The 57671-nt window shown below is 70.4% G+C and carries 53 protein-coding genes (2 of these 53 running past the window's edge); 28 read left to right on the top strand and 25 right to left on the bottom strand.

Going from position 1 to position 57671, the window contains the following annotated elements:
* Together HDA39_RS07410 and HDA39_RS07405 are read left to right on the top strand one after the other, a co-directional pair.
* On the top strand, positions 1-373 hold the 3' portion of the coding sequence (locus HDA39_RS07410; protein ID WP_337925664.1) for a copper chaperone PCu(A)C. 185 nt of this gene lie to the left of the window's left edge; 373 of the gene's 558 nt are visible here — the last part of the coding sequence; its start codon lies off the left edge, out of view; it ends in the stop codon at positions 371-373.
* Between the two features lie 122 nt (positions 374-495).
* Entirely contained in the window at positions 496-1566 is a 1071-nt protein-coding gene (locus tag HDA39_RS07405; RefSeq protein WP_337925663.1) for a Dyp-type peroxidase, read from the top strand.
* Here the strand turns inward: HDA39_RS07405 and HDA39_RS07400 are convergent.
* The 5 genes from HDA39_RS07400 to HDA39_RS07380 form a co-directional block, all read right to left on the bottom strand.
* Complete coding sequence (locus HDA39_RS07400) at positions 1498-2442, bottom strand: hypothetical protein (RefSeq protein ID WP_238355998.1); 945 nt, start codon at positions 2440-2442, stop codon at positions 1498-1500. The genes HDA39_RS07405 and HDA39_RS07400 overlap by 69 nt on opposite strands.
* A 37-nt stretch (positions 2443-2479) precedes the next feature.
* Positions 2480-4168 carry a Mur ligase family protein gene (locus tag HDA39_RS07395; RefSeq protein ID WP_184794485.1) on the bottom strand — a complete coding sequence of 563 codons (1689 nt, stop codon included), beginning with the start codon at positions 4166-4168 and terminating at the stop codon, positions 2480-2482.
* Between the two features lie 10 nt (positions 4169-4178).
* The gene (gene fabI, locus HDA39_RS07390) at positions 4179-4949 is read right to left on the bottom strand and encodes an enoyl-ACP reductase FabI (protein WP_184794484.1); all 771 of its coding nucleotides are present in this window, start codon (positions 4947-4949) and stop codon (positions 4179-4181) included.
* Between the two features lie 38 nt (positions 4950-4987).
* On the bottom strand, positions 4988-5692 hold the full coding sequence (gene fabG, locus HDA39_RS07385; RefSeq protein WP_184794483.1) for a 3-oxoacyl-[acyl-carrier-protein] reductase: 705 nt from the start codon (positions 5690-5692) through the stop codon (positions 4988-4990).
* A gap of 108 nt (positions 5693-5800) precedes the next feature.
* Complete coding sequence (locus tag HDA39_RS07380) at positions 5801-6013, bottom strand: dodecin (RefSeq protein WP_184794482.1); 213 nt, start codon at positions 6011-6013, stop codon at positions 5801-5803.
* A 75-nt stretch (positions 6014-6088) separates the two neighbouring features.
* Between HDA39_RS07380 and HDA39_RS07375 the strand changes: the two genes are divergently transcribed.
* Both HDA39_RS07375 and HDA39_RS07370 read left to right on the top strand, forming a co-directional pair.
* Entirely contained in the window at positions 6089-6448 is a 360-nt protein-coding gene (locus HDA39_RS07375; RefSeq protein ID WP_184794481.1) for a DUF3099 domain-containing protein, read from the top strand.
* 177 nt (positions 6449-6625) lie between these two features.
* Complete coding sequence (locus HDA39_RS07370) at positions 6626-6829, top strand: hypothetical protein (protein WP_184794480.1); 204 nt, start codon at positions 6626-6628, stop codon at positions 6827-6829.
* Between the two features lie 91 nt (positions 6830-6920).
* Here HDA39_RS07370 and moaA read toward each other — a convergent pair whose 3' ends face one another.
* Positions 6921-7934, bottom strand: a complete 1014-nt coding sequence (moaA, locus tag HDA39_RS07365) for a GTP 3',8-cyclase MoaA (protein ID WP_184794479.1) — start codon at positions 7932-7934, stop codon at positions 6921-6923.
* A 76-nt stretch (positions 7935-8010) separates the two neighbouring features.
* Here moaA and HDA39_RS07360 point away from each other — a divergent pair, with 76 nt between their 5' ends.
* Entirely contained in the window at positions 8011-8844 is an 834-nt protein-coding gene (locus HDA39_RS07360) for an SURF1 family cytochrome oxidase biogenesis protein (RefSeq protein WP_184794478.1), read from the top strand.
* 114 nt (positions 8845-8958) lie between these two features.
* A complete protein-coding gene (locus HDA39_RS07355; RefSeq protein ID WP_202892901.1) occupies positions 8959-9723 on the top strand; it encodes an SDR family oxidoreductase in 765 nt (254 codons plus the stop codon).
* A gap of 55 nt (positions 9724-9778) precedes the next feature.
* On the opposite strand, the gene ligD is transcribed toward HDA39_RS07355, so the two are convergent.
* Positions 9779-10837, bottom strand: a complete 1059-nt coding sequence (ligD, locus tag HDA39_RS07350; protein WP_184794476.1) for a non-homologous end-joining DNA ligase — start codon at positions 10835-10837, stop codon at positions 9779-9781.
* 161 nt (positions 10838-10998) lie between these two features.
* On the opposite strand from ligD, the gene HDA39_RS07345 reads away from it, so the two are divergent.
* The 6 genes from HDA39_RS07345 (at position 10999) to HDA39_RS07320 (ending at position 19371) form a co-directional block, all read left to right on the top strand.
* A complete protein-coding gene (locus HDA39_RS07345; protein ID WP_184794475.1) occupies positions 10999-12606 on the top strand; it encodes a M4 family metallopeptidase in 1608 nt (535 codons plus the stop codon).
* Positions 12607-12753: 147 nt separating this feature from the next.
* A complete protein-coding gene (locus tag HDA39_RS07340) occupies positions 12754-14499 on the top strand; it encodes an NAD(P)/FAD-dependent oxidoreductase (protein WP_184794474.1) in 1746 nt (581 codons plus the stop codon).
* Positions 14492-15883, top strand: a complete 1392-nt coding sequence (locus HDA39_RS07335) for an adenylate/guanylate cyclase domain-containing protein (protein ID WP_184794473.1) — start codon at positions 14492-14494, stop codon at positions 15881-15883. Before HDA39_RS07340 ends, HDA39_RS07335 begins: the two co-directional genes overlap by 8 nt.
* A 96-nt stretch (positions 15884-15979) precedes the next feature.
* Entirely contained in the window at positions 15980-18373 is a 2394-nt protein-coding gene (locus HDA39_RS07330) for a lamin tail domain-containing protein (RefSeq protein ID WP_184794472.1), read from the top strand.
* A gap of 118 nt (positions 18374-18491) precedes the next feature.
* Positions 18492-18908 carry a peptide-methionine (R)-S-oxide reductase MsrB gene (gene msrB, locus HDA39_RS07325; RefSeq protein ID WP_184794471.1) on the top strand — a complete coding sequence of 139 codons (417 nt, stop codon included), beginning with the start codon at positions 18492-18494 and terminating at the stop codon, positions 18906-18908.
* 34 nt (positions 18909-18942) lie between these two features.
* The gene (locus tag HDA39_RS07320) at positions 18943-19371 is read left to right on the top strand and encodes a VOC family protein (RefSeq protein ID WP_184794470.1); all 429 of its coding nucleotides are present in this window, start codon (positions 18943-18945) and stop codon (positions 19369-19371) included.
* Between the two features lie 71 nt (positions 19372-19442).
* Here HDA39_RS07320 and HDA39_RS07315 read toward each other — a convergent pair whose 3' ends face one another.
* From HDA39_RS07315 to HDA39_RS07300, 4 genes are all read right to left on the bottom strand, one after another.
* Complete coding sequence (locus HDA39_RS07315; protein WP_184794469.1) at positions 19443-19820, bottom strand: VOC family protein; 378 nt, start codon at positions 19818-19820, stop codon at positions 19443-19445.
* Between the two features lies 1 nt (position 19821).
* On the bottom strand, positions 19822-20547 hold the full coding sequence (gene hemQ, locus HDA39_RS07310) for a hydrogen peroxide-dependent heme synthase (RefSeq protein ID WP_184794468.1): 726 nt from the start codon (positions 20545-20547) through the stop codon (positions 19822-19824).
* On the bottom strand, positions 20544-22118 hold the full coding sequence (locus HDA39_RS43635; RefSeq protein WP_337925662.1) for a protoporphyrinogen/coproporphyrinogen oxidase: 1575 nt from the start codon (positions 22116-22118) through the stop codon (positions 20544-20546). The genes hemQ and HDA39_RS43635 overlap by 4 nt, the downstream gene beginning before the upstream one ends.
* A 376-nt stretch (positions 22119-22494) precedes the next feature.
* Complete coding sequence (locus HDA39_RS07300; protein WP_184794467.1) at positions 22495-23667, bottom strand: FAD-dependent monooxygenase; 1173 nt, start codon at positions 23665-23667, stop codon at positions 22495-22497.
* Positions 23668-23755: 88 nt separating this feature from the next.
* Between HDA39_RS07300 and HDA39_RS07295 the strand changes: the two genes are divergently transcribed.
* Positions 23756-24253: a MarR family winged helix-turn-helix transcriptional regulator gene (locus HDA39_RS07295; RefSeq protein WP_184794466.1), complete on the top strand. Its 498-nt coding sequence runs from the start codon at positions 23756-23758 to the stop codon at positions 24251-24253.
* Positions 24254-24286: 33 nt separating this feature from the next.
* Here the strand turns inward: HDA39_RS07295 and hemE are convergent, their stop codons facing one another.
* Positions 24287-25327: a uroporphyrinogen decarboxylase gene (gene hemE, locus HDA39_RS07290; protein WP_202892900.1), complete on the bottom strand. Its 1041-nt coding sequence runs from the start codon at positions 25325-25327 to the stop codon at positions 24287-24289.
* A gap of 142 nt (positions 25328-25469) precedes the next feature.
* Between hemE and HDA39_RS07285 the strand changes: the two genes are divergently transcribed.
* Positions 25470-26072: a DUF3000 domain-containing protein gene (locus tag HDA39_RS07285; RefSeq protein ID WP_184794464.1), complete on the top strand. Its 603-nt coding sequence runs from the start codon at positions 25470-25472 to the stop codon at positions 26070-26072.
* The gene (locus HDA39_RS07280) at positions 26069-27331 is read left to right on the top strand and encodes an HRDC domain-containing protein (RefSeq protein ID WP_184794463.1); all 1263 of its coding nucleotides are present in this window, start codon (positions 26069-26071) and stop codon (positions 27329-27331) included. The genes HDA39_RS07285 and HDA39_RS07280 overlap by 4 nt, the downstream gene beginning before the upstream one ends.
* 92 nt (positions 27332-27423) lie before the next feature.
* Here the strand turns inward: HDA39_RS07280 and HDA39_RS07275 are convergent, their stop codons facing one another.
* The 3 genes from HDA39_RS07275 to HDA39_RS07265 are packed head-to-tail and all read right to left on the bottom strand — an operon-like array spanning position 27424 to position 29279.
* A complete protein-coding gene (locus HDA39_RS07275) occupies positions 27424-27912 on the bottom strand; it encodes a glutathione peroxidase (RefSeq protein ID WP_184794462.1) in 489 nt (162 codons plus the stop codon).
* On the bottom strand, positions 27909-28583 hold the full coding sequence (locus tag HDA39_RS07270; RefSeq protein ID WP_184794461.1) for a dienelactone hydrolase family protein: 675 nt from the start codon (positions 28581-28583) through the stop codon (positions 27909-27911). The genes HDA39_RS07275 and HDA39_RS07270 overlap by 4 nt, the downstream gene beginning before the upstream one ends.
* A 9-nt stretch (positions 28584-28592) precedes the next feature.
* Positions 28593-29279, bottom strand: coding sequence for a hypothetical protein (locus HDA39_RS07265; RefSeq protein WP_184794460.1), 687 nt, complete (start codon positions 29277-29279; stop codon positions 28593-28595).
* Positions 29280-29457: 178 nt separating this feature from the next.
* Here HDA39_RS07265 and HDA39_RS07260 point away from each other — a divergent pair, with 178 nt between their 5' ends.
* The 4 genes from HDA39_RS07260 to HDA39_RS07245 all read left to right on the top strand — a co-directional run bounded on the left by HDA39_RS07260 (position 29458) and on the right by HDA39_RS07245 (position 34783).
* Entirely contained in the window at positions 29458-30657 is a 1200-nt protein-coding gene (locus tag HDA39_RS07260; RefSeq protein ID WP_184794459.1) for an acetyl-CoA C-acyltransferase, read from the top strand.
* On the top strand, positions 30654-32771 hold the full coding sequence (locus tag HDA39_RS07255) for a 3-hydroxyacyl-CoA dehydrogenase NAD-binding domain-containing protein (protein WP_184794458.1): 2118 nt from the start codon (positions 30654-30656) through the stop codon (positions 32769-32771). The genes HDA39_RS07260 and HDA39_RS07255 overlap by 4 nt, the downstream gene beginning before the upstream one ends.
* Before the next feature lie 108 nt (positions 32772-32879).
* Entirely contained in the window at positions 32880-33692 is an 813-nt protein-coding gene (locus HDA39_RS07250; RefSeq protein ID WP_184794457.1) for a hypothetical protein, read from the top strand.
* Entirely contained in the window at positions 33689-34783 is a 1095-nt protein-coding gene (locus HDA39_RS07245) for a two-component regulator propeller domain-containing protein (RefSeq protein WP_202892898.1), read from the top strand. Before HDA39_RS07250 ends, HDA39_RS07245 begins: the two co-directional genes overlap by 4 nt.
* Here HDA39_RS07245 and HDA39_RS07240 read toward each other — a convergent pair.
* From HDA39_RS07240 to dxs, 5 genes are all read right to left on the bottom strand, one after another.
* Positions 34764-36071, bottom strand: a complete 1308-nt coding sequence (locus tag HDA39_RS07240) for a hypothetical protein (RefSeq protein WP_184794456.1) — start codon at positions 36069-36071, stop codon at positions 34764-34766. The genes HDA39_RS07245 and HDA39_RS07240 overlap by 20 nt on opposite strands.
* A gap of 211 nt (positions 36072-36282) precedes the next feature.
* The gene (locus tag HDA39_RS07235) at positions 36283-37764 is read right to left on the bottom strand and encodes an amino acid permease (RefSeq protein ID WP_184794455.1); all 1482 of its coding nucleotides are present in this window, start codon (positions 37762-37764) and stop codon (positions 36283-36285) included.
* 37 nt (positions 37765-37801) lie between these two features.
* Positions 37802-39097 carry a hypothetical protein gene (locus HDA39_RS07230; RefSeq protein WP_337925661.1) on the bottom strand — a complete coding sequence of 432 codons (1296 nt, stop codon included), beginning with the start codon at positions 39095-39097 and terminating at the stop codon, positions 37802-37804.
* Positions 39098-39343: 246 nt separating this feature from the next.
* Positions 39344-41092, bottom strand: coding sequence for a hypothetical protein (locus HDA39_RS07225; RefSeq protein WP_238355997.1), 1749 nt, complete (start codon positions 41090-41092; stop codon positions 39344-39346).
* Positions 41052-42947, bottom strand: coding sequence for a 1-deoxy-D-xylulose-5-phosphate synthase (gene dxs, locus HDA39_RS07220; RefSeq protein ID WP_184794453.1), 1896 nt, complete (start codon positions 42945-42947; stop codon positions 41052-41054). The genes HDA39_RS07225 and dxs overlap by 41 nt, the downstream gene beginning before the upstream one ends.
* A gap of 159 nt (positions 42948-43106) precedes the next feature.
* Between dxs and HDA39_RS07215 the strand changes: the two genes are divergently transcribed.
* Positions 43107-43613: a ribonuclease FAU-1 family protein gene (locus tag HDA39_RS07215; RefSeq protein WP_184794452.1), complete on the top strand. Its 507-nt coding sequence runs from the start codon at positions 43107-43109 to the stop codon at positions 43611-43613.
* Between the two features lie 4 nt (positions 43614-43617).
* Here HDA39_RS07215 and rfbB read toward each other — a convergent pair whose 3' ends face one another.
* Positions 43618-44616: a dTDP-glucose 4,6-dehydratase gene (gene rfbB / locus HDA39_RS07210; RefSeq protein ID WP_202892897.1), complete on the bottom strand. Its 999-nt coding sequence runs from the start codon at positions 44614-44616 to the stop codon at positions 43618-43620.
* Positions 44617-44670: 54 nt separating this feature from the next.
* On the opposite strand from rfbB, the gene HDA39_RS07205 reads away from it, so the two are divergent.
* Positions 44671-45165 carry a DUF402 domain-containing protein gene (locus HDA39_RS07205; RefSeq protein WP_184794451.1) on the top strand — a complete coding sequence of 165 codons (495 nt, stop codon included), beginning with the start codon at positions 44671-44673 and terminating at the stop codon, positions 45163-45165.
* Positions 45166-45291: 126 nt separating this feature from the next.
* Here the strand turns inward: HDA39_RS07205 and HDA39_RS07200 are convergent, their stop codons facing one another.
* On the bottom strand, positions 45292-46815 hold the full coding sequence (locus tag HDA39_RS07200) for a CocE/NonD family hydrolase (protein WP_184794450.1): 1524 nt from the start codon (positions 46813-46815) through the stop codon (positions 45292-45294).
* Positions 46816-46958: 143 nt separating this feature from the next.
* Between HDA39_RS07200 and HDA39_RS07195 the strand changes: the two genes are divergently transcribed.
* The 5 genes from HDA39_RS07195 to HDA39_RS07175 all read left to right on the top strand — a co-directional run bounded on the left by HDA39_RS07195 (position 46959) and on the right by HDA39_RS07175 (position 51673).
* A complete protein-coding gene (locus HDA39_RS07195; RefSeq protein ID WP_184794449.1) occupies positions 46959-48866 on the top strand; it encodes a Na+/H+ antiporter in 1908 nt (635 codons plus the stop codon).
* Positions 48866-49282 (top strand): HIT family protein, encoded by a 417-nt coding sequence (locus HDA39_RS07190; RefSeq protein ID WP_184794448.1) that lies wholly within the window; start codon positions 48866-48868, stop codon positions 49280-49282. Before HDA39_RS07195 ends, HDA39_RS07190 begins: the two co-directional genes overlap by 1 nt.
* Positions 49283-49351: 69 nt before the next feature.
* A complete protein-coding gene (locus HDA39_RS07185) occupies positions 49352-49696 on the top strand; it encodes a YciI family protein (RefSeq protein WP_184794447.1) in 345 nt (114 codons plus the stop codon).
* 77 nt (positions 49697-49773) lie between these two features.
* Positions 49774-50982 (top strand): RNA polymerase sigma factor, encoded by a 1209-nt coding sequence (locus tag HDA39_RS07180; protein ID WP_184805664.1) that lies wholly within the window; start codon positions 49774-49776, stop codon positions 50980-50982.
* Positions 50983-51040: 58 nt separating this feature from the next.
* Positions 51041-51673, top strand: coding sequence for a maleylpyruvate isomerase family mycothiol-dependent enzyme (locus tag HDA39_RS07175; RefSeq protein ID WP_184794446.1), 633 nt, complete (start codon positions 51041-51043; stop codon positions 51671-51673).
* Between the two features lie 24 nt (positions 51674-51697).
* On the opposite strand, the gene HDA39_RS43630 is transcribed toward HDA39_RS07175, so the two are convergent.
* Both HDA39_RS43630 and HDA39_RS07165 read right to left on the bottom strand, forming a co-directional pair.
* Positions 51698-52249: a HEAT repeat domain-containing protein gene (locus tag HDA39_RS43630; protein WP_184794445.1), complete on the bottom strand. Its 552-nt coding sequence runs from the start codon at positions 52247-52249 to the stop codon at positions 51698-51700.
* A 30-nt stretch (positions 52250-52279) separates the two neighbouring features.
* A complete protein-coding gene (locus HDA39_RS07165) occupies positions 52280-52996 on the bottom strand; it encodes a TSUP family transporter (protein ID WP_184794444.1) in 717 nt (238 codons plus the stop codon).
* A 183-nt stretch (positions 52997-53179) separates the two neighbouring features.
* Here HDA39_RS07165 and HDA39_RS07160 point away from each other — a divergent pair, with 183 nt between their 5' ends.
* Positions 53180-53734: an RNA polymerase sigma factor gene (locus HDA39_RS07160; protein ID WP_238355996.1), complete on the top strand. Its 555-nt coding sequence runs from the start codon at positions 53180-53182 to the stop codon at positions 53732-53734.
* Entirely contained in the window at positions 53731-54840 is a 1110-nt protein-coding gene (locus HDA39_RS07155; protein ID WP_184794442.1) for a hypothetical protein, read from the top strand. The genes HDA39_RS07160 and HDA39_RS07155 overlap by 4 nt, the downstream gene beginning before the upstream one ends.
* A 70-nt stretch (positions 54841-54910) precedes the next feature.
* Here HDA39_RS07155 and acnA read toward each other — a convergent pair whose 3' ends face one another.
* A protein-coding gene (gene acnA / locus HDA39_RS07150; protein WP_184794441.1) for an aconitate hydratase AcnA crosses the window boundary here: on the bottom strand, positions 54911-57671 show its 3' portion. 14 nt of this gene lie beyond the right edge of the window; the window shows 2761 of its 2775 coding nt (coding positions 15-2775); its start codon lies off the right edge, out of view — the gene reads right to left on this strand; it ends in the stop codon at positions 54911-54913.

Raw genomic sequence — 57671 nt, 5'->3', positions numbered from 1 at the left:
GGACACCACGATGACGGCGGCGTTCATGGCACTGACCAACCCGGGCAGTACCGAGATCAAGTTGACCTCGGCAACCTCTCCGGTGGCCGGCACCGTGCAGCTGCACGAGATGACGACGAAGGACGGCAAGATGGTGATGCAGGAGAAGGCCGGCGGCATCGTCGTACCGGCCGGCTCGCACGCCCACCTCGTGCCGAGCGGCGACCACGTGATGCTGATGGACCTCAAGCAACCGCTGAAGCCCGGTGACGAGGTGCCGCTGACGCTGAAGTTCTCCGACGGCAGCAGCCACGACCTGACCGTCCCGGTGAAGAACTTCACCGAGGAGGAAGAGCACTACCACCCCTCCGAGACCCCGACGCCCGCCTCTTGACCTCCCCGGACTCGCGGCCCTCACGCCGGCAGCTCCTCGCGTACGCCGGAGTCGCCGCCGCGGGGGCCGCCGCGTCCGGCACGGCAGTTGCTCTTAGCAACAGTCCCGCGCCGGCCGAGGCCGTGCCGTCGCGCGATCTCAGCCCGTACGGCGACCACCAACCGGCGATCAGCGCGCCGTCGCCGAAGCACGCCGAACTCGTCGCGCTGAACCTGCTCGGCAGCACCGACCGGGCCGCGCTCGGCCGGCTGATGCGGCTGTGGAGCACGGACATCGTCGCGCTGACCGAAGGCCGGCCGACACCCGGTGACACGGCGCCGGAGCTGGCCGTTCCGAACGCGGCGCTGACCGTGACGGTCGGGTTCGGGCCGCGGGTGTTCACGCGGCCCGGGCTCACGGCGTACAAGCCGCGCGGGCTGGACGAGCTGCCGGTGATGCGGCACGACCGGTTGCTGCCGACGTGGTCCGGTGGCGACCTGCTGATCCAGGTCGGGGCCGACGACCCGGTCAGCGTCGTGCACGCCGTACGGCGGCTGGTTGCGGACGCGGCGCCGTTCGCGAAGCCGGTGTGGCGGCAGACCGGCTTCTGGAACGGGACGGGCCCGGACGGCAAGCCGGTGACCGGGCGGAACCTGTTCGGCCAGGTCGACGGGACCGGGAACCCGGCGGTCGGGACGCCGGAGTTCGACGCGACGGTGTGGGCCGACGGGCCGGAGTGGTTCCGCGGCGGTACGACGCTCGTCGTACGGCGGATCCGGATGAACCTCGACACCTGGGACGAGCTGACCCGCTCCGAGCAGGAGCGCGCGGTCGGGCGGAAGCTCGCGACCGGTGCGCCGGTGACCGGCACGACCGAGCACGACGAGCTCGACCTGCAGGCACGGGACGCCGACGGGCGGCTGATGATCGCCGAGAACGCGCACTCGCGGCTGTCCCACCACAGCACCAACGACGGGCGCCGGATCTTTCGCAAGGGCCTGAACTACGTGCAGGACACCGGCGCGAGCCGCGAGAGCGGGCTGATCTTCCTCAGCTACCAGGCCGACGTGGCCGGGCAGTTCCTCCCGCTGCTGGCCCGGCTGGACGCCGCCGACGCGCTGAACGAGTGGACGACGACGATCGGCTCAGCCGTCTTCGCGATCCCTCCCGGATGGCACGAAGACGGCTGGCTCGCCCGCGACCTGCTCGTCTGAACCGCCCTCCTCCGCGGTGGCGCGGTTGTAGCGGGCCAGGAGCCTGCGCTCGGGCTCGTGCTGGTCGATCCAGTCGAGGTCGTCGGAGAGGACGGCGTCGTTGGTGCGGTCGGCGTACGGGTCGAGCGGGGGCGGCGGCGGAGGCAGCGCGCGGAGCTTGAGGGCGGTCATCGGGATCGCCAGGAGGACGGCGAGTACGAGCCAGGGCCAGTAGTTGGTCAGGAGGGGCTCGAAGGACTGGAAGAAGCCGTCGGTGCCGGCGTCGGCGATCTCGTCGGCCGGCCGGCCCGCCGCGGAGGCGACCGCCCGGACGCCGTCGACGATCGCGAACGAGAGCAGGTACGTCGCGATCAGCGCCGGCCAGAAGTACGCCGAGCGCCAGCCGCGCCGCCAGCAGGAGACGTACAGCACGATCGCCAGGCCGACGGCGACGAGCAGGCCGTTGAGCTGCCAGGTCCAGCGGAAGTCGTCGGCGAGATCCGCGGCGGGGCGGGCGGCGTACCAGGCCAGCGGCAGCGCCAAGGCGAACGCGGCGACCACCGAGCTTCGGGTGCCGAGGGCACCGAAGAGGGCGCCGACGGCACTTGCCGCAAGCAACGTGATCAGCAGCTCGCGCGCGGACAGCGTGTGTCCGCTGAGCCACCACGTGCCTGCGGCAACCACCAGGACCAGCGGTACGGCGTACCGGACGCGGCCGAGCAGGAACCCGGCCGCAACTCCCCCGGCGAAACCACCGAGCACGAGCAGGTCGACCCGGCCGTTCGAGGCCGAGACGAACGTCGTCGCCGCGTCGGGCAGTCCGGCCAGGTAGCTCGGGGCGAACCCCGCCAGGAACCAGCCGATCACCGCCGCTGGGACGGCCCACAGGTAGCGCATGAAACCCCGATTTCGCCCCCGACCCGGGGGCCGGGGTTCAGTGCTGGGCTCGCTCGACCTTGCTCTTCAAGGTCTCCGGTGTGTCGACGGTAGCTCCCTCGGACCGCAACCAGGCGTCAAGACTCGCCCGATCCTGCAGAGACATCACCGCGACGACATCGCCGGGTCCGGCCTCGGCGACCAGCGCCTTGGCCGCGTCCAGCTCGGTCGGGAACGACGGGACGTCGTCGACGCCGACCGAGCTCGTGCCCTCCCGGAACACCGCGTCCAGCTCCGACGGCGGCCGGCCGCGCAGGTACTGGTCCTTGTGCCCGATCACCACGCGGTCGGCGCCGCGGGCCCCGATCGCGCCCATCGCGGTGACCATCTCGTCGGACCGGTCCCCCGGCGAGCCCAGTGCGAGCAGCAACCGGCTGCCTTCGGCCCGGACTCCGTTCATGATCTCCAGCAGCGCTTCGAGCCCGGCCTCGTTGTGGGCCAGGTCGATCACCACGGTGAAGTCCCGGATCGAGTACATGTTCATCCGGCCGGGGTTGTTCTCGTTCGGCGAGAAGCTGGTCAGGCCCTCGACCACCGCCGCCTTGGGCAGCCCGAGCCCGAGCGCCGCCGAGGTCGCGGCGAGCGCGTTCTCGACGTTGTAGTGGGACAGCCCGGACAGCGTCATCGGGATGTCGGTCACCTTCAGCAGCGCCTCGGCGTCACTGGCGTTGTCCAGCACCGTGACGAATCCGTCCAGGACGGTGGTCGCCCGGCCGCCCTCCTCCAGCACCGTCCGGATCGACGGCGAGTCGGCGTCGCGGGAGAACACCCAGCACTTGGCCGGCGAGTCCAGCCGCATCGCGAACGTGCGCGGGTCGTCGCCGTTGACCACGCACCAGCCCCGCGGGCGGGTGATCTTGGTGATCACCGCCTTCACCTCGGCGAGCTGGTCGACGGTGTCGATGCCGCCCAGTCCGAGGTGGTCCGCGCTCACGTTGGTGACGACGGAGACGTCGTTCGACGCGACCCCGATGCCACGCCGCAGGATGCCGCCGCGGGCGGTCTCGGTGACCGCGAGCTGGATCCCCGGCTGGGACAGCACGCGGCCGGCGCCGCTGGGGCCGGAGAAGTCGCCGTACTCGACCAGTTCGCCGTCGAAGTACACGCCGTCGGTGCTCGACCAGCCGACGTGCAGCCCGGCCGCGCGGCCGATGTGCGCGATCATCCGCGAGGTGGTGGTCTTGCCGTTCGTCCCGGTCACCGCGACCACCGGGACCTTCGGGCGCAGCGTCGTCGGCGGGTTGCCCGGCGGTTCGTTGCGGACCCGGTCGCCGACCGCCGTGACCAGCGTGGTCAGCTCGGCCTCGTCGGTGCCGAAGGCATCGATCACCTCGACGATCGCCTGGCCCAGCGCGCGGGCGCGCTGCTCGTGCGCCCACGGGAACGCGACCACCAGCCGCCGGACGTCGGCCTCCGGGCGCACCCGGACGCCGATCCGGCCGATCCCGGCCTCGCGGGCGATCCGGCGGACGATGTGCCCGACCACGCGGATCGCGAACCGCTGCCGGAACCCCGACCCGATCCGGCCCGGCCGCGTCGTGCCGAGCCCGAGCGCCGAGGCGTAGGACTTGGCCGTCGGCGCGGGCGCGTCGATCAGTGCGGACAGGTCGAGGGTCAGCTTGACCGCGGCCCGGCTGAAGTAGAGGTTGGCTCCGTCCAGGACGCGGAGCTCTACCTGGGAAGTCACTGGAGACACCTCAAGCACCCATCGCGTGGTAGCCGCCGTCGACGTGGATGATCTCGCCGGTGGTGGAGGGGAAGAAGTCGCTGAGCAGGCCGACGATGGTCTTGCCGGTCGGCTCGAGGTCGGACGGGTCCCAGCCCAGCGGGGCCCGGTCGAGCCAGGGGTCCTCGAACTTCTCGAAACCCGGGATCGCCTTCGCGGCCAGCGTTTTCAGCGGGCCGGCCGAGACCAGGTTGCACCGGATGCCCAGGGCACCCAAGTCGCGGGCCAGGTAGCGGGAGGTCGACTCCAGCGCGGCCTTGGCCACCCCCATCCAGTCGTACCCCGGCCAGGCCACGGTCGCGTCGAAGGTCAGCCCGACGACGCTGCTGCCGCGGCTCATCAGCGGCGCGCACGTCACCGCCAGCGCCTTCAGGCTGTACGCCGACACGTGCACCGCGCGGGACACGTCGTCCCACGGGCCGTCCAGGAACTTGCCGCCGAGGATCGTCTCCGGGTTGCCGTACGCGATCGAGTGCACGACGCCGTCCAGGCCGTCGACGTGCTCCCGGATCAGGTCCGGCAGCGCGGCCAGGTGCGTCTCGTCGGTCACGTCCAGCTCGAGCACCGGCGGTTCGACGGGTAAGCGTTTCGCGATCCGCTTGGTGATGCTCAGCGCGCGGCCGAAGTTCGAGATCAGCACGGTGGCGCCTTGTTCCTGCGCCACCTTGGCCGTGGCGAAACCGATCGAGGAGTCGAGCGTGACTCCGGCGACCAGGATCCGCTTGCCGTCGAGGATGCCCACCGGCGTCCCTTCCTGGATCGACTGAGAAGTGAGTGTGACTAGTTGCCCATGCCGATGCCGCCGTCGACCGGAAGCACCGCGCCGGTGATGTACCCGGCTTCCTCGGACGCAATCCAGCGCACGGCGTTGGCGATCTCGGTGGTCAGGCCGAACCGGCCGAGCGGGATCTGGCCCAGGTACTGCTTCTGGGTCTCCTCCGGCAGGACGGCGGTCATGTCGGTCTCGACGAAGCCCGGGGCGACGACGTTCGCGGTGATGCCGCGGCTGCCCAGCTCACGGGCCATCGAACGCGCCATGCCGATCATGCCGGACTTGCTGGCGGCGTAGTTCACCTGGCCGGGCGAGCCGAGCAGGCCGACCACCGAGGAGATGAAGACGATCCGGCCCTTGCGCAGCCGCAGCATGCCCTTCGCGGCGCGCTTGGCGACCTTGAACGATCCGGTGAGGTTGGTCCGGATGACCGACTCCCAGTCGTCGTCGGACATCCGCAGCAGCAGGGTGTCCTTGGTGATGCCGGCGTTCGCGACCAGGACCTCGACCGGGCCCTGCTCGGCCTGGATCGCCTCGAAGGCGGCGTCCACCTGCTCGGTGTCACTGACGTCGCACTTCACGCCGAAGAAGCCGGCCGGCGGTTCGCCGCTGTGATAGGTGACCGCGACGTTGTCGCCGGCCTCCTTGAACGCGGTGGCGATGGCGAGGCCGATGCCCCGGTTGCCGCCGGTGACGAATACCGATCTGGCCACGAACACTTCTCCTCACTCGATGGACACTCCTGCCGGACGAACGCTATCGCCCGCCCCCGGCGCCGGCGTGAACCGGGCGGTCGCCGGGGGCGCCGGACGGCGTACCGGTCAGGAGTCCTCGAGGCGGAAACCGACCTTCAGGCCGACCTGGTAGTGGTCGATCCGGTTGTCGACGATGTGGCCGCGGATCTGCGTCACCTCGAACCAGTCCAGGTGCCGCAGCGTCTCGCCGGCCCGGCCGATCGCGTTCTGGATCGCCGCGTCGACGCCGTCCTTGGACGTGCCGACGAGCTCGGTCACCCGGTAGGTGCGATCTGTCATCGTGGTCTCCCTTCACAGCTGGCTGCGGCGGCCCTGAACGAGCGGCGTACCGTTGTCCTTAGGTGAGGAGAATAGATGCCCCGACGACGTGAGACCGACGGTGAAACGGTCGTCTCCGTGACCAGTGCCCAGCCAGGTCGCTCCGAGGACCTGGACAGCCGGATCGCGCGCTACGCGTGGATGATGTCGCTGCGGGTGGTGTGCTTCGTCGCGGCCGTGCTGACCCCGTCGCCGTGGCGCTGGATCCTGCTGGTCGGGGCGGTCTTCCTGCCCTCGGTCGCGGTGGTGTTCGCCAACGCGCACCAGAGCCGCAAGGTCGACGGCGCCGACCCGTACGAGGCGCCGCCGCGCATTCAGCTGGAGCAGCAACCGGGGCCCGTCGTACAGGGTGAATACGTGCCCGATCAGGAGTTGCGTGGCGACACCGAAAAGTGATCTCGGCCGGGACTGGATTCTGCCACCTGATCCGTGTCAGAATCTCCCGCGTGCTCTGAAGTTCACCCGTGAAATTCAGGGACTTGATGCGGCGTCGGACGGCTCCCCCCGTGGCTGTCCGACGTCGCTTCATTTTCCCCAGGCTTTTGATTATTGAGTGATCAGGAACAATTCCTCATGAGTGATCAAGTACCGGCGTCCGTCTGCTCCGCAAGGGGTTGTGGCGCCCCCGCCCGCTGGGCGCTGCTGTGGAACAACCCCAAGATCCACACGCCCGACCGGCGTAAGACGTGGGTCGCCTGTGACGAGCACAAGCAGTCGTTGAGCGACTTCCTCGGCGCGCGCTCTTTCCTGCGCGAGGTCGAGCCTTTCACCGGCTGAGAACAACGCGTGCACGCGTTACGGGTGAAAAAGTAAATTTCCGGTTCAGATTTGCACCGGCCCTACTAGTACGCCGTACTGGTGGTGCGCGCTAGCCGCCGATCGCGGACATCGGGCGGACCGGCTGGAGGAAGGCCGGATCGGCGATCCCGTGGCCGGGCAGCTTGCCGCGCATCGCGGTCCGCCACCGGTCGGCGAGGTCCTCATCGGAGGCACCGTCACGCAACGCCGTGCGCAGGTCCGACTCGGTCCGGGCGAACAGGCAGTCGCGGACCTGACCGTCGGCGGTGAGCCGGACCCGGTCGCAGTCCCCGCAGAACGGGCGCGTGACGCTCGCGATGATCCCGACCGTCTGCGGTCCGCCGTGCACGGTGAAGGACTCGGCCGGCGCGCTCCCCCGGGTCGCCGCGTCGGTCGGCTCCAGGCCGAACCGGTCGCTCAGCTTCTCAAGGATCTCGTCGGCGGTGATCATCGTCGCCCGGTCCCAGCCGTGCTGGGCGTCCAGCGGCATCTGCTCGATGAAGCGCAGCTCGTAGTCGTGGTCCAGACAGAACTGCAGCAGCTCGGGCGCCTGGTCGTCGTTCACGCCGCGCATCAGGACGGCATTGACCTTCACCGGGGCCAGACCGGCCGCGTGCGCCGCGGCGAGGCCGGCCAGCACGTCCTTGAGCCGGTCGCGGCGGGTGAGTTGCAGGAAGGTGTCCTGGCGGACGGCGTCGAGGCTCACGTTCACCCGGTCGAGGCCGGCCGCGGCCAGCGCCTCCGCCTGGCGGGCCAGGCCGATGCCGTTGGTGGTCAGCGAGACCTGCGGGCGGGGCTCGAGGTTCGTCGTACGGTCGACGATGCCGACCAGGCCGCGCCGCAGCAGCGGCTCACCGCCGGTGAACCGGATCTCGTCGACGCCGAGGTGGGTGACCGCGATCGAGACCAGCCGGACGATCTCGTCGTCGGTGAGCAGCTCGGGCTTGGCGAGCCAGTCCAGGCCCTCCTCGGGCATGCAGTAGGTGCAGCGCAGGTTGCAACGGTCCGTCAGGGAGACCCTGAGGTCCGTTGCCACCCGGCCGTAGTTGTCGGCCAGGCCAAGCTGCTGCGTCTTGGTATACACACCCTCAGCGTACGTGGCGGCAGGCGGCGGTGGTGTGTTTCAGGTCATGGCCTAAGTTCGTGGGGTGCGTCGTTTGATGACAAGGCGGTGGATCGGTTCCGCGCTGGTGATCCTGGTCCTGGCCGGAGCCTGTGTGCAGCTCGGCCGCTGGCAGCTGCACCGGCTCGACGAACGCAAGGTCCGTAACGAGGTGACCACCAGCAACCTGGCCGCCCCGCCGGCGCCGATCAGCGAGATCGTCGGGCCTGACCACGTGATCGGGCCGCAGCACGACTGGCGGACCGCGGTGGTCACCGGCCGGTACGATGCGAGCAAGCAGATCGTCGTCCGGTACCGGAACGTCAACGACCGGCCCGGCTTCGAGATCGTCACGCCGCTGATCCTCACCGACGGGACGGCGCTGCTGGTCGACCGGGGGTTCCTGGCGCGGAAGAGCTCCGAGCTGGCGCCGACGACGATCCCCGCGGTGCCGAGCGGCGAGGTGACCGTCACCGGGCGGCTGCGGCGCAGCGAGCACGGCGGGCACACGAGCGGCGGTACGCCGGTCGACGGCACGGCGCGGCTGATCAACGGACCGGACTACGGGAACACCCTCGGCCTCAAGCTGTACGACGGATACCTGGCCACCGATCAGCAGCAGCCCGCCGCGGACGCGGCGTTCGGGAAGTTCCCCGGGCCGGAGATCGACGACGGGCCGCACTTCTTCTACGCGTTGCAATGGTTCTTCTTCGCGCTGATGGCGATCGGCGGGTTGGTCTACTTCTCGCGCCAGGACCTGACCAAGGACGAGGACGAGGAAGCACCTGCCGGTGAAGGCGGCCCGCCCGCGGACACCGATGTTGCCGATCGCAACCGACCGGCGACCGCCGTCGGCGTGTCGGACAGTTCCACGGCGCCACCCGAGCGCTGAGCCCGTCCTTCCGCGTCGCGCCTCGGCGCGCTGGTGAGACGCAGTTTCGGGATGTGAGACGGCGAGGCGCGCTCACGGCGCGCAGCTCAGCGGGCTCCGGCGTTGTACGGCAGGATGGTGGCCGTGGACCTCGGACTTCGCGATCGCACCTACATCGTCACCGGCGCCAGCGGCGGGCTCGGTCTCGCCACCGCGCGGGTACTGGCCGCCGAAGGCGCCCGGCTGGTGATCTCCAGCCGCAACGAGGAGTCGATCGCGCGGGCCGCCGCCGAGCTCGGCGAGAACGTGGTCGGCATCCCGGTCGACAACGCCGACCCCGAGAGCGCCGAACGGCTGGCCGCGACGGCGATCGCCAAGTGGGGTGCGCTGCACGGCGCGCTGATCAGCGTCGGTGGACCCCGGCCCGGTACGGCGCTGGACACCGACGAGGACGACTGGCGCGCGGCGTTCGACAGCGTGTTCCTCGGTGGGCTGCGGATCGCCCGCTCGGTCGCGCGGGCCGGCGCCGAAGGCACGTCGCTGGCCTTCGTCCTGTCGTCGTCGGTGAAGTCGCCGATCCCGGGGCTCGCGATCTCCAACGGTCTGCGCCCCGGTCTGGCCATGGTCGCCAAGACGCTCGCCGACGAGCTCGGCCCGAACGGCGTCCGCGTCAACGGCCTGCTGCCCGGCAAGATCGCCACCGACCGCGTCCGCGAGCTCGACTCCAAGGGCGGCGACCCGGACGCCACCCGCCGCTCGGCGGAGAAGACCATCCCGCTGCGCCGCTACGGCCTGCCGGAGGAGTTCGGCCGGGTCGCGGCCTTCGTCCTCTCCCCCGCCGCCTCCTACCTGACCGGCGTCATGGTCCCTGTCGACGGCGGAGCACTCCGTACTTTCTAACCCGCTGCCGCCCTCAAGTCCCCGCGCCCGACCGGGTCAACGTGCCGATCGGCCGCTAGTCCTTGGGTCGGTCCTTGTCCTTCGACGGCTGCACGCGCTTGGGCTCGCCGGGCATCTTCGGGTATTCCGGCGGGTACGGCAGATCCGCCTCGCCGTGGTCCCGCTCGTGCTTGGCCGACAGCTCCAGCAGCGAGTCCAGCGAGAACGCCTGCTCACCGACCGCCGCATGCAGATCCCCGACCTCGGCGAACCGCGCCGGCATCGTCAGCACGTCGAAGTCGTCCGGTACGACGTCCTCCAGCTCCTCCCACCGCAGCGGCGCCGACACCCGGGCTCGCGCGTTCGGACGCACCGAGTACGCCGAGGCGATCGTCCGGTCCCGCGCCATCTGGTTGTAGTCGATGAAGATCCGCTCGCCGCGCTCTTCCTTCCACCAGTTCACCGTGACCTGGTCCGGCAGCCGCTTCGACAGCTCCCGCCCGAGCGCGATCACCGCCCGCCGCGCCTGGATGAAATCCCACCGCGGCTCGATCGGCACGTACACGTGCAGCCCGCGGCCGCCCGACGTCTTCGGGAAACCTTCCAAACCGTGCTCGGCCAGTAGTTCGCGCAGCGCCGGAGCCACGGCGACCGCGCTCTTGAAGTCCGTCCCCGGCTGCGGGTCCAGGTCGATCCGCAGCTGGTCCGGCGAGTCCAGCTCAGGACGTCGTACCGGCCAGGGGTGAAAGGTCAGCGTGCCCAGGTTCGCCGCCCAGGCGACGACCGCGAGCTCGGTCGGGCAGACCTCGTCGGCGGGCCGCCCGCTCGGGAACTTGATCGTCGCCGTCTCGACCCATTCGGGCGCGCCCTTGGCGACCCGCTTCTGGTAGAACGCGTCGCCCTTGTTGTCCATCCGCGTCGACAGCTTCGCGCCCTCGAACCAGCCGCCCGGCCAGCGCTCCAGCGTGGTCGGCCGGTCCCGGAGCGCGCCGAGGATGCCGTCGCCAACCGCGACGAAGTACTTAACGATGTCCAGCTTGGTCAGCCCCCGGTCCGCGAAGTACGGCTTGTCGGGATTGCTCACCCGGACCGTCCGTCCAGCCACCTCGAGCTCGATTGCCTTCGTCGCCGCCATGCCGCGACGCTACCGCCCGGCACGGACCAGAAGTGGGCGCGACCACCAGGAAAAGCGAACTTTTCCCAACCCCTGGCCACCCTAGGTGACCGGGCGGTAACGTTCCAGCACCTCGTTCCTGGGGCGTGAGGCCCCCGGGACACTCTTGAAGGAGCACGAGGATGAACAGATCCGCCCTGCTCGCCGCTGCCACCGCAGTCGCGACCGCCACCGCCCTGGGCCTGGGCACCGGGACCGCCACCGGCGCCCCGCAGGCCGAACCCGGCCCGTCTCCCGCCGCCGCGGCCGCTCGGGTCAAGGCCGCGATCGGCCAGAACCTCGGCACGCTGAAGGCCACCGGCGCCGACGCGTTCGCCGTCCGCGACGTGATCGTCGACGCCGACGGCACCAGCCACGTCCGGATGGACCGCAGCATCGGCGGCCTGAAGGTGCTTGGCGGCGACGTCGTGGTGCACCAGGCCAAGGACGGTGCCTGGAAGGACGCCAGCCTGACCCTGACCCGGTCGGCGAACGTCGACCGGACGCCGAAGATCTCGCTCGCCGGTGCCACCGCCAAGGCACTGACCGGCGGGATACTGTCCCGAGGGATGAAGGCCGAGGGCAAACCGTCCCTGGTGATCGAGGCCCGCAAGGGCGCGCCCCGCCTGGCGTACCTGGTCACGACCGGCGGCACCCAGGCCGACGGGACGCCGAGCCACCTCACCACGACCGTGGACGCGCTGACCGGCGCCAAGCTCGTCAGCGAGCAGCACATCCACACCGCGGGCGGCGACGGCAAGAGCCTGTACTCCGGCACGGTCGGGATCGACACCACCCCGGCCACCGGCGGCTTCACGCTGACCGACCCGGCCCGCGGCAACGGCTACACCGCCGACGCGAACAACAAGACCGACTCGATCCTGTGCCAGCTGTTCGGCCTGGGCTGCCCGGTGCCGACCCGCTTCACCGACGCGGACAACCACTGGGGCACCGGCGTCAACACCGACCGGGCCTCGGCCGCCGTCGACGCGCACTACGGCGCGGCGAAGACGTTCGACTACTTCAAGCTGATCCACGGCCGGAACGGCATCTTCAACGACGGCAAGGGTGTCCCGAGCCGCGTGCACTACGGCACGAACTACGTGAACGCCTTCTGGGACGGCAAGCAGATGACGTACGGCGACGGCGACGGCGTGGTGGCCGGCCCGCTGGTCTCGATCGACGTCGCCGGGCACGAGATGTCCCACGGCGTCACCACCGCGACCGCGAACCTCACGTACTCCGGCGAGTCCGGCGGCCTGAACGAGGCCACCAGCGACATCTTCGGCACGCTGGTCGAGTTCTCCGCGAACAACACCGCCGACCCGGGCGACTACTACATCGGCGAGGAGATCCTCAAGGACCGCCCGGCGCTGCGGTACATGGACAAGCCGAGCAAGGACGGCCAGTCCAAGGACTGCTGGTACTCCGGCATCGGCAACATCGACGTGCACTACTCCTCGGGCGTCGCGAACCACTTCGCCTACCTGCTCGCCGAGGGCACCGGGCCCAAGACGTTCGGCGGACTGCCGCACGACTCGACCACCTGCAACGGCACCACGCTGCAGGGCATCGGCAAGGACAAGGTCGGCAAGATCTGGTACCGGGCGCTGACGACCTACATGACCACCGGTACGACGTACGCGCAGGCCCGGACCGCGACGCTGAACGCGGCCACCGACCTGTACGGCGCCTCGAGCCCGGAGCGCACCGCCGTCGCCGCGGCCTGGTCCGGGGTGAGCGTCAACTGATCGCCGACAGCAACCAAGCCGCGACCTCGTCGTAGCCGGCTGCTCGTTGTACTTGATCACCGGCCCTGTCCCACTGGGGCGGGCAGGGCCGGTGATCAAACGTTTTGTCCATTGCCGCGCCGCGGACCCCGGACTTACCGTCGATCCATGGGTGGGGAACCCGGCGTACGGTCGAGCCTTCGCGAGGCGCGGCCGCTGCTGCTCGTCGTCGACCGTGATCCGTTGCGGCTGGACCGGATCGAGAACGAGCTCGAACGCAGCTTCGGCGTCGACTTCAGAGTGCGCGGCGAGCTGACGGCCGCCGCCGCGCTGCACTGCCTGGACCTGGCGCACGAGCTCGAGCAGCGGGTGGCCGTCGTACTGGTCGATCACGAGCTGCCGGACGACGAGCGGGCCGCCGTCCTGGCCACGGCGCGCGAGGCGCACCCCGACGCGCGCCGCGCGCTGACGATCCCGTGGGGTGCGTGGGCCGAGCGGACCACGGCCGCGGCGATCCTGGCCGCGATGTCGAAGGGCGACATCAACTACTACGTGCTGAAGCCGTGGATCGGGCACGACGAGCTGTTCCACCGCACGGTCGCGGAGTTCGTCCAGGAGTGGTCGCGCAACGAGGTCGCGAACCTGCGCGAGGTGGTCGTGGTCGCCGACGAGCGGTCCGCGCGCGGGCACGCGATCCAGGCGCTGCTCGGACGCAACGGGATCCCGAGCGCGTTCCGCGCGACCGGGACCGCGAACGCGGACCTCGTGCTGGCCGAGATCGGTGAGCCCGATCCCGGCGACGGCGTCGTGGTGTGGATGCCCGCGATCGGCGGGACCGTGCTGCACGATCCGACCGACGTGGAGATCGCCGAGGCGTGGGGCGTTTCGACGACGCTGGACGACGAGCAGCGCGACTTCGACGTCCTGGTGATCGGCGGCGGGCCGGCCGGGCTGGCGACGGCGGTCTACGCGTCGTCCGAAGGGCTGCGCACGCTGGTCGTCGAGCGGGAGGCGATCGGCGGTCAGGCCGGGACGAGCTCGTTGATCCGCAACTACCTCGGGTTCTCCCGCGGGATCAGCGGGTCGGAACTCGCGCAGCGCGGGTACCAGCAGGCGTGGGTGTTCGGGGCGCACTTCGCGCTGATGCGGGAGGTCGTGAAACTCGATGCTCTGGACAACGTCTTCACCGCCGAGATCGAGGGAGTCGGCGAGGTGTCGGCCAAGGCGGTGGTGCTGGCGAGCGGCGTGTCGTACCGGCGGCTCGGCGTACCGGCCCTGGAAGCGCTGACCGGAGCCGGGGTGTACTACGGCGCCAGTGTTTCCGAGGCGCACGGGCTGACCGGGCTGGACGCGTGTGTGGTGGGCGGCGGCAACTCGGCCGGGCAGGCCGTCATCCATCTGGCCCGGTACTGCCGTCAGGTGACGCTGGTGGTTCGCGGGCCGGAGCTGTCGGCCACCATGTCGCAGTACCTGATCGATGTGATCGACGCGGCGCCCAACATCGCCGTCCGGGCGTCCAGCGAGGTCGTCGACGGCGGCGGCGACGGGCGGCTGGAGCAGGTCACCTTGCGCGATCGCGACACCGGCGCGGAGGAGGTGCTCGCCGCCGACGGGTTGTTCGTGATGATCGGCGCGGAACCGCGGACCGGATGGCTGCCGGCCGCGGTCGGACGGGACGACCACGGGTTCGTCGCCGCAGGCGCGGACGCGATCGCGTCGGGGTTGTGGAACTCGTCGCGGACGCCGCAGCCGTACGAGTCGACGGTCCCGGGACTGTTCGCGGTCGGTGATGTGCGGTGCGGGTCGGTGAAGCGGGTCGCGTCTGCGGTCGGCGAGGGTTCGGTCGTCGTGTCGCAGGTCCACGAGCACCTCAAGGCCGTGCGCATCGCCGAGCAGGCCGCCTCCGATGGCTGACGCTCCCCCGACCCCACCCCGCTTCATGTACTCCGTAGCGATGGTCGTGTTGACGGCTGCCGCCCTGCTGGTGCCGCTCGTCGCGCTCTTCCTGCTGCTGCGGGCACCGAGGCTGGACGTGCACTGGGAGCATCACCCGTCGCACTTCTGGCTGGTGCTGCTGACCGCCGCGCTGAGCGCCGTACTGGCTCAGGCGATGGGTTCGGCCGCGTTGCGGCGTGGAGATCCCCGGGTGCTGCTGGTGTCGCTGGCGTTCCTGGCGGCGGCCGGGTTCCTCGCGTTGCACGCGCTGGCGACGCCGGGCGTGCTGCTCAGTACGCCGAACGCCGGGTTCGTGCTCGCGACGCCGGTCGGGGTCGCGGCCGGATCGGTGGGCGCGGTGCTGTCGAGCCTGCGGTTCGAGGGCGAGCGGTCGGTCGCGTGGATGCGGCGCGGCCGGCGGATCCGGGCCGGGCTGCTGGTGCTGATGGCGCTGTGGGCCGTTGCCTCGGTCACCCAACTTCCGCCGCTGCACGACACCGCCGTACCGGAAGTTGCCGACGGCATCCTCACCGCGCTCGCCGTACCGACCGTCCTGCTGTACGGCGTCGCGGCCGCGCGCTACCTGCGGATGTGGTCCGCGCGGCCGTCGCTGATGCTGCTCTCCCTGGTGTCGGCGTTCGTGCTGCTGGCCGAGGCGATGCTCGCGCTGGTCTTCGCGCGGAACTGGGCGCTGTCGTGGTGGGAGTGGCACCTGCTGCTGCTCGCCGCGTTCGTGCTGGTCGTGGCCGGCGTACGGATCCAGTGGTACGAGGAGCGCTTCTCCGACCTGTACGTCGCCGGCACCGTGGCCGGGCGGCGCGAACTGTCCGTATTGTTCGCGGACCTGATGCGGTTCACCACGTTCTCCGAGCAGCACGAGCCGGACGAGGTGACCGCGATGCTGAACACGTACTTCGAGGTCGTCGTCCCGCCGGTCGTCGGGCGGCACGGCGGCGAGGTGGACCGAATTATCGGCGACGCGCTGATGGTCACCTTCAACAAGCGCGGCGACCAGCCCGACCACGCCCGGCTGGCGGCCGCGGCCGGGCTCGCCTTGCAGGTGGCGGCCGAGAAGGTGCGCGCCGAGCACCCGGACTGGCCGCGGTTCCGGGTCGGGATCAACACGGGCATCGCGTCGGTCAGCCTGCTGGGCACGGAGGGTGGCCGGACGCACACGGTGATCGGCGACACCGTCAACGTGGCCAGCCGGATCGAGGGCAAGGCGCCCGGCGGCGGCGTCGCGATCGGGCCCGCGACGAAGGCGCTGCTGCCCGATGCGGTGACCGAGTCGCTCGGGCCGATCAGCCTGAAGGGCAAGGCCGAGCCGCTCGAGGTCTATCGTTTGCTTGCCCTCGACCACTGACCGCCGGGTGCATGATCACCCTCGCGTTCCACGGCGTACCAGCTGTTCACGTGTTGGGCCTTGGCGAGGTCCGTTACGGGTGTGAGAATCCGCCACATGTCTGCCCAGAACCGATCACGGCGCCGCCTGGGCGCCCTCGTGGTCACATCGTCTCTCGTCCTGACCGGAGTGGTCGCCGTCGCGGCCGCCCCGGCCCAGGCCGCCTCCTCCACCGTGGTCATCACCGAGGTGTACGGCGGTGGCGGCAACTCCGGCGCGTCGTACACGAACGACTTCGTCGAGCTGACCAACAACAGCAGCGCCCCGGTCGACCTGACCGGCTGGTCGATCCAGTACGCGGCGGCCGCCGGAACCTCCTGGGCGAACAAGATCACGCTGTCCGGCTCGATCGCGCCCGGTGGTGTCTACGTCGCGCAGGGCGCGTCCGGCGGGGCCAACGGCCAGCCGATGCCCGCGCCCGACGCGACCGGCACCGTGAACATGTCCGCGGCGTCCGGCAAGGTCGCGCTCGTGAACTCGGTGACGTCCCTGGCGTGCGCGACGGGCTGCGCCACCGCGCCCGGCGTGATCGACTTCGTCGGGTACGGCGCCGCCAACGACTTCGAGACGGCCGCGGCGCCCGGGCTGTCGAACACCACGTCGGCGACCCGCAAGGACCCGGCGAAGGACGCCGACAACAACTCCTCGGAGTTCGAGTCCGCGAACCCGTCGCCGAAGACGCTGACCTCCGCGCCGCCGGCCGAGGACCCGATCCCGGCGAAGATCCACGAGATCCAGGGCGCCGCGCACCTGTCGCCGCTGAACGGCAAGCTCGTTCGCGACGTCACCGGTGTGGTCACCGCCAGGAGCGGCAACGGGTTCTGGTTCCAGGACACCGCGCCGGACGACGACCCGGCGACCAGTGAGGGCCTGTTCGTCTTCACCAGCTCGGCGCCGAACGTGACCGTCGGCGACGAGGTCTCGGTCCAGGGCACGGTCGCCGAGTTCCGCCCGGGCGGATCGGGCGGCAGCGACAACCTGACCACCACCGAGCTGACCAACCCGGCCGTCACGATCATCAGGTCCGGTGCCGCGATCCCCGCACCGGCCATCGTCGGTCCGGGCGGGCGGGTTCCGCCGTCGACGGTGATCGACGACGACTCGAACGGCGACGTCGAGACGACCGGCACGTTCCAGCCGGCCACCGACGGGCTCGATTTCTGGGAGTCGCTCGAGGGCATGTGGCTCGGCATCGACAAGCCGCAGGTGACCGGGCCGACCAGCTCGTTCCGCGAGCTGTCGGTGGTTCCGGCCGGGTCCGGGCTGCGGACGGTCCGCGGCGGGATCCTGCTGCAGAAGAACGACAGCAACCCCGAGCGGGTGCTGCTGGACGACGTACTGGCTCCGGTGCCGGACGCGAAGACCGGTGACACGCTCGCAGGGACCGTGACCGGGGTCCTGGACTACGGGTTCGGCAACTTCAAGTTCCTGGTCACGCAGACGCCGACCGTCGTACCCGGTCCGCTGAAGCGCGAGAAGACCACGCCGTCGTCGCTCCTGCAGGTCTCGGTCGCGACGTTCAACGTGGAGAACCTCGACCCGTCCGACGGCGCCGCCAAGTTCGACGGCCTCGCCCAGGCGGTCGTGCACAACCTCGCGTCGCCGGACATCATCGGCCTCGAGGAGGTCCAGGACAACGACGGCGCGACCAACTCCGGGACGACCGCCGCGGACGTCACGCTGAACACGCTGGCCGCGGCGATCCGGAAGGCCGGCGGCCCGAAGTACGCCTGGCGGCAGATCGACCCGGTCGACGGCAAGGAAGGCGGCGAGCCGGGCGGCAACATCCGGGTCGCGTTCATGTACCGCACCGACCGGCCGGTCAAGTTCGTCGACCGCGCGGGCGGCGGCTCCACGGTGGGGACCACGATCACCACCGACCGGTTCGGCCGGCCGCACCTGAGCTCGTCGCCCGGTCGCGTCGACCCGGCCAACCCGGCCTGGGAGGCCACCCGGGTGCCGCTCGCGGGCGAGTTCACCTGGCTCGGCCAGTCGCTGTTCGTGGTGGTCAACCACTTCAGCTCCAAGGGCGGCGACGACCCGCTCTGGGGCCGGGTCCAGCCGCCGGTCCAGAGCTCGGCGCCGAAGCGGCACCAGCAGGCGCAGTCGGTGCGGACCTTCGTCGACCAGCTGCTGGCCAAGGACCGCGGCGCCAACGTGGTCGTGCTCGGCGACCTGAACGACTTCGACTTCAGCCGGACCACCGACATCCTGGTCGGCTCCGGCAAGACGTCGCTGATCGATCTGCCGCGCACGCTGCCCGCCAAGGAGCGGTACAGCTACGTGTTCGAGGGCAACAGCCAGATCCTCGACCAGATCCTGATGTCGCGGAACCTGCAGCCGGCGTCGTCGTACGACGTGGTGCACATGAACGCGGAGTTCCCCGACCAGATCTCCGACCACGACCCGCAGGTGGTGCGGCTGATCCCGCTGCCGTCCTGGTACCGGTGATTACGGGGCGCTGACACCAGGCCCCCGGACGGGGTTTCGCTTGCCCGGCCGCCGATAATGAAAAGGAGCCGGTTTCCCCCGGGGAACCGGCTCCTTGACCTGAGGAGGTACGGGCACCGTGACCGACGGCACCAAGCAGTACGCGATCGACAAGACCGACCAGGAGTGGCGCGCGCAGCTGTCCCCCGCGGAGTACCAGGTACTGCGCAAGGCCGGCACCGAGCGGCCGTACACCGGTGAGTACACCGACACCAAGACCGTCGGTGTGTACAAGTGCCGGGCGTGCGACGCGGAGCTGTTCCGCAGCGAGACCAAGTTCGACTCGCACTGCGGCTGGCCGTCGTTCTTCGCCCCACTCGCCGAGGAGCGCGTCGAGTACATCGAGGACACCGCCCTCGGCATGAAGCGGGTCGAGGTCCGCTGCGCCAACTGCGGCTCCCACCTCGGCCACGTCTTCGAGGGCGAGGGCTACGGCACGCCGACGGACCTGCGCTACTGCATCAACTCGATCAGCCTGACGCTGGCCGAGGCCTGAGGTTGCCATCGGTCCGCCGGGGTACCGGCGGGCCATGGCAATCGTGCAGAGTGAAGGTTTCGCCCATGTCCGGCTGACGGTCACCGACATCGTCCGGTCGAAGGCGTTCTACGACCAGGTGTTCGGCTGGCCGGTGGCGGCGGACGAGTCCGCCGCGGTGAACGAGCCGGGGGTTCGCGACGATCCGGCCCGGTTGTACGGCGGGTGCGTGTACCAGACGCCGCAGGGTGCGCTGTTCGGGTTGCGCCCGGTCGGCGCGGAGGAGTTCGACGCCGACCGCACCGGGCTGGACCACCTGAGCTTCGGCGTCTCGTCGCGCGCGGACCTGGAGAAGGCGGCGACGGCTCTGGACGAGGCCGGCATCCCGCGCGGCGAGGTCACCGACCTGACCGAGATGGGCGCCGCCATCCTGTCGTTCCAGGACCCGGACGACATCAACATCGAACTCAGCGCCCAGCTCTGACCCCGGTAGGGCGTTCGTAGGTCGTCAGCCGGAACCGGCCTTGCCCGCCGAGAGCGGCCCTCCCCTCCCCCTCAGATCGGGGTGGCGAGGGCTACGGGGTTGCCGTCGGGGTCGAAGGCGTAGGCCTGGCGTTCACCCCAGGGCATGTTGGCCGGTTCCTGGACGATCGTGTAGCCGGCGGCGCGCAGGGACTCGACCTGGGTCTCGACGTTGTCGACGTACACGAACAGCTCGAAGCGCGGCGCCGTGCCGACGGTGATGCCGAGCTGGGCCTCGGGCCAGTTGGTGTCGGCCAGGCCGAGTGACGACTCGCCGCGTTCGAGGCCGACGTAGTGCGGGTCGCCCTCGAGCGGGAACTGGTAGGTCTGCTCGTAGCCCAGCAGCGCGTAGAAGTCGACCGCGCGGCGGACGTTGCCGACGTACAGGACGGGAAAGGCCTTGCGTTCCATGTCAGGCGAGGTTCGCGACCAGCTCGCCGAGCTCGGTTCGCTTGCCGGTGTAGAACGGGACTTCCTCACGCACGTGCCGCCGGGCCGTCGACGCGCGCAGGTCGCGCATCAGGTCGACCATCCGGTGCAGTTCGTCGGCCTCGAAGGCCAGGATCCACTCGTAGTCCCCGAGCGCGAACGACGCGACCGTGTTGGCCCGTACGTCGGCGTACCCGCGCGCCATCTTGCCGTGCTCGGCGAGCATGTGGCGACGCTCCTCGTCGGGCAGCAGGTACCACTCGTACGACCGGACGAACGGATACACGCAGATGTACCCACGCGCCTCCTCGTCGGCCAGGAACGCCGGGATGTGGCTCTTGTTGAACTCCGCCGGCCGGTGCAGCGCGAGCTGCGACCAGATCGGCGCCAGGTGCCGCCCGAGCCGCGACCGGCGCAGCGCGTGGTACGCCGTCTGCAGCACGTCCGACGTCGGCGCGTGCCACCAGACCATGAAGTCGGCGTCCGCGCGGAGGCCCTCCACGTCGTACCAGCCGCGGATCACCACGTCGTCGGCCGCCAGCTTGCCGACCAGCTCGGTCAGCTCGGCGGCCAGCTCGGCGCGATCGGCGTCACCGAGCGGCGTCTCCACCTTGAAGACCGACCACATCGTGTAGCGGATCACGTTGTTCAGCTCGCGGGCCTTCGGCTTCGCGGGCGTGCTGCTCTCGGGCTGGTTCGCGTCGGTCACGAACCCATTGTCGCCAATGCGTCCAGGTGAGCCCGCACCCGGGTTGCCGCCCGGCCCCCCGAGGCGACGCACGCCGCGATCCCGACACCTCTGTACGCCGCACCGCACACCGCCAGCCCCGGCTCCCCGGCGACGGCCGCTTCCACGCGGTCGACCCGGTCGAGATGGCCCACGGCGTACTGCGGAAGACCGCCGCCCCAGCGACTCACGAGCGCCCCGACGACCGGCGCGCCGAGCCCGACCGCCTTGCGCAGATCGGCGGCCGCGAGCGCGGTCAACTCCTCGTCGGACCGCTGCAGCACGTACTCCTCACCGAGCCGCCCCACCGAGCACCGCAGTACAGCGAGCTCACCACCGGCCTCGGACGACCACTGCCACTTGGCGTGCGAGTAGGTCGCCGCCTTGATCGTGCGGCCCTCGTCGGACGGCACGAGAAAGCCGGATCCGCTCGCCTGATCGGGCCAATCGGCCTTCCGCACCGCGAGCGTGACGATCGCCATACTCGCGTACTGGATAGCGGACAGCTCGGTCGACGCCGCAGGCACCAACCCAGCCAACATCCGCGCCGCGGGCGAGGCCGGCGTGGCAACGATCACAGCATCAGCGTGAAAGAACCGCGGCGCGGGGACGGGACCGGCCTCTAGTTCGTACACCAGCCGGTCCCCGGCCCCGCCGGGCGTTCCCGAGGTCCCGCTCGCGCTCCCGGACGACACGGCCGTGCCAGCGGCGCCGTGGGTGCCGGTTCCGCCCGGCGTCCCCGTCCCGGACGAGGCGGCGGCGGCGGCGCTTGTGGTGGTGCGCGTGATTCGGCGGACTGGTGCCGAGCGGTGGATCTCGACGCCTCGGGCGATCAGGTCGGCTTCGAGTGCTGTGATGAGGCGGTTGATGCCGCCGCGGAGGCCGGCGAAGACCGGCTTGCCGTCGGCCGCGCGTCGCTGGCTGGTCGCCCTCAATTCAGCCGTTGCCGCCAGCAAGCTCGGGGCGGTCTTCAGCTTCGCGTACAGCTCCGGCACCGCGGCCGCGATCGAGATCTCCTCCGCGCGCCCGGCGTACACCCCGCCGAGCAGCGGATCGATCAGCTTGTTCGTCACCGCCGGGCCCATCCGGTCGGCGACGTACCGCCCGATCGCGACGTCCTCCGTCAGCGCAGGCTCCGGCAGGCCCTTCTCCTCGGCAACCCGCGCGGCCGCTTCCTCGCCGAGTACGTCGACGGTCTCGGCCGGATCCACCGGAACCCCCATCACCGTCGGCGGAATCGCCCGGATCCGGTCCCCGACCCACAACCCCGCCGAGGTCGTTGCCGGATGCACCAGTTCGTCCGCCAGCCCGACCGCCCGAATCAGGTCCACCCCCTCCGGCCGCCGAGCCAGCACCGACTCCGCCCCCAGGTCGACCGGCACCCCTTCGAGCACATCCCCCGCGAGCTTCCCACCCAACCGAGGCGAGGACTCCAGCACGATCACCCGCGGCGGATTCGCCCCACTCACCAACGCATGAGCCGCCGCCAGCCCACTGACCCCACCACCAACAACAACCACCACCCGAGCATCCACAGCTTCATCTTCACCCACCCGGCAATCCCACCAACCACCACCCACCGACTCCCGGAGACCACCGCGGTCTCCACCCCGGTGGACTCCGCCCCGCGGTCTTCACCCCGTGGACTCCGCCCCGCGGTCTCCACCTGCGACCCTCGCGGTGTCCCCCGCGGTCTCTCTCCCCCGCGATCTATCTCCCTCCGCTGTCTCTGCCCCAACCGCGGCTCCCGGCTCACCACAAGCCGGAGGCCGACCGGGCAGCCAGGCGTCGGCGGCCAGCTTGATCGAGTCGTAGGCCCGGCCGACGTCGATCGCCGCGGTCGGCGGTTGGCCGGCACGGCGCCGGCCGTCGGGGTGGGAGCCGGCGGCCGGCGTGTGGGAGCCGGCAGTTGGTGGGTGGTGCCGGGGGCTACTGGTAGTCCGGCAGGACCAGCCCCGTGTTGGCTGCTCGGCCTTGGTGGCCGTCTTCGGCGGAGGCTCGGAGGGCCTGGTTGCGGGTGTCGAGGAGGGCTTGGGTGGTGGGAGCAAGGATTCGCCGGCCGACTTCCACCACGGCCTGGTTCTCTTCGACGAAGTGGCGGATTCGGTGGTCGTACGCGGCGAACGCGTCGGCGTGGTTGTCGTGGGTGGCGAGTTCGCCGGCCAGGACGTACGCGCCGACGAGGGCGACGCTGGAGCCTTGGCCTGACATGAAGGACGTGGCGTAGGCGGCGTCGCCGACCAGGGCTACCCGGCCTTGCGACCAGGTGGGCATGTGGATCTGGCTGACGATGTCGAAGAAGAGGCTGTCGGAGGTTCGCATGGCCTCGACCAGGCGGGGGACGTGCCAGCCTTGGTGCTGGAACTTCGCGGCGACCAGGTCGCGCTGGGCGATCGGGTCGCGGAAGGCGTCGTACGGCGGTTCGTCCTGCTCGAAGGTGAGGAAGCCGTGGACGAGCTCGTCGGGCTCGTGGGCGTACAGAACGGCGGTCCGGCCGGGGATGTTCCAGACGACGCCTTCGTGGGAGAGGCCGAACTCGTTCGGCAGGGTGAAGCCGGCGAACGCGAACCCGACGTACGAGTGGAACTCCTCCTCCGGGCCGAAGACCAGGCGGCGGGTGTTCGAGTGCAGGCCGTCGGCGCCGATGACCAGGTCGAAGCTGCGGCTGATCCCGCTGTCGAGGACGACGTCGACGCGGTCGCCACGGTCGTCGAGCCGGGCGATCGAGTCGCCGAAGAGGAACTCGACCTTGTCGCGGATCGGCGTGTAGAGCGCGTCGGCCAGGTCGCCGCGGCGGACCTCGAGGTCGAGTCCCTCGGCGCCGCCGGTCATCGCCTCGGGGCGCATGGCGGCGATCAGCGTGCCGTCGGGTTCGAGAAAGGAGACCTTCTGCGAGTCGACGTGGGCCTTGCGCAGCTCCGGCATCAGGCCCATCCGGTCGACGACGTCGCGCGCGGTCCCCCGGACGTCGATCGCGTACCCGCCGCCGCGGACGGCGTCGGCCTTCTCGACGACCGTCACCTCGAAGCCGTACTGGTCGAGCCAGTAGGCGAGCGCGGGGCCGGCGATGCTCGCGCCGGAGATCAGCACTGTGCGATTCATGACGTGTCCTCCTGACAATCCGCATCCAAGATGCGTACTTTAGGTATCTACTTGTTGATCAGAATACATACCTAAGTTAGGTAATCAAATGGATGCCGAGCAACGCCCGGTCCGCGACGCCGCTCCGGAGGAGCTGACGGCGCTCCCCCGGCTCGCGCAGATCAGCAACGCGATGAACCGCGGCCGGCTCGCGCAGCGCGCGACGGAGGCGACCGGACTGAGCCTGGACCGGCCGGCGCTCAGCATCCTGCTGACGCTGGCGATGGCGGGCGAGCCGCTCCGGATCGGCGAGATCGCGGAGCGGATGCAGGTCGTCGGGCCGCACGTCACCCGGCAGACGCAGGGGCTGGAACAGCGCGGCCTGGTACGACGGGTGCCGCATCCGGCGGACCGGCGAGTGAGCCTGATCGAGCCGACCGCAGAGGGTGCCGCGGCGGCGAACCGCTACACGGCGTCGATCGTCGGCTGGTTCAGCGAGGTGGTCGCCGACTGGCCCACGCAGGACCGGCAAGACCTAGGTCGCCTGCTGGCCAAGCTTGCCGACGACGTCACCGCACACCTGGCCAAGGAGGACGCTCCGGGCTAACCCCTCGGGTGGGCCCCTCGGCCGGGGGACGACTCAGCTTCGGGCTGACTTCTCCTGGACGGCCTTGACGATGTGGTGGAGGACCTCGGGATCAGTGGTTGGCGGTACGCCGTGGCCCAGGTTGAAGATGTGGCCGGGGGCCGCCTTGCCCTCGGCGAGGATGCGGTCGAGCTGGGGGTCGATGGCGTCCCAGCCGGCCGACAGCAGGGCCGGGTCCAGGTTGCCCTGGACCGGCTTGGGGTGGCCGCCGGCGGCGGTGATGCGGCGGACGGCCTCGTCGAGCGGTACGCGCCAGTCGACGCCGACCACGTCGGCGCCGGCCTCGCTCATCAGGCCGAGCAGTTCACCGGTGTTCACGCCGAAGTGCAGCCGCGGTACGCCGTACTGCTCGAGCGCGGCGAAGACCTTCGCGGAGTGCGGCTGGACGAACTGGGCGTAGTCGCGCGGCGAGAGCGCGCCCGCCCAGGAGTCGAAGAGCTGGATCGCCGAGGCGCCGGCCTCGATCTGGACCGAGAGGTACGCGATCGCGACGTCGGCCAGGCGGTCGGCCAGGGCGTGCCAGAGCTTCGGGTCGCTGTGCATGAGGGACTTGGTCCGGGCGTAGTCCTTGCTCGGCCCGCCCTCGACCAGGTACGACGCGACGGTGAACGGCGCGCCGGCGAAGCCGATCAGCGGCGTACCGCCGAGCTCCGCCTTCAGCTGCTGGACCGACTCGGTGACGAACCACACGTCCGCCGGATCGACCGGCCGGATCCCGTCCAGGTCCTCCAAGGCCCTCACCGGCGAAGCGATCACCGGGCCGACGCCGGGCTTGATCTCCAGGTCGACACCGACCGCCTTGAGCGGCGTCACGATGTCGGAGTAGAAGATCGCCGCGTCGACGCCGTAACGGCGTACCGGCTGCAGCGTTATCTCCACGACGAGGTCGGGTCGCATACAGGACTCGAGCATCGTGGTGCCCTCGCGGATCGCCCGGTACTCCGGCAGCGAGCGACCCGCCTGGCGCATGAACCAGACCGGCGTGTGCGGCCCAGGCTCACCCCGGGCGGCCAGCAGGAAGGCGGAGCGGTCCAAGGAGGAGTCCGAAGAGCTACCGACAGCGGTCTGTGATTGGGCTGCTTGGTTCACGGGCACAGGGCAATGATCCCATGCCCGAAACCCGTTACCGGCGCGTCGTCACCGGCGTCGGTGAGTGATCAGTCGTAGGCTGCGAAGCATGGGTGCCCGCAAGCAGGTCGACGCGCCACCCGCGGAGTTCGCCGAGGCCCTGACGCAACTGCGTGAGGCCCGGTTCCGGCCCGAGGTCTTCGTCGAGGAGATGCCCGCGCCGCAGCGGATCGCTCCGCACGCGGCCGCGGTCAGCGCCGACGTGACGGTTGATGGTGACGACGTCGCCACCGGCCGTCTGGTCGTCCTCTACGACCCGGACGGGAACGACGCCTGGCAGTCGACCTTCCGCTGTGTCGCGTACGTGCGTGCGGCCGTCGAACCGGAGATGGTGATCGACGCGCTGCTCGGTGGCGTGGGCTGGACCTGGTTGATGGAGGCGCTGGCGGACCGGGGTGCGGAGTTCCTGGCCCCGAGCGGTACCGTCACCAGAGTGGTGTCCGAGAGTTTCGGCGGGATGGCCGACGACGACGCGACCGCGGAGATCGAGATCCGCGCCTCCTGGAGCCCGGTGCCGGGCCCGGACGGCGGGATCGACGTGACGCGGCACGCCGAGGCGTGGGGCGAAGTGCTGTGCACCGCGGCCGGGTTGCCGCCGGTGCCGCCCGGCGTGGTCGCGATGCCTACCCGCCGCGGTCAGCGGGGCCGATGAGCCCGGCCGAGACCCAGCAGTCGCCCGTCCCCGAGGACCCGACCGAGACCCTTCCGCTGCTCGAACTGCGCGACGGGCTGTCCGACGTCGTCGACACCGACAGCGCGCTGCGGGAGGTCGTCGAGGCGTTCCAGGCCGGCAGCGGCCCGGTGGCCGTGGACGCCGAGCGCGCGTCGGGCTACCGCTACTCCCACCGCGCGTACCTGGTCCAGCTGCGCCGTGAGGGTTCCGGCTCCGCGCTGGTCGATCCGATTCCGTTCGGTGACCTGTCCGCGCTCGGCGACGCGATCGTCGACGCGGAGTGGATCATCCACGCGGCCAACCAGGACCTGGCCTGCCTGGCCGAGGTCGGCATGGTTCCGCGCACTGTTTTCGACACCGAGCTGGCCGGGCGCCTGCTCGGCTACCCGAAGGTCGGCCTGGCCTCGCTGGTCAGCGAAGTCCTCGGGTACCGGATGCGCAAGGAGCACTCGGCCGCCGACTGGTCGACCCGGCCCCTACCGAGCCCCTGGCTCGTGTACGCCGCGCTGGACGTCGAGATGCTGATCGAGCTGCGCACCGCGATCGAGCAGGAGCTGCGCCGCGAGGGCAAGTGGGACTGGGCCGAGCAGGAGTTCGCCGCGATCCTGTCCGCGCCGCCGCGCGAGCCGAAGCCCGATCCGTGGCGCCGTACGTCGGGCATGCACCGCGTCCGCAACCGTCGCAGCTTGGCCGTCGTCCGAGCGTTGTGGGAGGCGCGCGACCAGATCGCGGAGTCCGCCGACATCTCCCCCGGCCGGATCCTGCCGGACGCGGCGATCGTCGAGGCCGCGGCCGCGATGCCGGTCGACCGGGACACGCTGCAGAAACTGACCGCTTTCAAGGGCCGCGGCGCGCATCGGCACATGCGGACCTGGTGGGAGGCGATCGATCACGCTCGCCGGCTGCCCGATGGTGAGCTGCCGAAGCAGGGTCCCCGGTACGACGGACCGCCGCCGGCCCGCGCATGGGCCGATCGCGACCCGGACGCCGCGGCTCGGCTGTCGGCCGCACGCGCGGCGGTCGGCGAGATCGCCGAGGCGCACCGGTTGCCGACCGAGAACCTGCTCTCCCCCGACACGATTCGCCGGCTGGCGTGGACGCCGCCGGCCGAGCCGGGACTCGACGTGGTGAAGACGTTCCTGCGCGAGCACGGTGCCCGCGAGTGGCAGGTCGGGCTGACCGGTCAGGTGTTGGCTGATGCGCTGACGGTCACTGCTCCGGCCAAGTCGCTGGACTAGCTCGTCGCCCCGAACCCCGGACCAGTTGGTCACGGGGATCGGGGGAACTACTTGAAGGTCCTGCGCCGGGTCCTGGAGTGGTGAAGAGGCGCTCAGGCCTGGAGCTGACGCTCGATGGCGTCGACGACCTCGGGCGACTCCGGCGTCGTACGGGTCCGGAAGCGGGCCGCCACCGTGCCCTCGGAGCTGAGCAGGAACTTCTCGAAGTTCCACTGGACGTCACCGGCGTTGCCCTCGGCGTCCGGAGTGAGCGTGAGCTCCTGGAACAGCGGGTGCCGGCCCTCGCCGTTCACCTCGGTCTTGTCCAGCATCGGGAACGTCACGCTGTACGTCGTCGAGCAGAACTCCTGGATCTCCTCGGTCGTACCCGGCTCCTGTCCGCCGAACTGGTTGCACGGAACGCCCAGCACGGTGAAGCCGCGGGACGCGTACTTCTGCTGCAGGTTCTCCAGCTCGGTGTACTGCGGGGTCGCGCCGCACTTGGAGGCGACGTTCACGATCAGCACGGTCTGCCCCTTGTACTCACCGAGGGACGTCTCGGCGCCGGACAGAGTGCGCAGGGCGATGTCGTACAGGCTCATTCGTTTCCTTCGGGAGGCAGTTGGCGGGACAGGAACTCGGTGGTGCGCTGCCAGGCCTGCGCGGAGGCCTCGGCGTGGTGGAACGCGGGCATCGGGTTGTCGAACGCGTGCCCGGCGCCCGGGTAACGGTGGACCTCGGCGTCGCCGAGCTCGGCGACGATCTTGTCGACCGTCGCGCGCGGGAGATAGTCGTCCGCGTCGCCGAAGTGGTGCAGGCTCGCCGCCGTCACGTCCGGCGCGAGCGGCAGCAGGTTCGGCAGGGCGGAGCCGTAGTAGCTGACCAGGACGTCCGGATCAGCCGCGGCGGCGACGTTGAAGCCGAGGCCGCCGCCGAAGCAGTAGCCGATCACGCCGACCGGGGTGTCGCGGCCGCGCAGGTACTCCAGCGCGGCGATCGAGTCCGACACGGCGAGATCCCAGTCGAGGCGATCCAGTACGGCGAGCGCCCGGTCCAGGAGGTCGGTCGCGTCGGGGTCGAGGTCGACGTCGTCCAGGCGCCAGAAGATCTCCGGCGCGACGACGTGGTACCCGAGCGCGGCGAGCTGGGCACCGCGCTCCTGGATGTACTCCGAGACCCCGAAGATCTCCTGCAGAAGCAGGAGGCCGGGACCGGAGCCTTCCCAGACGTGCACGGGCATCAGGCCGGAGCCGGTGTCGATTTCCAGGGTCACGCAATGAGCCTACTGCGCTACTCGGTTCTCCTCCGGAACAGCCTGTCGAGCAGCCTGCGGAAACCGGGACGGCTTGGCCGGCACCCAGGTTCTGCACTCCTCGATCGCGTTGTTGAGCAGCCGGTAGAGCCGTTGGTCCGGGTCGGGGACGCAGGCTTGCGAGATGCCCTCGACCGCGCACGAGACCGCTCTGGGCGCCGTACGGCGGGCGTAGTCGGACGTGCCGCGGTGAGCCTTGGCGGTGAACGCGCGGGCCCACTTGGTCGCGGACGGGACCGAGTCGAGGACCTCCTGCGAGGCCGGGTCCATGCTGTCGAGCGGGCGCCCGTCCAGCGCCGCGAGCTGCCGCTCCCCCACGATCAGGGCGACGGCCAGGATGTACTGGCGCTCCTGCGAGACGACCGGCAGGGCTTCCTGGATGCAGACGGCCGTCACCCGCGGTACGACGTGCGGGTCGTCCGGTGTCAGCCCGATCACCGACGGGATCAGCGGCGCCAGCCGGGACCGGCCGGCGTCCGTCGTACAGTCGTTGACGTCGCGCGCGACGCCCGCGAGCAGCGGGTGCGTGCAGGACGGATGGTCCGACCAGGGTTCGCCGGCCAGGTAGGACGCGAACTCCATGAAGCAGGCGCCCTTGCGCGGATTGCGGTGCTTGCCCCGGCTCAGGACCGGGACGGCGAAATCGAAGTTGTTCATCTGAGCGACTCCCGAAGCGTGCCTTGGTCCAGCATGCGCCCGATCCCACCCGGGCGCCACGCCCAACGCACATTCGCCCCACCGGCGGTTGTGAGCAGCCGCACAGGCGCGCCGTCTTGGGGCCATTCATTACCGACGGGTAGCATCGGTGTTGCCACCCCACCCTAAGGAGGGCCTCGTGCCCCGTGAGATCCGCGATGTCGTGTTCGTCGACGGCGTTCGCACCCCGTTCGGCAAGGCCAAAGGTCAGTACGCCGAGACGCGCGCCGACGACCTGGTGATCAAGTGCATCCGTGAGCTGCTGCGCCGCAACCCGTCGCTGCCGCCCGAGCGGGTCGAGGAGGTCGCGATCGCGGCCACCACCCAGATCGGCGACCAGGGCCTGACCATCGGCCGGACCGCCGCGCTGCTGGCCGGGCTGCCGAACACCACCCCGGGCTACGCGATCGACCGGATGTGCGCGGGCGCGATGACCGCGGTCACCACGACCGCCTCCGGGATCGCCTTCGGCGCGCAGGACGTGGTGATCGCCGGCGGTGTCGAGCACATGGGCCGGCACCCGATGGGCGAGGGCGTCGACCCGAACCCGCGGATCATCTCCGAGAAGCTGGTCGACACCTCCGCGCTGGTGATGGGCTCCACCGCCGAGAACCTGCACGATCGCTACCCGACGATCACCAAGGCGCGCACCGACGCGTTCGCGGTCGCCTCCCAGGAGCGCGCCGCCAAGGCGTACGCGAACGACCTGATCCAGCCGGACCTGGTCCCGATCGCGACCCGTTCGGCCGAGCACGGCTGGGGCCTGGCGACCACCGACGAGCCGATGCGGCCCGGGACGACGCTGGAGGACCTGGCGAAGCTGAAGACCCCGTTCCGCCCGCACGGCCGGGTCACCGCGGGCAACGCGGCCGGGATCAACGACGGCGCGACCGCCGCCCTGCTGACCTCGGCGGAGGCGGCCGAGGAGCTCGGCCTGACGCCGAAGATGAAGCTCGTCTCGTACGCCTTCGTCGGCGTCGAGCCCGAGGTGATGGGCTTCGGCCCGGTCCCGGCGACCGAGAAGGCGCTGAAGCAGGCCGGCCTGACCATCGACGACATCCAGGCCTTCGAGGTGAACGAGGCGTTCGCCGTCCAGGTGCTGGCCTTCCTGGAGCACTACGGGATCGCCGACGACGACCCGCGGGTCAACCCGTACGGCGGCGCGATCGCGTACGGCCACCCGCTGGCCTCGTCCGGCGTTCGGCTGATGGTCCAGCTGGCCAAGCAGTTCGAGCTGCGCCCCGAGGTCCGCTACGGCCTCACCACCATGTGCGTCGGCCTCGGCATGGGCGGAACCATCATCTGGGAGAACCCGAACTGGGAAGGCAGCGCCGCATGAGCGACCTCAACACGCTGATCGCCGAAGCGACCGCGATCGAGAACGACGAGCTCGTCACGCTCGCGCCCAGCCGGGACGTCGTCCTGCCGAACAAGGCCGGCACGATGGCGCTGATCACGCTCGACAACGGCCAGGACCACACCAAGCCGAACACCTTCGGCCCGAAGGGTCTCGCCGAGCTGAACACGGCGATCGACGCCGCGCTGGCCCGCGAGGACGTCGTCGCGATCGGCGTCACCGGCAAGCCGTTCATCCTGGCCGCCGGCGCCGACCTCAGCGGCGTACCGAAGCTGACCGAGCGCGAGCAGGCGCTCAATCTCGGCCGGATCGGCCACGGCGTGATGCGCAAGCTGACCGAGGGCGGCAAGCCGAGCTTCGCGTTCGTCAACGGCGTCGCGCTCGGCGGTGGCCTCGAGGTCGCGCTGCACGCGTCGTACCGGACCGTCTCGGTGGCCGCCGGGATGATCTCCACGCCGGAGGTCTTCCTCGGCCTGCTCCCGGGCTGGGGCGGCAACTTCCTGCTGCCGAACCTGATCGGCGCCGACAAGGCCGTCAAGGTCGTCGTCGAGAACGCGCTGAACCAGAACAAGATGCTCTCCGGCCCCGAGGCGGTGAAGTTCGGGATCGGCGACGTGCTGCTGGACTCGGCCGACTTCCTCGAGCAGTCGCTGATCTGGGCGAGCAAGGTGCTGACCGGCGAGGTCACCGTCGAGCGGCCCGAGATCGACCGCGGCGACGCGTGGGACGCGGCGGTGGCCCGCGGCAAGGCGTTCGCCGACCTCAAGGTCAGCGGCGCGGCGCCCGCGCCGTACCGGGCGCTGGACCTGATCGCGGCGGCCAAGGACAACGATCGCGACCGTGGGTTCGCGGCCGAGGACGAGGCGCTGGCCGACCTGATCATGAGCGAGGAGCTGCGCAGCGGCCTCTACGCCTTCGACCTGGTCAACAAGCGCGCCAAGCGCCCGGCCGGTGCGCCGGACAAGTCGCTGGCCCGTCCGGTCAACAAGGTCGGCGTCGTCGGTGCCGGGCTGATGGCCGGCCAGCTCGCCCTGCTGTTCGTACGGCGGCTCGAGGTGCCCGTCGTCCTCACCGACCTCGACCAGGAGCGGGTCGACCGCGGCGTCGGCTACGTGCACGGCGAGATCGACAAGCTGCTCGGCAAGGGCCGGATCCGCCCGGACAAGGCCAACCAGCTGAAGGCGCTCGTCACCGGGTCGGTGGACCGCGCGGTCTTCGCCGACGCGGACTTCGTGATCGAGGCGGTCTTCGAGGAGCTGCAGCTGAAGAAGACGATCTTCGCCGACCTGGAGAAGATCGTCGCACCGGAGGCGATCCTGGCGACGAACACCTCGTCGCTGCCGATCACCGAGATGGCCGCCGATCTGGAGCACCCCGAGCGGGTCGTCGGGTTCCACTTCTTCAACCCGGTCGCGGTGCTGCCGTTGCTGGAGATCATCCGTGCCGACCAGACCGACGACGCCGCGCTGGCGACGGCGTTCGCGGTCGGCAAGAAGCTGAAGAAGTCGTGCGTGCTGGTCAAGGACGCGCCGGCCTTCGTGGTGAACCGGCTGCTGACCCGCTTCCTCGGCGAGGTCAGCGCGGCGGTCGACGAGGGCACGCCGATTCCTGAAGCGGACAAGGCGTTGTCGGCGCTCGGACTGCCGATGCCGCCGTTCGTGCTGCTGCAGCTGGTCGGTCTGCCGGTCGCGCTGCACGTCGCCGAGACGATGAACCGGGCCTACCCGGACCGGTTCGCCGTGTCCGAGAACCTCGCCAAGGTCGTTGCTGCGGGCAAGAGTTCGTTCTACGTCTGGAGCGCCGAGGGCAAGCCGTCGGTCGACCCGGAGGTCGAGGCCCTGGTCACCGTCGGCGACCAGCCGTCCGGCGCCGACGAGCTGCGTACCCGCGTACTGACCGCGCTGGCCGAGGAGATCAAGATCATGCTCGACGAGGGTGTGGTCGCCGAGGCGCAGGACATCGACCTGTGCCTGCTGCTCGGCGCCGGCTGGCCGTTCCACCTCGGCGGCATCACGCCGTACCTGGACCGCTCGGGCATCGCCGAGAAGGCCAACGGGCAGCGTTTCCTCGCCAAGGGCGTTGCGTCGCTGGCCTGACCCACGATCTGCTGGGGTCGGTGCGGAGCCCGGAAGCCCGCTCCGGCCCCAGCAGCAGGTTCCTGCCACCCACCAGCCGGTGCCCTGATCCTTGACTAGGGTGCCTGGGTGAGTGAGTTGGCAAAGGACGGACTCGGAGTCATCGCCGCGAACCAGGCGGCCAACGCGGTCCGTGAGCAGGTGGTGCGCACTCTGGCGGCGTACGTCGGACTGTCGGCCCGAATGCGGGCTCTCGAGGACGCCTTCCGGACCCAGGTGATGGGTGCGGGGTACCAGCTCCAGCAACTGATCGAGGAGCGCCGCCGCCTGGAGGCGGAGCTCGACCGGATCCGGACGCGGCTCGACAGAGACGAGTACGCCGATGACGCGGCCCTCGCCGCCGACGTCGAGGCCGCCCTGGTCGAGACCGTGCCCGGCCCGCTGGACGAGGACGACCCTTCGGCGTCCGCCGAACCGCTCCCCGACGACGGGCTCGACGAACTGAGCCGGCGCCGGATCCTGCGCGAGTTCAAGCGGATCGTGCTGCCGAAGGTCCACACCGACACCTCGACGGCGCCGCCCGAGGAGTTCGCGGTCGCGCACGCCGTCTACCGCGAACGCGACTACGTGCTGATGGAGGCGTTCGTCGTCCAGCACCGCGGCGAGCTCGGCCCGTACGACGACGACGGCGCGGAGCTGTCGACCGGCCAGGCGACCGAGCGGCTGGCGTCGTACCGGGCAGCGGCCCGTCGGCTCGACGCACGGCTGGCCCGGCTGCGCGCCGACGCGACCGAGGCCGAACTCACCGTGCCGGAGGACGCGCAGCACCGGATCCGCGAGCAGAACCAGGAGTTCCTGCAGGCGATCGACGACGAGTCGGCCACCGTGCTGCGGCTGCGCACCGAACTGGAGAACCTGCGACGCAAGGGAGACCAGCCGTGACCGGCGACTCGATCGAACGCACCGGACGTGGCGTCCCGGCCGGACGCGGCGAGCTGCGGGAGCTGATGCGCGCATTCCTTGCCGAGAGCAACGAAGACACCTTCGAGTGGACCTCGGTCACCACCGCGGACGGACTCCCCCACCCCTGGATCTACGACCTGTTCGAGGACTCCAACGGCACGATCTGGGTCGGCACCTGGGGCGGCGGCCTCGGCCGGTACGACGGCAGCAGCTGGACGACGTACACCAAGCGCGACGGCCTGGCCAGCAACGCGGTCACCTCCATCCGCGAGGACTCCCGCGGGCAGCTGTGGATCGGCACCGACCGCGGCCTCACCCGGTACGACGGGCAGCGGTTCACCAAGGCCGGACTGACCGGCAAGAGCATCCTCACCCTGCACGTCGACGCCGACGACAACGTCTGGGCCGGGACCTGGCGCTCGCGGCTGACCGGCGGCGGCCTGCACCGGTACGACGGCCGCCAGTGGCAGGCGTTCGGCAAACGCGACGGCCTGCCCGGGGTCGAGATCCTGAAGGTCTTCGAGGACTCCCGCGGCCGGATCTGGGTCGGCACCTACGATCACGGCGACGGAGCCGGCGTCGGCTGCTGGGACGGGACCCGCTGGCAGAACTTCCGGGTCGAGGACGGTCTGCTGGACAACTGCGTGTACTCGATGTTCGAGGATCCCGACGGCCGGATGTGGTTCGGCACGATGCGCGGGGTGTCGGTGTACGACGGCCGCAGCTGGTACCGGATGACGACCGCCGACGGGCTGGTGCACGACCGCGTCTACGCGATGCTGATCGACGCCGAGCAGACGATGTGGTTCGGCACCGAGGGCGGCGTCAGCCGGTACGACGGTCGCGACTGGACGTCGTACACGGCCGACGGCGAACTGGTCGAAGACCTGGTCCGCTCGATCCTGCAGGACCGCGACGGCGGGCTGTGGTTCGGCACCTACCCGTTCGCGGCCGGGCACGGCGGGATCAGCATCGCCCGGAGGCCGACCCAGCGCGACAGCCTGGAGCAGAAGGCGGCGCGCTATCTGCCGCCGCGGGACCAGCGGAAGCTCAGCCCCGGAACTTCTTGACCGCCGCGGTGAGCTCGGCCGGGGTGTGGCCGGTGTGGCGTTTCAGGATCGCGCTGGACGCCGCGTCGGTGGTGCCGTGCACGGCCAGGTCGGCGTACAGGGCGGCGACCTTCGTCATGCCGAGCTCGTCGGCCAGGTACTCGACGGCCCACCAGCTCTGGCCGTAGGCGCGGTCGCCGTTCGCGTCGAACGCGTCGCGGTCGGGCAGGGCCTTCATGCCGGGCAGGTACTTGGACCTGACCGTCTTCCGGTACGGGTCGACGGTCCACTGGGGATCGTCCTCGACCGACCGGCAGCGCACGTACTCCGCCAGGCCCTCGGCGAGCCAGAGCGGGACCAGCGGACCGATCGGCACGGTCGCGACGTGGGTCATCTCGTGCACCAGCAGGTCCTCGTCGAGGTCCTTGCGCAGCGCTGGGTTGATCACGATCCGGCTGCCGACGGCCGGACCGGACGGCTTGCCGAGCTGCTCCCCCTCGTACAAGGTGACCGCCTTGGCGGCGATCGTCCAGCCGCGGCCGGTGCCCGACGTCCACACGGTCGCCATCACCTGCGGCTCCGGCATCGCGACCACCAGGACCGAGCCGTCCCAGCCGCGCGGCCAGTGCCGGCGGACCGCGGCGACGGCGTCCCGCGAGACCCGCGCGATCGTCTTGCCGAGCGCGAGTTCGCGTTGCGCGACCACGACGACGACCTTGCCGCGCCGGACCAGCGCGACCTCCTGGAAGTCCCACGGCTGGCGGTGCCCGTCGCGGCTCAGCGTCTCGTCGATCGCGCCGTCCTCGACCAGGACCCACAGGTTGTCGCGGCGGACGAACGTGTAGCCGAGGTCGGTCTGCACGGGCTTCGGGTCGACGCCGGCGATCTGGTACCGCATCATCACGCGGGTGGTGTACGTCGACGGCCCGTACTTCTCGGCCAGCTTCGGCGCCGCCCAGTCGTCGGCGGTGAAGTACCTCAGCGTGCTGAACCCGAACTTGCGCAGGTTCGCGAACAGCAGCTTCTGCCGCGCGACCAGCTTCGGCTGCTTCGGGTCGACCGCGGCGAGGAACCCGTTCAGATCACCCTTGAGTACGGCGGTCGCCCGCTTGCCCAGCAGCAGGTCGACCTCGCGCTGCCGGCTCTTCTTCTCGGCGGCGCTCAGCTCGGGCGCCGTGCCCGGCGCCTCCAGCGCGGCCGCCGTGCTCCCGGCCGGCACGTCTCCCGAGCGCGTCACGACCACGGCGCCGGCGGTCCCGGCCAGCGCGAGCGCCGCGACGGCCGCCAGCAGGCGCCTCGGGTGCTTCATGAAAGAGTCTGCCCTCTGCGAGAGTTCCGGTGAACCAGCGCCACTGCCCCTCGTCGCCCGCCACCTCACAAGGACCAACCCCCGATCGGTGGCCGGTACTTGGAAGACACAGGCGGTCGACTGAAGAATCCTACCGTCGGCAAAGGCCGCGCCCCCGGACGAGATCCGGTGGCGCGGCCTTCGGTGGCACGTGGGCTGTCGCGGCGAGCAGCTAGGCCTTGGTGGCCTCGCCGGTCTTCTCCTCGAGACCGACGCGGCTGCGGCGGTAGCCGTAGACGGCGTACACGATGAAGCCGAGCGCCATCCAGATCGCGAACCGCAGCCAGGTCTCCAGCGACAGGTTCAGCATCAGGTAGATGCAGATCACCGCGGCCACGATCGGCACCACCGGGTTGCCGGGGACGCGGAACGAGCGCTGGATATCCGGCCGCCGCCGGCGCAGCAGCGGGACCGCGATCGAGACCAGGGTGAACGCGGCCAGGGTGCCGATGTTCACCATCTCCTCCAGCTTGCCGATCGGGGTGACGCCCGCGACGATCGCGACCACGACGCCGATCCCGATCGTCAGCCGGTACGGCGTACCGAACTTCGGGTGCGTCTTGCCGAGCTTGGCCGGCACCAGGTGGTCGCGGCTCATCGCGAACACCACCCGCGCGGCACCGATCATCAGCGTCAGCACGACGGTGGTCAGACCCGCGACCGCACCGGCCGAGATCAGCGTCGCGAACCCGGGCCGGCCGACCGACCGGAACGCCTCGGCCAGCGCGGCCTCGCCGTTGATGTCCTTGTAGTTGACCATCCCGGTGATCACGATGCAGACCAGCACGTACAGCACGGTGCAGATCGCCAGCGAGCCGATGATGCCGCGCGGCAGGTCGCGCTGCGGGTTCTTCGCCTCCTCGGCGGTGGTCGCGACCACGTCGAACCCGATGAACGCGAAGAACACCAGCGACGCGCCCGACACCAGGCCCATCACGCCGAACGTCGACGGCGTGAACCCGAACAGGGCCTGGAACAACGGAGTCGTGATGGTCACGTCACCGTTCTCGGCCGGCACGCTGTCGGGGATGAACGGGGTCAGGTTCGAGCCCTTGATGTAGAACAGGCCGGCGATGATCACGAACAGCACGACGAACAGCTTGACCGCGACCAGCACCAGGTTGACCCGCAGCGACTCCTTGATGCCGACCGTGGCCAGGATCGTCAGCACGATGATCAGCAGCATCGCCAGCACGTTGACATGTGAGTCCGGGCCGATCGAGTCCGGCCAGCCCAGACCGATCTGCTCCAGGAACAGCGCAGCGTACGTCGACCAGCCCTGGGCGACGACGCTTGCCCCGAGCATCAGCTCGAGCAGCAGGTCCCAGCCGATGATCCAGGCGAAGACCTCGCCGAGGGAGAAGTACGAGAACGTGTACGCCGATCCCGACACCGGGACGGTCGAGGAGAACTCGGCGTAGCACAGCGCCGCGAGGCCGCAGCAGATCGCGGCCAGCACGAACGACAACGCGATACTCGGCCCGGCGTACGCCTGGGCAGCCCTTCCGGTGAGCGTGAAGATCCCGGCACCGATGATCACACCGATGCCGAACACGGTCAGGTCCAGGGCGGTGAGGCGTTTCTTGAGCTGGTACTCCGGCTCGTCGGTGTCCGCGATCGACTGCTCGATCGTCTTGGTCCGTAACAGACTCACGACGCCTCCTAGAAAGTATTTCAGATCAAAGTACTACTTAGCGTTGAGGTCGGTAGTCTTTGAGTGAGATCCACAACGTCGCTTCGGTGTACCCGGTGCGGGTCAGCAGTATGCGGTCGCGGCTGGTCTGGTCGGTGCCGTGCCGGGCCAGGTCCTCGTACAGGTCCTCGACCGCCTTGAGACCGATCTCACGGACCAGGAAGCGCACGGCCAGCCAGCTCACGCCGTACACGTCGGTGTTGCTCTCGTAGAAGCCGAGATCCGAAGGCAGCGCGACCAGACCGGGCAGCGCCTGGTCGATCACCTCCTGCTCCCACTTGGCGACCTCGCCGGCACCACCGACCGCTTCGATCCCGCGCCAGGACACGTACTCCGCGGCGCCCTCGGCGAGCCAGAGCGGCTCGTAGCCACCGAGGTCGGCGGTGGCGACGTGGGTGATCTCGTGCGACAGCAGGATCTCGTCGATCCGGTCGCGTTCCTTGGGGTTGACCACGATGTACGCGCCGCCGACGGTACCGTCCGCGGTGTCCTGACCGGGCAGCGAGGTGAACGTCGAGCCGGCGCTCGCGGCGGACTCGATGTCCTCGTCGGCGAACCGCGCGTCCCGGACCTCGGTGTCGTCGAGCGCCACGATCAGCACCGATCCACGCCAGCGGCGCGGCCAGTACGCCGTCACCTGGCCGAGTGCTTCATTGGCCTCGGCAACGATCGCCTCGGCGCGATCGGTGTCGCCCTTCTCCACGATCGCCAGCACCCGCGGACCGCGCCGGACCTCGATCCGGCCCAGGTCCCAGGGCTCGCGGTGCGCGGTCGGGCCGAGCTCGTCGTCCAGGTCGCGGTCGTCGGTGATGACCCAGCGGCCGCCGCGGCTGACGAACGTGTAGCCGAGCTCGGTGGTCACCGGGTCGAGGTCGACCTTCGGGATCTGGTAGCGCATCAGGACGCGGACCAGGTACGTCGACGAGCCGTGCTCGCGGACCGCGGCCTGGTCGAACCGCTCCTCGGCCTGGCTGTACCCGACCTCGGTGAAGCCGATCTCGACCAGGTTCGCGAACAGCGTCCGCTGCTCCTGGCGCAGCTTGGTGTCGGCCGGGTCGATGTCGGCCAGGAACAGCTTCTCGTTACCGTCCCGGACCGCCTTCGCGCGGCGCAGCAGCACGATGTCGACCGCCTGCCGCCGGGCGGCGACCGCGGCCGCGGTCTTGGACGGCGGCTTGTTGCTCTGGTTCGGCGGGGACGCCGGGCCGACGCTCACCTTGGGCCGGCTGCGGGCGTCGTCCTCGCGCTGCTCGACGGCGTACGCGACACCGCCGCAGGTCAGCACGACCACCACCAGCAGACCCAGCCAGCGGCGGGGCCTAGGGGGCGGTGCCTGAGCGCCCGGCCGGGCAGCGTCAGGGGGTGACACACTCACGTCGGGTCGATTCCTCCGGTCCGCCCGTCCAGCGACAGCCCGGCTACCCTACTCGGTCCTGCTGAATCCACCACCGACACGCCGGGTATACAACTTTGCCCCTGGAATCCCCGGGATTCCCCGCTGCCGGAGCAGTGATGGCCGTAACCGGTTCCGCCTGGTGGATCAGGCGGCGGCCGCAGCCTTGAGGGCCTGGAAGAGGCCGGCCTCGGTCAGGCCGAGGTGCTCGAGCATGATCCGGTCGCGCTCGGCCTGGGTCTGCCCGAGCGCGGCCATCTCCTGGTACAGCGTGACCAGCTCGGTCCCGCCGTACCGCTCGATCAGCAGGTCGACCGCGAGCCAGGACAGCGGGTACGACTTCAGCGAGTCCTGGAAGAAGGTCGCGTCGGCCGGCAGCGCCTTCGCCTTGGCCAGGTACTTGGTCCGGACGGTCTGCCGGTAGGTGCCGATCGCCAGGTCGCGAGCGCCGTCCATGGGCAGGAACTCGACCCAGGTCGCGGCCCCCTCGACCAGCCAGCGCGGCGCGAACGTTCCGTACGGCGCGGTCGCGACATGGGTGAACTCGTGCGCGAGCGTCCGGGCGTCGATCTTGCTCCGGTTGCGCGGGTTGATCACGACGTACGAGTCGGTCCGCTCCCCCACGCCGCTGACCTCGCCGGGCAGCGAGCGGTAGACCCAGGTCGCCATCGCGAGCGCGTCCTCGGCGTTCTTCGGCAGCGTGTAGTCCGCGCCGCGAACGACCTTGTCGTCGAGCGCGATCACCACGCCGGAGCCGGTCCAGCCGCCGGGCCAGCTCTTGCTGACCGCCTTCACCGCACTGCCGGCCTTGGTGAGCAGGCTCGCCGCCAGCTTGGTCTGGCCTGTCTCCACGACGACGAGGACTCGGGGTGCGCGTTTGACCAGGACCTCGCCGACGTCCCAGGCCTCCTGGTGCGAGCCGCGTGGGAGGCGTTTGTCGAGGTCGGTGTCGGAGACGAGCGTCCACTTCTTGTCGGGGCGCTGGACGAACGTGTAGCCGAGCATCGTCCGCGCGGGGACCGGGTCGATGCCGCGGATCTGGTAGGTCATCGCGACGGCGACGACGAAGGTGCTCGGGCCGTACTTGTCGGTGATCGCCTGGTCGTACTGCTCCTGGAGGCGCTCGTACTTGAGGCTGGCGAACCCGAAGCGGCGAAGGTTGTCGAACAGCGTGCGCTGGCGGGCGCGGAGGGCCTTGTTGGCCGGGTCGATCGCGGCGAGGAACTGGTCGGGTTTGTTGAGCCGCACGGCTTCGGCGCGGGCGGTCAGTACGGCGTCGACGCCGGACGCGCGGGCGGCCCGGTCGACCTCGGGCGTCTTGGACGCGGCGGCCACGGGCGGCGTCGTACTGTCGGTCCCGGACTTGTGGAGCGCCAGCCCACCGGCGACGGCTGCGGCCACGAGAACAAGGGCGATCAGGATCGGCCCGACGCCGTGGCGGCGCGGGGTCGCCGCCGCGTGACGCCCACGAGGCGGAACCTGGGCCGGCTCGGCGCCTGCCTCAGGTGGTTGCAGCTGAGCGGTTTGCGCAGGCTCCTCGGCAAACCAGGGGGCAGCCGCCGGGTCGTGGGGTGGCCGGCCGGGTTGAGGAGACTCCTCCGGGAACCAGGCGGCGGCCGGGCGCTCGCCGGTGTCCGCCTCGGCGGGGTCGACGGGGTGCTGCCGGACTGCCTCCCCGGCAAGCAGGGAGGCAGGCTCGCTGGATGCGGCGCTGCCTTGGTCACGAGGGTGGTCCTCCTCGGGGAACCACGAGGCGGCCGGCAGCTCCCCGGTCTCGGCCTCGGCCGGGTCGACGGGGTGCTGCCGGGGCGGCTCCTGAGCCTGCTCCTGGGGGAACCAGGGGGCAGGCTCGGGATCAGGCCCCGGCGGGCCGGCCGCGGGCGGTGTCGGGCTCACTGGTGATCGCGTCCCCCTGGTCCCGGGTGATCAGCTCGATCACTTCGCGGGCCAGTTCCTGACCGGTCAGGCCGATCTCCTGCAGGATCGCCGGCCGCTTGGCGTGGTCGAGGAAGCGCTGCGGGATCCCGAAGTCGCGGACCGGCGTACCGACCCCGGCGTCCCGGATCGCCTGCGCGATCGCCGCACCGCAACCACCGACGCGGCCGTTGTCCTCGATCGTGACGACGAACTTGTGCTCGGCCGCGAGCTCGACCAGCTCCGGCGCGACCGGCTTCACCCAGCGCGGGTCGACCACGGTCACCCCGAAGCCCTGCGCGCCGAGCCGCTCGGCGACGTCCACCGCGGTCGCGGCCATCGCGCCGATCCCGACGATCAGCACGTCCGTGCCGGTGCGGACCAGGACGTCCGTCGTACCGATCCGGTCGATCGCGTCGAGGTCGGGGAACACCTCGCCCTTGGCGTACCGCAGGACGGTCGGCGCGTCGTCCACCTCGATCGCCTCGTTCAGCAGCTCGGCGACCCGCTTGCCGTCGCGCGGCGCGGCCAGGCGGAGACCCGGCACGACCTGCAGCAGCGACATGTCCCACATGCCGTTGTGGCTCGCCCCGTCGTCACCGGTCACCCCGGCGCGGTCGAGCACGAACGTCACCCCGCACTTGTGCAGCGCGACATCCAGCAGCAACTGGTCGAACGCGCGGTTCAGGAACGTCGCGTACAGCCCGACGACCGGGTGCAGCCCGCCCATCGCGAGCCCGGCGGCGCTCGTCACCGCGTGCTGCTCGGCGATCCCGACGTCGAAGATCCGGTCCGGGAACTCCTGCCCGAACGCCGCCAGGCCGGTCGGGTGCAGCATCGCCGCGGTGATCGCGACGACGTCCGGCCGGCGGTGACCGATCTCGACCAGTTCCTCGGCGAACACGTCGGTCCAGCCACGCGGCTTGTGCGCCGGGCGGACCTGGTGGAAATTGTCCTCCTCGTCCTGCTCGGCGGCGGCGTACCCGAAGCCCTTCTGGGTCACCGCGTGCACCAGGACCGGCCCGCCGAAGGCCTTCGCCTTGGCCAGCGCGTCCTCCATCGCCACCCGGTCGTGGCCGTCCACCGGGCCGACGTACTTCAGGCCGAGGTCCTCGAACATGCCCTGCGGGGCGAGCATGTCCTTCAGCCCCTTCTTCACCCCGTGCAGCACCTCGTACATCGGCGGTCCGACGTACGGCGTCCGGCCGAGGTTGGTCTTCACCAGGTCGAGGATCTTCTCGTACCGCGGGTTGGTGCGCAGGCTGGTCAGGTGCGTGGCCAGGCCGCCGACGGTCGGGCTGTAGGACCGTCCGTTGTCGTTGACGATCACGACGAGCTTGAGGTCGTCGCAGGCGGCGATGTTGTTCAGCGCCTCCCAGGCCATGCCGCCGGTCAGGCCGCCGTCACCGATCAGCGCGACCACGTGCCGGTCCTCCTTGCGCAGGCGGTACGCCTTGGCCAGGCCGTCGGCGTACGACAGCGAGGTCGAGGCGTGGCTGTTCTCGACGATGTCGTGCTCGGACTCGGCCTGGCTCGGGTACCCCGACAGGCCGCCCTGCTGGCGCAAGGTGTCGAACTTCGGCGCCCGGCCGGTGAGCAGTTTGTGCACGTAGGTCTGGTGACCGGTGTCGTAGACCAGCCGGTCGCGCGGCGAGTCGAAGACCCGGTGCATCGCCAGGGTGATCTCGACCATGCCGAGGTTCGGGCCCAGGTGCCCGCCGGTCCGCGACACCGTCTCGACGAGCACGTCGCGGATCTCCGCGGCCAGGTCCGTCAGCTGCTGATCGGTCAGGTCCTTGAGGTCCGCCGGCCCTCCGACCGTGTCCAGCAAGCGCATCGAGCTCCTCCGCAGGGTTGTCCTCGAATGGTCGAGTCTATGCACCCCGGTCGCCGATGCCGAACGCGGCAAGGCCTTCCGGAGCAATCTCACAGTACGGGACGCTCCGGACGGTCGAGTGGTTCACCGGTGGCATCCATCTCACCTAGAGTAACCGTCATGGAGATGGTGCGGACCCTGTTCCGCAAGTACGACGGCCGCCCCCACCGCCTGATGGAGTCCCTCCACCTCGGCGAGGACGACCACGGCCTCTGGGTCGGCTCCCGCCCCGGCGACCGCGCCCAGCGCGCCGACGGCACCTGGAGGCCGGTCGACCACAGCCGCGTCCGCCTCTTCCCCCGCGGCCAGTGGTGGAGCGCCCTGTTCAACGACGCGCCCCACCCCACCGAGATCTACTGCGACATCACCATGCCGCCCGAGTTCGGCGTCGACACCGTCACCGCCGTCGACCTCGACCTCGACATCCGCCGCCTCCGCGACGGCACGGTCAAGGTGATGGACGAAGACGAGTTCGCCGCCCACCAGGTCCACTACGGCTACCCACCCCAGGTAGTCGCCACCGCCCAGGCCACCTGCGCCTGGGTCGTGTCCAACATCACCACCGCGGAACCGTTCCTGACGGTCTACAAGACCTACTTGGACCGCGTCCGGGGGTTGGCGGACTAGGAGGTCAGCGGCCGAGGACCTTGTACTTCGCCTCGGCGGTGCCCTTCTGGGGTTCCCACCATGCCGTGTTCGCCTTGTACCAGTCGATGGTGGCGGACAGGCCCGCGTCGAAGTCGGCGTAGCGGGGGGTCCAGCCGAGTTCGGTGCGGATCTTGGTGGAGTCGTTGGAGTAGCGCAGGTCGTGGCCGGGGCGGTCGTTGACGTGGACGAAGGCGTCTTCGGGCTCGCCCATCAGCGTCAGGATCTTCTCGATGATCTGCTTGTTGCTGCGCTCATCGCCGGAGCCGATCAGGTACGTCTCGCCGAGGCGGCCGTCGGTGATGATCCGGTGCACCGCGTCGTTGTGGTCCTCGACGTGGGTCCACTCGCGGACGTTCTCGCCGGCGCCGTACAGCTTGGGCTTGTCGCCGATCAGGACGTTGGTGATCTGCCGCGGGATCAGCTTCTCGACGTGCTGGTACGGGCCGTAGTTGTTCGCGCAGTTCGACAGCGTCGCGGCCACGCCGTACGAGCGGGCCCAGGCGCGGACCAGCATGTCGGAGCTCGCCTTCGAGGCCGAGTACGGCGAGGACGGGTCGTACGCCGTGGTCTCGGTGAACTGGTCGACCGAGTCCAGCGGGAGGTCGCCGAAGACCTCGTCGGTGGAGATGTGGTGCATCCGCTTGTCGTGCTTGCGGACCGCCTCGAGCAGCGTGAAGGTGCCGATGATGTTCGACTTGATGAACGGCGACGGGTCGTTCAGCGAGTTGTCGACGTGCGACTCGGCGGCGAAGTGCACGAGCACGTCGGTCGCGCCGACGAGCCGGTCGACGAGTTCGGCGTCACAGATGTCGCCGTGCACGAAGGTGACCTGCTCGGCGACCGGGTCCAGGTTGCTCCGGCTGCCGGCGTACGTGAGCGCGTCGAGCACCGCGACCTCGACGTCGGGGTACCGCCGTACCGTGTCGTGCACGAAGTTCGAGCCGATGAAGCCGGCGCCGCCGGTGATGAGCATCCGTCGCATGCGGCACAGGATAGCGAGGCCGGAGGTGACCGGTCGCGCCGGTACGGTGACGCCATGCGCAAGGTGCGGGTTGTGTTTCGCAAGTACGACGGCAAGCTCCACTGGCACCAGTGGATGACCCACCTCGGAGAAGACCAGTACGGCGTGTGGTTGGGGATGCCGGCCGGGGCCGTCGCCCAGCGCGGCGAGGAGCCGGCGATCACCATGGACGCGGCCAGCGTGATGCTGTTCCCGCGGGACCAGTGGTTCACGGCCGCCTTCAACGACGTCCCGGCCAGGACCGAGATCTACTGCGACATCACCACGCCGGTGACGTTCGGCGAGGACGAGTTCACGATGGTCGATCTCGACCTCGACGTGGTGAAGCGGCGCGACGGCAGCTTCTACGTCGACGACGAGGACGAGTTCGCCGAGCACCAGGTGAAGTACGACTACCCGCCCGACGTGATCCGGGCCGCGCAGGCGTCGTGCGACCGGCTGTCGGGCGCAGTGATGACCGAGGAGCCGTTCCTGACGGCGTACGAGGCGTACCTGGATCAGGTCCGCTAGAAGTCAGGCGGCCGGGCCGGCCACCACCGGAACCGCCCCGTCCCAGTGCGGCCAGCCCGGCAGCGATCCAAGAGTCCACTAACTGAGGGTCACCCGCAAGCTTTTGCAGGGTCACTCACGAAACTTTCAGTAACTGCGGTGCAGACTGAGCGCGGCGCGGTCGAGTTTCACCGCGTTCGGCAGCAGTCCGTTCTGCCCGGCGAACATGTCGGCGGCCGGCGCGACGCTGAGGTACAGCGACTTCCCGGCCGGTACGTCGACGGCGATCCCGGGCAGCTCGACGGTCCGTCGGACGTTCCGGACGACGCGCGGCTCCCGCAGCGGCATCGTGTTGTTCTGCACGATCTTCGCGTCCAGCGGCGACGTGCCCACGCTCAGCGCGAAGTACGCCGCAGCGTCCGGCCGCAGCGTGGTCACCTTCGCGTCGAGCCGCGGCACGCCGGTGACAGTGATCGGGCCCTTGGCCAGTTCGACCGTGACCGGCAGCCCGGCGTTCGCGCTGCTGGTGACGCTGCCGACGGTGTACCGCCGGTTCGGCGTCAGGTCGCGCTCGGTCGCGCAGCGTCCGTCGGCGGTCGCCAGGTGGTAGCGCCCGAATCCGGTCAGCCCACTGCGGCGGTGCTTGAGGTTGAGGTCGAGGAACCGCTGCGCGAGCGCCCCGAAGTTCGGGCTGCCGAGCGCGATCGAGCACGGGTCGCCCGGCGTCGCGTAGCCCGGCGGGACGACGCTCGGCAACGTGTGCCCGCCGTTGTAGCCGACCAGCATCGACCGGGCCCGCGCCCGCGGTGTGAGCGCCCGGTCGAAGTTCTGCAGACCCTGGTTGAGGTTGAACAGGTTGTCCGACAGTCCCTGCCCGATCAGCACCGGTACGTCGAGCTTCCGGCCGTGCCGTACGTGCCAGGCCGGTCCGTTCTTCGCGAAGAAGGCGTCCAGGTCACGACCGGCCTGTCCGGCCGGCCAGGCGCCGGTGGTGATCAGCGCGACGAACGCCGCCTGGACCGCGGGTGGCAGGTTCTGGCCGCCTCCGGCGTACAGGATCGTCAGCCACATCGTCCGCGCCGACTCGTCCGGCGCCAGGCTCTGCTTGAGGTCCCACCAGGTGATCTCGGGGACCAGCGCATCGAACCGGGTGCGGCCCTTGTCGCGCAGTTCGGTGAACGCGCCGGCGAACTGGTAGCCACCACCGTACGATCCGCCGATCGCGCCGATCAGCGGATCGCCCGGCCGTTGTCTGGTCACCCAGTCGAGCCCGGCGACGAAGTCGACCAGCCGGATCACGTCGCGGCCCTCGAGATCGGGGTTCATCACGTGCGCGACGCCGGTGCTCTCGCCGAAGCTGCGCTGGTCGAAGCTCAGCACGCCGTACCCGGCCTGCAAGTACGACGCGAACGCGGCGGCGTCCTTGGTCCGGCTGCCGCCCCACCCGTGGCTGTGGAAGACCAGTGGCACGGTACGGCGCGCGGACGCGCCGGCCGGTTTGAACAGCGAGTAGCAGATCCGCACCGGCGTCGTGCTGCCCGGCTCGGGCACGCTCTCGACACAGCCGTTGGTGGTGACCGGATCGGTCGCACCGGCGGCGGCCGAGGCCGGCAGCCCGACCGCCAGCAGGGCAAGGACGGTGCCGAGGGCAAGAGTCTTCAGACGGCGCACGGTGACTCCTCGTACGGGGACGGTCCGGTGCGGTCACCGTAGACGACACCCAGGACCGTTGGAACAGCCGGGCGCCAGAGGGTTGTCCACAGGCGCTCGGTTCCTTGCGGGCGGATCGCGGGTCTGCCTGACACACTGTGCGCGTGGAAATCGCGATCGAGATCGTCGCCCTGGTCGCGCTGGTGGCGACGGGGGCCGCGCTGGCCCGCCGGATCGGGGTGTCGGCTCCCCTGCTGCTGGTCGTGATCGGCGTGGTGGCGTCGTACCTGCCGTTCGTCCCGCGGGTGGAGCTGTCGCACGAGGTCGTGCTGGTCGGCTTCCTGCCCCCGCTGCTGTACTCGGCGGCCATCAAGACCAGCCTGGTCGACTTCTCCCAGCACCGGCGCTCGATCGGCCTGCTGTCGGTCGGCCTGGTGGCCTTCACCGCGCTCGGCGTCGGCCTCGTCGCGTACTGGCTGCTCGGAGGCCTGGCCGAGGCCGACGGGCAGAAGCCGCTGCCGCTGTGGGCCGCGTTCGCACTCGGCGCGGTCGTCGCGCCGCCGGACGCCGTCGCGGCCACCGCGATCGCCCGCAAGGTCGGCCTGCCACGGCGCGTGGTCACGATCCTCGAGGGCGAGAGCCTGCTGAACGACGCGACCGCGCTGGTCTGCCTGCGGACCGCGATCGGGGCCGCGCTGGTCACTCCGATGTTCGTGGACGTGAGCCTGGACTTCCTGCGCGCGGCCGGTGGCGGCGTCGTGGTCGGTCTGGTCGTCGCGATCGTGCTGGCCAAGATCCGCCGGCGGTTCACCGACCCGGTGCTGGACACGACGCTCAGCCTGACCGCGCCGTTCATCGCGTACGTCGCGGCGGAGAACCACTACGTGCACGCGTCCGGCGTACTGGCTGTGGTGGTCACCGGGCTGCTGCTCGGGCACAAGGCGCCGATCATCCAGTCGGCGGCGTCGCGGATCTCCGAGCGGACCAACTGGCGCACGATCCAGTTCCTGCTGGAGAACACGGTCTTCCTGCTGATCGGCCTGCAGACCCGGTGGATCCTCGACGACCTGGCGGAGAGCCCGCTGTCGGGCAGCACGATCGCGATCGCGACCATCGGGGTCTTCCTCGCCGTGGTGCTGATCCGGCCGATCTGGCTGTTCCCGGTGACGATGCTGTCCCGCAAGATCCTCGGCCGGTCGCGGCCCGGGCCGGTGACCTGGCAGGCGCTGGTCGTGGTGTCGTGGGCCGGCATGCGTGGCGTGGTGACGCTGGCCGCGGTGTTCGTGCTGCCGCCGGAGACGCCGCACCGCGAGGTGCTGGTCTTCATCGCGCTGGCCGTCACCGCGGGGACGCTGCTGCTGCAGGGCTCGACACTGCCCTGGCTGGTACGACGGATGCGGCTGCCCGGCCCCGACCCGGCCGAGGACGCGCTGCAGGAGGCCGCCGTACTGCAGGCCGCGCACAAGGCCGGCGAGGAGGAGCTCGACCGGGTCCTCACGCCCGAGGACCCGCCGCAGGTCGTCGAGCTGCTCCGCCAGCGCGGCGAGGCGCGGGCACTGGCCGCGTGGGAGCGACTCGGCCGGCCCGAAACCGAGTACGAAACGCCGAGTGAGGCTTATCGTCGACTTCGGATGGTCATGCTGCAGGCCGAGCGTGGCCACATCCTCAAGGTCCGGGACGAGGGCCTCGTCGCCGACGAGGTGCTGCAACGGGCACAGATCGCACTCGACATCGAGGAGTCCATCTTGGATCGCGCAGAAGCCGACGACGTCGGCGGACAGTCCGACGACCTCCGCGGGCCGGCCCCGAAGGGCGGTCCGTGCGAGCACCTGGCCGACGCCCCGGTGGTGAAGACGCCGAACACGCCCGAGGGCTGCGAGGAGTGCCTCGCGGCCGGCGGCACGTGGGTGCACCTGCGGCTGTGCCTCGGTTGCGGGCACGTCGGCTGCTGCGACTCGTCGCAGATGAAGCACGCCAGCAAGCACTTCGCCGGGACCGGGCACCCGGTGATGCGCAGCTTCGAGCCCGGCGAGAACTGGCGCTGGTGCTTCGTGGACGAAACCATCGGGTGATGGCCGACTGCCTGTTCTGCTCGATCGTCGCGGGGTCGACGCCGGCGCACCTCGTGCTGGACACGCCCGAGGTGGTCGGGTTCCTCGACATCCGGCCGGTGTTCAAGGGGCACACGCTGATCGTGCCGCGTGAACACGTCGCGACGATGGTCGAGCTCCCGGACGAACTGACCGTGCCGCTGTTCGGGGCGGCGCGGTCGGTCGCGGCGGCTGTGCGTACGGCGTACGGCGCGCAGGGGTCGTTCGTGGCGGTGAACAACGTCGTGTCGCAGTCGGTGCCGCACCTGCACGTGCACGTCGTACCGCGGACGAAGGGCGACGGGCTGCGCGGGTTCTTCTGGCCGCGGACCAAGTACGCCGACGACGCCGAGGCCGCGTCGTACGCCGCTCAGCTGCGGGACGCACTGTCCGCGTGATCGCTGTCCATCTGGGGCCCGGTCGTTCGTGGTAGAGGCACAACGACCGACGAACCGAGGAGATCCACCGTGAAGTACCTGCTGCTGATCAACGCGTCCCCGACACCGTCCGGCGAGGTCGAGGGCTGTACGCCGGCCGACTGGATGGCCTTCGACCAGGAGGTCCGCGACGCCGGCATCATGGTCTCGGGCGAGTCGCTGGCCGACCTGGTCACCGCCACCGTCGTGAAGGTCGACGCCGCCGGACACCGCACCGTCACCGACGGCCCGTTCGCCGAGACCCGTGAGGTGCTGGGCGGCTTCTACGTGATCGACGTCCCCGACCTGGACGTCGCCCTCGACTGGGCCGCCCGCTGCCCCGGCTCCCGGGACGGCGGCAACATCGTCGTCCGCCCCATCGCCGACTTCGACTGATGCCTGACGGGACGCCTGCGCTCCCCGCCTCGGGCGGGGAGCGCTCTCCCGGGTCTTTCCCCACCGACGCGGTCGGCATGGTCGAGCAGGTGTTCCGCGAAGAGCGCGGCCGGCTGCTGGCCGCGCTCAGCCGACGGTTCGGGGACCTCGATCTGGCCGAGGAGGTCACCTCCGAAGCGATCGAGATCGCCCTGGAGAAGTGGCCCATCGACGGCGTACCGCCCAAGCCGGGCGCCTGGCTGATGACGACGGCTCGCCGCAAGGCCGTCGACCGTCTCCGCCGCGACAAGACCTACGCCGCGCGCCTCGCCGTACTGCAGGTGGAGGCCGACCTGAGGGATCCGGCGCCGGCTTCGGAGTTCCCTGACGATCGCCTCCAGCTGTTCTTCACCTGCGCCCACCCGGCGTTGCCCGCCGAGGACCGCATCGCGCTGACCTTGCGCTGCCTGGCCGGCTTGACCACCCCCGAGGTCGCCCGCGCGTTCCTCGTGCCAACGGCAACGATGGCCAAGCGCATCGTCCGCGCGAAGAAGAAGATCCGCGAGGCCAGAATCCCCTTCCGCGTACCGTCCGCCGACGAGCTGCCCGAGCGGCTGCCCGGCGTACTGCAGGTGACCTACTCGATCTTCACCGAGGGGTACGCCGCCAGCTCCGGCGCCGACCTGCAACGCGTCGACCTCGCCGACGAGGCGATCCGCCTCGCGCGCATCCTGCACCGCCTGATGCCCACCGACCGCGAGGTCGCCGGCCTGCTCGCGCTCATGCTGCTCATCCACGCCCGCCGCGACGCCCGCACCGGCCCCGACGGCGAACTCGTCCTCCTCGACGACCAGGACCGCGCCCGCTGGGACCGCACGATGATCGAGGAAGGCCGCGCCCTCGTCCTGACCGCGATCACCGGCCCACCCGGCCCGTACGGCGTCCAGGCCGCGATCGCCTCCCTCCACGACGAGGCCGTCGACGTCGCGACCACGGACTGGCCGCAGATCGTTGCCCTGTACGACGTACTGCTGGCGCTCGTGCCTTCCCCCGTCGTCGCGCTCAACCGCGCCGCCGCCCTCGCGTTGCGCGACGGCCCCGAGGCAGGTCTCCGCCTGATCGACGAACTCGCCGACGAACCGCTGCTGCAGACCTACCACCCGTACCACCTGGCGCGAGCCGACCTCCTCGAACGCCTCAACCGCCGCGCCGAAGCAGCCGCGGCGTACCAGCGAGCTCTGGACTCGGCCGGCACCGACCCGGAACGGCGGCACGTCGAGCGTCGTCTGCAGAGACTTTCGCCCTAGCTGTCCATCCACGCGCTCCTCGTTCGTGGTGATGCAAAGACCGACGAGAGGAACCTCCATGGACGACCGCGCCGTACTCGCCCTGACCACCGCCGAGCGACTCAGCCTCGCCGACTTCTTCGACAGCCTGACCGCCGCCGAGTGGCAGGCCGACTCGCTCTGCGCCGGCTGGACCGTGCACGATGTCGCCGCGCACATGACGCTGTCGACGCGAACGACCGTGCCGATGGTCATCAAGGGCGCGATCCGGGCGCGCGGGAGTTTCGACCGGATGGAGCTGTTGTTCGCCACCGAGCGCGCCGCCCGCTTCTCCCCCGCCGAACTGGTCACCCAGCTCCGCGAGACCGCGACCTCGGCCCACCGCACCCTCGGCGCCGGCATCGTCGACCCGCTGCTCGACGCACTGGTGCACGGTCAGGACGTCGCCCGCCCGCTCGGCCGCCCTCGCCCGATGCCCGCCGAGGCCGCTGTCATCGCGCTGGAACACGTCCTGAGCAGCAAGTTCTACGGGGCGCCCAAGCGCCTCCGCGACGTACGCCTGATCGCCACCGACCACCCCTGGTCCAGCGGCACCGGCTCCCACGAACTCCGCGGCCCTCTCGCCGACCTGATCCTCACCGCCACCGGCCGCCCAGCCGGCCTCCTCAACCTCACCGGCCCGGCCCTCCCCAAGGTCACCGCCGCCCTCTGAGCCGGGATCGACTCGGCCGGTCGGTCAGTCCAGCGGGCGGTCCAGGCGGGTCGACAGCTTGGTGAGGGCCTTGGCCGCCGCTGTGCGGACGGTAGGGTCGGGGTCGTTGCGGAGGGGGCCGATCGCCTCCGCGTGTTCGTACTCGCCTGCGGCGCCGACAGCCCGTACGGCGGCTGCACGGATGCGCGGGAGTTCGTGGGTGAGCATGGGGATCAAGGCATCGACCAGTTCGCCGAGTTCGCGTTGTGCGGTGATTCGGGCGACGTGCTCCCGCACTCGCCAGGCCGGGTCGTCGGCGACCGCTCGCAGCGCATCGACGGCGTCGTCCTGCCACGCGTACATGAGGACCCGCGCAGCCCACACCCGCACCCAGTAGTAGTTGACCGGGTCGACCGGGTGCTTCCAGCCGCCTGGGTTCGTACTGCCGGTGATCGCCACGAGCTTCGGCAGGTCCGGCCCGTACGCGTCCTCGCCGGAGATCTCCCCGGTGAGCAGCGCGACGCACCAGCCGACGACGACCTCCTCGCCGTACTGGGCGCACGCGACCTGGACCACCTCTCGCGGATGAGCTGCCACGCGACCAGTAAAGCGGGCGGCACCGACAACTCAGAGCAGCGACTTGAGGATGACGAGGATCGACGAGAGTCCGGCCAGGATCAGGATCGTCTGCCGGAGTCGTGGCCCGCGGAACCGGCTCTGCAGCGGTACGGCGACGGCGAACCCGATCCCGAGCGCCGGGATCCACGCCAAGCCGTACTGCAGCTGGTGCCGGGTCAGTTGCCCGCCGATCCCGATCGCCGCGAGCGACACAGCGGATCCGATGAAGAAGAACGCCGCCAGCGTCGCCCGCAGCCGCGGCGCCTGCTCGTGCTGCAGCACGACCGCCGCCGGCGGACCCCCGATCGACGCCGCCGTACCGGAGACCCCCGCGATCGCTCCGGCGATGATCAGGTTCTGCCGGGTCGCCCGGACGTCGAGCCGCCAGAACGTCAGCACGACCGCCCCCAGGACGACGAATCCGACCACCGCGCCGATCGCCCGCGCCGACAGCCAGCCCAGCACGAGGACGCCTAACGGCGTCGTCACCACTCGCGCGCCGGTCAGCCACCCGGCCTGCCGCCAGTCGATCTGCCGCCACTCGCGCGCGAGGGTCAGAATCGGCAGCAGCATCCCGAGGACGAGCATCCCGCCCGGCATCAGCGACGGATCGAGCAGCGCTACCACCGGCGCTCCGATCAGCATCAGCCCGAGCCCGAGCGTTCCCTGGACGACGGCCGCCACCGCGATCGCCAGTCCCCCCAGCACCAGCACACCGAGCTCCACGCCACCCAGCCTCTCAGTGTCATGACTGCAAACGTCATCCGGGCCTTGCCGACCACCGCCGAGCGCCCCATCCAGCACCGGCAAAATCCAATCGGCCTGACCTGTAACGACCGCCATACTCCCGGACATGGGTGGAACATGAGGAGTCCTTCGAGTCCGCCCCCACCGGTTGACCTCGGTGTGATGCCGGACCACGAACGCAGGTTTCGGGAGCTGTTCGACAGCCAGTTCCGCCCGCTGCTCGGGTACGCCTTGCGGCGGGTCGGCTCGCCTGACGATGCCGCCGACGTCGTCGCCGAGTCGATGCTCGTGGCCTGGCGGCGGATCGACGAGGTGCCGGTGGACGACTCGGCCAGGCTCTGGCTGTACGGCGTCGCGCGCCGCGTCGTCGCCAACCATCGCCGTGGCGAGCTCCGGCGGGACCGGCTCGCCGGGCGCCTGCGGCAGCACCTGGTCGAGGCGATGCCCGACCACAGCGATCTCACCGGCTCGACCGCGGTGATCCAGCAGGGCCTGGACAGTTTGAGCGACGACGATCGCGACTTGCTGATGCTGACCGCGTGGGACGGGCTCGAACCGCGCGAGGCCGCGGTCGTGCTCGGCGTACCGGCCCGGACCGTGCGGACGCGGCTGCACCGGGCCAGAACCAGATTGCGGACTGCGATCGGAGACGCCTTCGGGGATTCCGGACATGAACGGGAAGACCAACCCAAGCGACCAGCACAGGAGGAGCAATGAACGACGACGAGCTCGACCGTCTGATCGCCCGGGCCAACCCGTACGGCGATGCGACGGTCCGGCAGTTGCGGACCGACGGCGCCGAGTCCGACCTGCTGGAGGACATCATCAGCACCGAAGCACCAGACACCGGCCCGGGCCGCGTCTCCGGAGAGCCGAGCGACCCCCGCCGCAAGCACGCGGTACCGACTTTCGCCGACGCATCAGCTCGGCGGCGGCCCAAGGCCCGGCGCCGCGCGGTGATCCTGCTCGCGGCCGCGGCGACGGTCGCCGTGGCGCTCACCGGAGTCTTCTTCCCCGAGGGCAGCAACCCGGTCGCGCCGGTCTCGGCGTACGGCGCCGAGTTCCGCGCGGTGACGGACGCGACGCCGCGATTGGTGCTCGACGACCCGGCCTGGAAGATCGTCGACATCCCGCAGTTCACCGCCGACGACGGCGAGATCAGGTTCGGCCGCGGCAAGGAGCGGCTCCAGGTGAACTGGCGGCCCGCCGGCCACTACGCCGGGCGCCTTGCCGGATTCAAGGATCCCGGCGCGCCGGCGCGAGGCAGTGCGATCGAGCTGCTCGGACAGAAGGGCACGCTGTACCAGATCGGCACCTCGGCGGACCTGACGGCGCTGTTCCCGCCCCAGGGTCGCTACCTGCTGGAGATCCGCGGCGACGTCGGTTCGGTCGCGGCGTACCGGAGCCTGGTGGCCAAGCTGAAGACCGTCGACACCGACACCTGGCTCGGGGCGATGCCGGACACGATCGTCAAGCAGTCCGACGCACCGCGGGTGATCGACGAGATGCTGGCCGACGTACCGGTCCTGCCCGGCTTCGACCGGACGCCGTTCCTGAAGGTCCTCGTGCTGAGTCGCTACCAGTTCGGTGCCAAGGTCACCGAGGCGGTCGCCTGCGGATGGTTCGAGCAGTGGGCCGTCGCGAAGAAGGCGGGTGACAAGGCGAAGATGAAGCAGGCCACCGAAGCGATCCAGGGCAGCCGCAACTGGAAGGTCCTGCAGGAGATGGACAAGACCGGCCGGTTCTCGGAAGGCCTCTGGCAGGACGGCGACCGGATGGCCGGTAACGAGGATCCGCGGGAGAGGAACGGCATGTGCCGCTGAGCTAGCCGAACGATGAAGGCCGGCAGCAGGAGCTCCTGCTGCCGGCCTTCGTCCGTCGTACGGGCCTGACTCAGTTCGCGATCAGCGAGCGGAGCACGTACTGGAGGATGCCGCCGTTGCGGTAGTAGTCCGCCTCACCCGGGGTGTCGATGCGGACGACCGCGTCGAACTCCTGGGTGCCGCCGTCGGTGCCGGTGACCGTGACGTGCACGGTGCGCGGGACCTCGCCGTCGTTCAGCGCGGTGACGCCGCTGATGTCGAAGGTCTCCTCGCCGGTCAGGCCGAGGGACTCCGCGTTCTCGCCCTCGGGGAACTGCAGCGGCAGGACGCCCATGCCGATCAGGTTCGAGCGGTGGATCCGCTCGAACGACTCGGTGATGACCGCCTTCGCGCCGAGCAGCGCCGTGCCCTTGGCCGCCCAGTCGCGCGACGAGCCGGAGCCGTACTCCTTGCCGGCCAGGATGACCAGCGGCGTACCGGCCGCGAGGTACGCCTCGGACGCCTCGTAGATCGACGTGACGGGCGCGTCGGCCTGGGTGAAGTCGCGGGTGAAGCCGCCCTCGGTGCCCGGCGCGATCTGGTTGCGCAGCCGGATGTTGGCGAACGTGCCGCGGATCATCACCTCGTGGTTGCCGCGCCGCGAGCCGTACGAGTTGTAGTCCTTGCGGTCCACCCCGTGCTCGGCCAGGTACTTGCCGGCCGGGCCGTCGGCCTTGATCGCACCGGCCGGGGAGATGTGGTCGGTCGTGACCGAGTCGCCCAGCTTCGCCAGCACCCGCGCGCCGCTGATGTCGGTGACCGGCGACGGCTCCTTGGCCATGCCCTCGAAGTACGGAGGCTTGCGCACGTACGTCGAGTCGGCGTCCCAGTCGAAGGTCTTGCCCTCCGGCGTCGGCAGCGACTGCCAGCGCTCGTCACCGGCGAAGACGTCGGCGTAGTCCTTGGTGAACATCTCCTTGCTGATCGAGGAGGCGATCACCTTCTCGACCTCGTCCGCGGCCGGCCAGATGTCGCGCAGGAACACGTCGTTGCCGTCGGTGTCCTGGCCCAGCGCGTCGGTCTCGAAGTCGAAGTCCATCGTCCCGGCCAGCGCGTACGCGATCACCAGCGGCGGGCTCGCCAGGTAGTTCATCTTCACGTCCGGGTTGATCCGGCCCTCGAAGTTGCGGTTGCCGGACAGCACCGACACGACCGCCAGGTCGGCCTCCTGCACCCCGGCCGAGACCTCCTCGGGCAGCGGGCCCGAGTTGCCGATGCACGTCGTACAGCCGTAGCCGACCAGGTGGAAGCCGAGCTTCTCCAGGTACGGCGTGACGCCGGCCTTCTCGTAGTAGTCGGTGACGACCTTCGAGCCCGGGGCCAGCGACGTCTTGACCCACGGCTTGCTGGTCAGGCCGCGGTCGACCGCGTTCTTGGCCAGCAGCGCGGCGGCCAGCATCACCGACGGGTTGGAGGTGTTGGTGCAGGAGGTGATCGAGGCGATCACGACGTGGCCGTGGTCGAGCTCGACCTCCTGGCCGTTCAGGCTGATCGTGGTCTTCTTCGACGGGCGGCCGTTCGCGCCGTGCGGCACGTGCGGCTCGTCGTTGACGTGACCGTGCCCGTTCGGCGCGTCGCTGGCCGGGAAGCTCCCGGTCTCCGACGGGTCGACCTCGAGCTCCTCGGTCGCGTAGTCGGTCAGCGCGCCGCGGAAGCCTTCCTTGGCCTCGCTCAGCGCGACCCGGTCCTGCGGCCGCTTCGGGCCGGCGATCGACGGGACGACGGTCGACAGGTCCAGCTCGAGGTACTCCGAGAAGCGCGGCTCGACCTCGGCGTTGTGCCACAGGCCCTGCTCCTTGGCGTACGCCTCGACCAGCGCGACCTCGTCGTCGCCGCGACCGGTCAGCCGCAGGTACTCCAGCGTCACGTCGTCGATCGGGAAGATCGCGCAGGTGGAGCCGAACTCCGGGCTCATGTTGCCGATCGTGGCGCGGTTGGCCAGCGGCACCGCCGCGACGCCGTCGCCGTAGAACTCGACGAACTTGCCGACCACACCATGCTTGCGCAGCATCTGGGTGATCGTCAGGACGACGTCGGTCGCGGTCGCGCCGGCCGGAACGGCGCCGGTCAGCTTGAAGCCGACGACCTTCGGGATCAGCATGCTGACCGGCTGGCCGAGCATCGCGGCCTCGGCCTCGATGCCGCCGACGCCCCAGCCCAGGACGCCGAGGCCGTTGACCATCGTGGTGTGGCTGTCGGTGCCAACGCAGGTGTCCGGGTACGCCTGGCCGTTGCGGACCATCACGGTCCGGGCCAGGTGCTCGATGTTGACCTGGTGGACGATGCCGGTGCCCGGCGGGACGACCTTGAACTCGTCGAACGCGGTCTGGCCCCAGCGCAGGAACTGGTACCGCTCGCGGTTGCGCTCGTACTCCAGCTCGACGTTGCGCTCGAACGCGTCCTGGCGGCCGAAGACGTCGATGATGACCGAGTGGTCGATCACCAGCTCGGCCGGGGCCAGCGGGTTGATCTTGGTCGGGTCGCCACCGAGCTCGGCGACGGCCTCGCGCATGGTGGCCAGGTCGACGACGCACGGCACCCCGGTGAAGTCCTGCATGATCACGCGCGCCGGCGTGAACTGGATCTCCGTGTCCGGGGCCGCGTTCGCGTCCCAGTTGCCCAGCTTGGTGATGTGGTCGGCGGTGATGTTCGCGCCGTCCTCGGTGCGCAGCAGGTTCTCGAGCAGCACCTTGAGCGAGTACGGCAGGGTCTCCGCGCCCTCGATGCCCGCCAACCTGAAGATCTCGTACGACTGTCCGTTGACCTCGAGTGCACCCTTGGCACCGAAGCTG

Source organism: Kribbella italica, assembly GCF_014205135.1.
Taxonomy (GTDB): domain Bacteria; phylum Actinomycetota; class Actinomycetes; order Propionibacteriales; family Kribbellaceae; genus Kribbella; species Kribbella italica.
Note: the sequence above shows the minus strand (reverse complement) of the source record. Positions and strands in the feature narration are given on the sequence as shown.

Coding starts and splice junctions, on each gene's coding strand:
- HDA39_RS07400 (WP_238355998.1), bottom strand. CDS start 2,442: ATGCGCTACCTGTGGGCCGTCCCAGCGGCGGTGATCGGCTGGTTCCTG.
- HDA39_RS07380 (WP_184794482.1), bottom strand. CDS start 6,013: ATGACAGATCGCACCTACCGGGTGACCGAGCTCGTCGGCACGTCCAAG.
- HDA39_RS07375 (WP_184794481.1), top strand. CDS start 6,089: ATGCCCCGACGACGTGAGACCGACGGTGAAACGGTCGTCTCCGTGACC.
- HDA39_RS07370 (WP_184794480.1), top strand. CDS start 6,626: ATGAGTGATCAAGTACCGGCGTCCGTCTGCTCCGCAAGGGGTTGTGGC.
- HDA39_RS07360 (WP_184794478.1), top strand. CDS start 8,011: ATGACAAGGCGGTGGATCGGTTCCGCGCTGGTGATCCTGGTCCTGGCC.
- HDA39_RS07355 (WP_202892901.1), top strand. CDS start 8,959: ATGGTGGCCGTGGACCTCGGACTTCGCGATCGCACCTACATCGTCACC.
- ligD (WP_184794476.1), bottom strand. CDS start 10,837: ATGGCGGCGACGAAGGCAATCGAGCTCGAGGTGGCTGGACGGACGGTC.
- HDA39_RS07345 (WP_184794475.1), top strand. CDS start 10,999: ATGAACAGATCCGCCCTGCTCGCCGCTGCCACCGCAGTCGCGACCGCC.
- HDA39_RS07340 (WP_184794474.1), top strand. CDS start 12,754: ATGGGTGGGGAACCCGGCGTACGGTCGAGCCTTCGCGAGGCGCGGCCG.
- HDA39_RS07335 (WP_184794473.1), top strand. CDS start 14,492: ATGGCTGACGCTCCCCCGACCCCACCCCGCTTCATGTACTCCGTAGCG.
- HDA39_RS07330 (WP_184794472.1), top strand. CDS start 15,980: ATGTCTGCCCAGAACCGATCACGGCGCCGCCTGGGCGCCCTCGTGGTC.
- HDA39_RS07320 (WP_184794470.1), top strand. CDS start 18,943: ATGGCAATCGTGCAGAGTGAAGGTTTCGCCCATGTCCGGCTGACGGTC.
- HDA39_RS07315 (WP_184794469.1), bottom strand. CDS start 19,820: ATGGAACGCAAGGCCTTTCCCGTCCTGTACGTCGGCAACGTCCGCCGC.
- HDA39_RS07300 (WP_184794467.1), bottom strand. CDS start 23,667: ATGAATCGCACAGTGCTGATCTCCGGCGCGAGCATCGCCGGCCCCGCG.
- HDA39_RS07295 (WP_184794466.1), top strand. CDS start 23,756: ATGGATGCCGAGCAACGCCCGGTCCGCGACGCCGCTCCGGAGGAGCTG.
- HDA39_RS07285 (WP_184794464.1), top strand. CDS start 25,470: ATGGGTGCCCGCAAGCAGGTCGACGCGCCACCCGCGGAGTTCGCCGAG.
- HDA39_RS07280 (WP_184794463.1), top strand. CDS start 26,069: ATGAGCCCGGCCGAGACCCAGCAGTCGCCCGTCCCCGAGGACCCGACC.
- HDA39_RS07275 (WP_184794462.1), bottom strand. CDS start 27,912: ATGAGCCTGTACGACATCGCCCTGCGCACTCTGTCCGGCGCCGAGACG.
- HDA39_RS07265 (WP_184794460.1), bottom strand. CDS start 29,279: ATGAACAACTTCGATTTCGCCGTCCCGGTCCTGAGCCGGGGCAAGCAC.
- HDA39_RS07255 (WP_184794458.1), top strand. CDS start 30,654: ATGAGCGACCTCAACACGCTGATCGCCGAAGCGACCGCGATCGAGAAC.
- HDA39_RS07240 (WP_184794456.1), bottom strand. CDS start 36,071: ATGAAGCACCCGAGGCGCCTGCTGGCGGCCGTCGCGGCGCTCGCGCTG.
- dxs (WP_184794453.1), bottom strand. CDS start 42,947: ATGCGCTTGCTGGACACGGTCGGAGGGCCGGCGGACCTCAAGGACCTG.
- HDA39_RS07215 (WP_184794452.1), top strand. CDS start 43,107: ATGGAGATGGTGCGGACCCTGTTCCGCAAGTACGACGGCCGCCCCCAC.
- rfbB (WP_202892897.1), bottom strand. CDS start 44,616: ATGCGACGGATGCTCATCACCGGCGGCGCCGGCTTCATCGGCTCGAAC.
- HDA39_RS07205 (WP_184794451.1), top strand. CDS start 44,671: ATGCGCAAGGTGCGGGTTGTGTTTCGCAAGTACGACGGCAAGCTCCAC.
- HDA39_RS07190 (WP_184794448.1), top strand. CDS start 48,866: ATGGCCGACTGCCTGTTCTGCTCGATCGTCGCGGGGTCGACGCCGGCG.
- HDA39_RS07180 (WP_184805664.1), top strand. CDS start 49,774: ATGGTCGAGCAGGTGTTCCGCGAAGAGCGCGGCCGGCTGCTGGCCGCG.
- HDA39_RS07175 (WP_184794446.1), top strand. CDS start 51,041: ATGGACGACCGCGCCGTACTCGCCCTGACCACCGCCGAGCGACTCAGC.
- HDA39_RS07160 (WP_238355996.1), top strand. CDS start 53,180: ATGCCGGACCACGAACGCAGGTTTCGGGAGCTGTTCGACAGCCAGTTC.
- HDA39_RS07155 (WP_184794442.1), top strand. CDS start 53,731: ATGAACGACGACGAGCTCGACCGTCTGATCGCCCGGGCCAACCCGTAC.